Origin of the sequence: Streptomyces sp. JJ36 (assembly GCF_021696945.1) — a bacterium.
Taxonomy (GTDB): Bacteria; Actinomycetota; Actinomycetes; order Streptomycetales; family Streptomycetaceae; genus Streptomyces.
Genome location: NZ_JACYHE010000005.1, coordinates 112,484 through 153,603, shown reverse-complemented (window position 1 = coordinate 153,603; position 41,120 = coordinate 112,484). Strand labels below are relative to the sequence as shown.

Sequence of the window (41,120 nt, the reverse complement as noted above, 5' to 3'; positions counted from 1 at the left end):
CCCGGGCCGCCGCGCGCGACGCCGCCCGTGCCCCGGCTCGCACCGCGGTGCGCGCTGCCTTACGCGGTACCGCCGCCGTACGCGGTGCCGCCGCCGTACGCGGTGCCGCCGTACGCGCCTCCGGCGTACCCACTGCCGCCCGTGCCCCGCCGCGCGCCGTACTGCGCGGTACCGCCGCCGTACGCGCCTCCGCTGCCGCGGGCTCCCGCGGGCCGCCCCCTACCGGTCCGCGCACCCCGGTGCGCGCCGGGGCGCCTCCGGTCCCGCCACCGTGCTCCCTCATGCGCCCTGTCACCACACCCCGCCCCTCACCGCTTCCGTGTGCCCCGCGCCGCCCGCGGGCGTCCCCCGGGCGCGGAGCGTGCCGCATCATCCTGCACCGTCCCGTCGCCGCCGTCCCGGGCCGGTCCAGGCCGTGGACGGCCGGCTCCGGCGCCGGAGCCGGCCAGCGGCACGGCCCGTGCGCGACATGCTCACCACACCTTCACCCGCGGGACGCCGCCCCGGCGTGTCCCGACCCATGGCCCCGGGGCGTACGGCCTGGGTCCGGGCGCCCCGGCTCCCGGGAGCGGCGCGTACCGCCGCCCGGGCCCCCGGCCTGTCAGCCCGGGCGCTCCGGGTCACTCCCCGGGGCTGCCGGGGAGCCCGCACACGACGGGGCCCCGGCCGCACCCTGCGACCGGGGCCCCGCGAAAGACCTGCGCTGAGCTCACACACCCTGACCTGCGGGCACGGAGTCGGTCGCCTCCGTCCACAGATCCTGCTCGGCGCGGTCCGCCTGGATCTGGCGGTACACGAGGAGCCCGCCGATGGCGGCCAGTGCGACCAGGAGAAGCTTCTTCACCGCGCTACCTCGTCCTTCATAGACGTTGGGACCTTCTGGCGCCCGATGATACCCAAACACATGCACCGATACGGCGACGGCCCGGACGAAGAAGATCTTCGTCCGGGCCGTCCACACGGTGGGGCTAACTGGACTTGAACCAGTGGCCTCATCCTTATCAGGGATGCGCTCTAACCATCTGAGCTATAGCCCCGCGCTGCAGAGCAAGATTAGCGCACTTCCCGCCGCGCCCCAAAATCGGTTACCGGGCGGGCCACCGGGGCGCGGGCCGCGGTGCGCCCCGCGGCCCGCGCCCCGGATCACTCGTCCTCGGCCAGCGTGACCTCGATGCCGCCCACGAACCCCGCCGAGAGGTTGTAGACGAAGGCGCCGAGGGTGGCCAGCGCGGTCGCCAGCACCACGTCGATCAGGGCGACGACCCCGGTGAAGGTCAGCACCCGGGGCAGCGAGAGAAAGGACTCCAGGTCGAAGCCGCTGCCCGGTTCGTCCGAGGCCGTGGCCTCGGAGATGGTGCCGCCGACGGCGGAGAAGACGCCCATCGCGTCCATGACCATCCACAGCACCCCGACGGCCACCACCGTGCACAGCCCCAGCGCGATGGAGAGCAGGAAGCCGACCTTCATCACCGACCAGGGGTCCACCTTGGCCACCCGCAGCCGCGCCTTCCGCACCCGGGGCACCGTCCGCGCACCGGTGCGCGGACGGCGTACCGCGCCCGGCAGGGTGCCGCCGCCGTCCGCGGCGGGCTCCCCCTCCGGGGCCGGGTAGGCCCGCGGGGGGTGATGCGGCGGCTGCCCCGCCGCCGGCTGCGGCGGCGGGCTCTGCTGCGGTGGCTGCGGGTGTGGCTGGGCCTGTGCCGCCTGCGGCCCCGGCTGGGCACCACTCACGCCTTACTCCTCGTCGCTCGACGGGGCCGTACTCGGCTCGACCGCGGCTTCGCCCGGGGCGCCGGACGCGGCCTCCGCCGCCATGGCGTCGGCCACGGCGTCGACCTCCTCCGCTTCCCGACCCTCCTCGGCGTTCCGCGCCATGCCGACGACGGCATCCCGCTTGCCCAGGTTGATCAGCTGAACGCCCATCGTGTCACGCCCCGTCTCCCGGACCTCGTTCACCCGGGTACGGATCACGCCACCGCTGAGCGTGATGGCGAGGATCTCGTCCGTCTCCTCGACCACCAGGGCGCCGACCAGCTCGCCCCGGTCCTCCACGATCTTGGCCGCCTTGATGCCGAGGCCGCCGCGTCCCTGCACCCGGTACTCGTCGACCGGGGTGCGCTTGCCGTAGCCGCCGTCGGTCGCGGTGAAGACGTAGGTGCCCGCCCGGACCACGTTGACCGAGAGCAGTTCGTCGCCCTCCCGGAAGCTCATCCCCTTCACCCCGGAGGTGGCGCGGCCCATCGGCCGCAGCGCCTCGTCGGTCGCGGTGAAGCGGATCGACTGCGCCTTCTTGCTGACCAGCAGCAGGTCGTCCTCCGGGGAGACCAGCTCGGCGCCGATCAGCTCGTCGTCCCGGCCGTCCTCCATCTGCCGGAGGTTGATCGCGATGACGCCGCCGGAGCGCGGCGAGTCGTAGTCCTTCAGCGGGGTCTTCTTCACCAGGCCGGACTTGGTGGCCAGCACCAGGTACGGCACCGCGTCGTAGTCCCGGATCGCGAGGATCTCGGCGATCTGCTCGTCCGGCTGGAACGCCAGCAGGTTCGCCACATGCTGGCCGCGGGCGTCCCGGCCGGCGTCCGGCAGCTCGTACGCCTTCGCGCGGTACACCCGGCCCTTGTTGGTGAAGAACAGCAGCCAGTGGTGGGTGGTGGAGACGAAGAAGTGGTCGACGATGTCGTCTTCCCTGAGCTTCGTGCCCCGCACGCCCTTGCCGCCGCGCTTCTGCGCCCGGTAGTCGTCGGTCCGGGTGCGCTTCACATAGCCGCCCCGGGTGATGGTGACGACGATGTCCTCCTCGGCGATCAGGTCCTCGATGGACATGTCGCCCTCGAAGGGCACCAGCTTGGTACGCCGGTCGTCGCCGTACTTCTCGACCAGCGCCGTCAGCTCCTCGCCGATGATCTGCCGCTGCCTCAGCGGCGAGGCCAGGATCGCGTTGTACTCGTCGATCTTCGCCTGGAGGTCGTCGTGCTCGGCGGTGATCTTCTGCCGCTCCAGGGCCGCCAGCCGGCGGAGCTGCATCTCCAGGATGGCGTTCGCCTGGATCTCGTCGATCCGCAGCAGGCCCATCAGGCCCTCGCGCGCCTCCTCGACCGTCTGGCTGCGCCGGATCAGCGCGATGACCTCGTCGATCGCGTCCAGCGCCTTCAGCAGACCGCGCAGGATGTGCGCCCGCTCCTCGGCCTTCCGCAGCCGGTACTGGGTCCGCCGCACGATCACGTCGATCTGGTGCGCCACCCAGTGCCGGATGAAGGCGTCCAGCGACAGCGTCCGCGGCACGCCCTCGACCAGCGCCAGCATGTTGGCGCCGAAGTTGGTCTGCAGATCGGTGTGCTTGTAGAGGTTGTTGAGGACGACCTTGGCGACGGCGTCCCGCTTGAGCACGATCACCAGCCGCTGGCCGGTGCGGGAGGAGGTCTCGTCCCGCACGTCGGCGATGCCGCCGATCCGGCCGTCCTTCACCAGGTCGGCGATCTTCAGCGCGAGGTTGTCCGGATTCACCTGGTACGGCAGCTCGGTGACCACCAGGCACTGCCGGCCCTGGATCTCCTCCACCTCGACGACCGCCCGCATCGTGATGGAGCCGCGGCCGGTGCGGTACGCCTCCTCGATGCCCCGGCGGCCCACCACCAGCGCACCGGTGGGGAAGTCCGGGCCCTTGATCCGCTCGATCAGCGCCTCGAGCAGCTCCTCGTTGCTCGCCTCCGGGTGGTCCAGATACCACTGGGCGCCCGCGGCGACCTCCCGCAGGTTGTGCGGCGGGATGTTGGTGGCCATCCCGACCGCGATCCCCGCCGAACCGTTGACCAGCAGGTTCGGGAAGCGGGACGGCAGGACCGTGGGCTCCAGGTTCCGGCCGTCGTAGTTGTCCTGGAAGTCGACGGTCTCCTCGTCGATGTCCCGGAGCATCTCCATGGCCAGCGGCGCCATCTTGCACTCGGTGTAGCGCATGGCCGCGGCCGGGTCGTTGCCCGGCGAGCCGAAGTTGCCGTTGGAGTCCACCAGCGGCATCCGCATCGACCAGGTCTGCGCCAGCCGGACCAGGGCGTCGTAGATCGAGGTGTCGCCGTGCGGGTGGTAGGTGCCCATCACGTCGCCGACGACGCGGGCGCACTTGTAGAAGCCCTTCTCGGGGCGGTAGCCGCCGTCGTACATCGCGTACAGCACCCGGCGGTGCACCGGCTTCAGACCGTCCCGGATGTCGGGCAGCGCACGCGAGACGATCACGCTCATCGCGTAGTCGAGGTAGGAGCGCTGCATCTCCGTCTCGAGGCTCACCGGCTCCACACGGGCCCCGGCGGTCTCGTCGACGATGGCGCTCTCCACGGGCAGGTTCTCGGGCTCTGCAGGAAGGTTCTCGTCGGCCATGCTGGTGGGAAGTCCTTGTCTGTACTGCGGCTCTGACGGGTGGGGGGCCGACTCAGATGTCCAGGAAGCGGACGTCCTTGGCGTTGCGCTGGATGAAGCCGCGCCGCGCCTCCACGTCCTCGCCCATGAGGATCGAGAACAGGTCGTCCGCGGCGGCCGCGTCGTCCAGCGTCACCTGGCGCAGCACCCGGTGGGAGCTGTCCATGGTGGTGACCCGCAGCTCCTCGGCGTTCATCTCGCCGAGGCCCTTGAACCGCTGGATCGAGTCGTCCTTGATGCGCTTGCCCTGCTCGCGGCCGAGCTGGATGAGGCTGTCGCGCTCCCGGTCGGAGTACGCGTACTGGTGCTCGTCGCGGCCCCACTTGACCTTGTAGAGCGGCGGCTGGGACAGGAAGACGTGACCCGCCTCGACCAGCGGCCGCATGAAGCGGAAGAGGAGCGTCAGCAGCAGCGTGTTGATGTGCTGGCCGTCGACGTCGGCGTCCGCCATCAGGATGATCTTGTGGTAGCGGAGCTTCGCGATGTCGAAGTCCTCGTGGATGCCGGTGCCGAAGGCCGAGATCAGCGCCTGCACCTCGGCGTTCTGCAGCACCTTGTCGATGCGGGCCTTCTCCACGTTGAGGATCTTGCCGCGGATCGGCAGGATCGCCTGGTACTCCGGGTCACGGCCGGACTTGGCCGAGCCGCCCGCGGAGTCGCCCTCGACGATGAAGATCTCGCACTTGGACGGGTCGTTGGACTGGCAGTCGGACAGCTTGCCCGGCAGCGACGCCGTCTCCAGCAGCCCCTTGCGGCGGGTCAGGTCCCGCGCCTTGCGGGCCGCGACCCGGGCGGTGGCCGCCTGGATGCCCTTGCGGACGATGTCCGCCGCCTCGTTCGGGTTGCGGTCCAGCCAGTCCGCCAGGTGCTCGTGGACGATGCGCTGCACGAAGGTCTTCGCCTCCGTGTTGCCCAGCTTCGTCTTCGTCTGCCCCTCGAACTGCGGCTCCGCCAGCTTGACCGAGATGATCGCCGTCAGGCCCTCCCGGATGTCCTCGCCGGTGAGGTTGTCGTCCTTCTCGCGCAGCAGCTTCCGGTCCCGCGCATAGCGGTTGATCAGACCCGTCAGCGCGGCGCGGAAGCCCTCCTCGTGGGTGCCGCCCTCATGCGTGTGGATGATGTTGGCGAAGGAGTACACACCCTCGCTGTACTGGTTGTTCCACTGCATGGCGACCTCGACGGACAGGTTGCGGTCCGCGTCCTGGGCGTCGAACTCGACGACGGTGGGGTGGACCGGCTCGCCCTTGCGGGAGTTGAGGTAGCGGACGAAGTCCGCGATGCCGCCCTCGTAGTGGTAGCGGACGGCGTTCTGGTTGCCCTCCTCGTCCACGTGCTCGGCCCGCTCGTCGCGCAGCGAGATCACCAGGCCGCGGTTGAGGAAGGCCATCTCTTGGAAGCGGCGGGAGAGCGTCTCGAACGAGTAGTCCGTCGTCTCGAAGATGTCCGGGTCCGCCCAGAAGGTGACGGAGGTACCGGTCTCCTCCGTGGCCTCGTTCCGCTGCAGCGGAGCCGTCGGCACACCCAGCTTGTAGTCCTGGGTCCAGCGGTAGCCGTCGCACTTGACCTCCACGGCCACCTTCTGCGAGAGGGCGTTCACCACCGAGACGCCCACACCGTGCAGACCGCCGGAGACCGCGTACCCGCCGCCGCCGAACTTGCCGCCCGCGTGCAGCACCGTCATCACGACCTCGACCGCCGGCTTGTTCTCCGACGGCACGATGCCCACCGGGATGCCCCGCCCGTTGTCCACCACCCGCACGCCGCCGTCGGCCAGCAGCGTCACCTCGACGGTGTCCGCGTGACCCGCCAGCGCCTCGTCGACGGAGTTGTCGACGACCTCCTGCACGAGGTGATGCAGACCACGCTCACCGGTCGACCCGATGTACATGCCGGGACGCTTGCGCACCGCGTCCAGGCCCTCCAGCACCGTGATGGCAGTGGCGTCGTACGCCGTGGCACCGGCGGCCGCGGCCACGGCCTGGGGGATCTCCGCGATCTCGGTGACCTCCTCGGCGCCCTCGGCGCTGATCGGGGACGTGTTGCTCTGGTTCGGGTTCGGATTGCCGGAATCGGCCACGAAGCGCCCTTTCTGGCACAGCACAGGCCGTCTCCATGGCATGGCGGAGCGGCTGCGTCGTTCGACTTCTTCCGCAACGGGGCGGCTCGTCCTTCAGTGTACCGGTGGCTCGGACATGAATGGGGCTTTGGCGGTACCTGAGTCCGCATGTGCCGCCCTGAACCGGCATCCACCGACTCCCCATATGCGGACCGGGGGCCCAAGAGGCTCACAGCGGCACTCAGCGCTTCCGGCCGACGCCTCCCTGTCGCCGGTTCTGTCCCGGGATCTGTCCCCACCCGGAAGCCGCCCGGGGAGCCGCCCGCCCGTCCCCGGTCACGCCCGAGCCGCTCCCGGGGAAGTCCGCCACGGCGCACACCCCGCGCACCGGACGGCTAACCGTACGTGTCCCCCGGCCCCCGGCTGCCCGGCGCCCGCAGCGGCCCGTACGACCGGGACGGCGCCTCCGGGCCCCGCACCTTGATCACCCGCACCGTGCCCTGCCCCAGGTCCTCGTTCAGCCGGGCCACCAGCCGCGGGGCCAGCAACCGCAACTGCGTCGCCCACGCCGTCGAGTCACAGCGCACCTGCAGGCTGCGCTCCTCCTCGTCGTACCGCACCGGCTCGCAGTGCTGCGCCACCTCCGGGCCCACGAGCTGCGGCCAGCGGCCCATCACCCCACCGACCGCCGCCGGCGCCTCCCAGCCGCGCTCCGTGATCAGCGACCGCACCGCCGCCCCCAGCGGCAGCGGATCGCGGCCGTCCCGGCCCGCACCGGACCGCAGCCCGCCGCGCCGCGCCTGCTTCTGCTGCCGCGCCGCCGCACCCCGGGCCCGCGCCTGCTCCTTCGCCGCCCGCAGCGCCACCCGCGCCATGTCCACACCGGACGGCTCCGGCGGAGCCGGCCGGGGCTCCGGGCCCGGCGCGTCGGCGCTTCCGCCGGTCCCATCCGCAGTCCCGTCCGGGAAGCCGTCCGGGCCGGGGCCGCCCGCACCCGGGTCGTGCGCCGCGCTCACCTTAGGACCACCTCCCCGCCGGACACCGCGTACCGCGCGCCCGCCAGCACCCCGGGCACGTCCTCCTCCACCGCAGCCGTCACCAGCACCTGCTCGCCCGGCGCCACCAGCTCCGCCAGCCGCGCCCGGCGCCGCACGTCCAGCTCCGCGAACACGTCGTCCAGCACCAGCACCGGCTCGTTGCCCTCGCTCCGCAGCAGGTCGTAGGAGGCGAGCCGCAGTGCCAGCGCCAGAGACCACGACTCGCCGTGGCTCGCATAGCCCTTCGCCGGCAACTCCCCCAGTTTCAGTACCAGATCGTCCCGGTGCGGGCCGACCAGCGTCACGCCCCGCTCGATCTCCTGCGACCGCACCTCACCCAGCGCCGCCAGCAGCCGCTGCGCCAACTCCTCCGGCGACGCGGGCTCCTGCGTCGGCCCCCGGTACTCCAGCCCCACCGGGCCGCCGCCCGGCGCCAGTTGCTCGTACGCCTTGTCCGCCAGCGGCTCCAGCGCCCGCACCAGGTCCAGCCGTCGTGCCAGCAACTCCGCGCCGGCCCGCGCCAGATGCTGGTCCCACACGTCCAGCGTGGACAGATCCGCGCCGCGGCCGCCGTGCCGGCGCGCCATCGCGGCCGACTTCAGCAGCGAGTTCCGCTGCTTCAGCACCCGGTCGTAGTCCGAACGCACGCCCGCCAGCCGCGGCGCCCGCGCCGTCACCAGCTCGTCCAGGAACCGCCGGCGCTCGCCCGGGTCGCCCTTCACCAGGGTCAGGTCCTCCGGCGCGAAGAGCACCGTGCGCAGAATCCCCAGCACGTCCCGCGGCCGCACCTGCGACGAGCGGTTGACCCGCGCCCGGTTGGCCCGGCCCGGGTTGAGCTCCAGCTCCACCAGTTGCTGCCGCTCGCCCTGCCGGACCTGCGCCCGCACCACCGCGCGCTCGGCACCCACCCGCACCAGCGGCGCGTCCGAGGAGACCCGGTGGCTGCCCAGCGTCGCCAGATAGCCCACGGCCTCCACCAGGTTCGTCTTGCCCTGGCCGTTCGGGCCGACGAACGTCGTCACGCCCGGGTCCAGCGGTACCTCGGCCCGGGCGTACGAGCGGAAGTCGGCGAGCGAGAGATGCGTGACGTGCACGGTGGCGCACCGGCCTCCCAGAGACGATCGCGGTTACTTCTTGCTGCTCTCCACCGCGTGACCACCGAACTGGTTCCGCAGCGCGGCGATCATCTTCATCTGCGGCGAGTCCTCCTGCCGGGAGGAGAAGCGCGCGAAGAGCGAGGCGGTGATCGCCGGCAGCGGCACGGCGTTGTCGATCGCCGCCTCCACCGTCCAGCGGCCCTCGCCGGAGTCCGCGGCGTAACCGCGCAGCGACCCCAGGTGCTCGTCGTCGTCCAGCGCGTTCACGGCGAGGTCGAGCAGCCAGGAGCGGATGACCGTGCCCTGCTGCCAGGACCGGAAGACCTCCCGCACGTCGGTGACCGAGTCCGCCGCCTCCAGCAGCTCCCAGCCCTCGGCGAAGGCCTGCATCATCGCGTACTCGATGCCGTTGTGGACCATCTTCGCGAAGTGGCCCGCACCGACCCGGCCCGCGTGCACGGAGCCGAACTCGCCCTCCGGCTTCAGCGCGTCGAAGACCGGCTGCACCTTCGCCACATGCGCGGCGTCACCGCCGTACATCAGCGCGTAGCCGTTCTCCAGGCCCCAGACACCGCCGGAGACCCCGCAGTCCACAAAGCCGACGCCCTTGGCCGCCAGCTCTCCGGCGTGCTTCTCGTCGTCGGTCCAGCGGGAGTTCCCGCCGTCCACCACCACGTCGCCCGGGGAGAGCAGCTCCCCCAGCTCGTCGATGGTCGACTGGGTGGCGGCGCCCGCCGGGACCATCACCCACACCACGCGAGGGCCCTCCAGCTTGTCCACCAGCTCCGCGAGGCTGTGGACGTCGGAGACCTCCGCGTTCCGGTCGTACCCGACGACGGTGTGGCCGGCACGGCGGATGCGCTCGCGCATGTTGCCGCCCATCTTGCCCAGACCGACGAGACCGAGCTCCATCTGTGCGCCTCTCCTCCGTGTGTCCGTGCGCTTCGTACCCGGGTACGAGCCTACGCCCGCGAGGGCGTGCACACCTGTGGGCTCAGCCGCTCACCCGCGCGGTGGCCGGAGCGGCTGCCGTGCAGGTCAGCGGGGAAGCAGCCCGGCGTCAGCCGGAGAGCCGGACGGGCATGATCAGGTACTTGTAGGCGTCGTCCGCCTCGGCGTCCTTCGCGGGACGGCCGCTCAGCAGAGCCGGCTTGGTCGAGGTGGTGAAGGAGAGCTGAGCCACCGGGGAGTCGATGGCGCTCAGGCCCTCCAGCAGGAAGCCCGGGTTGAAGGCGATCGAGATGTCGTCGCCCTCCAGGTCGGCGTCCACCCGCTCCACAGCCTGTGCGTCATCGCTGGAGCCGGCCTCCAGGGTCAGCACGCCCTGCTCGAAGCTCAGCCGCACCGGGGTGTTCCGCTCGGCGACCAGCGCCACGCGCTTGACGGCCTCCACGAACGGCGCCGTCTCGATCACCGCCACCGAGTTGAACTCGGTCGGGAAGAGCGTGCGGTACTTCGGGAGGTCGCCCTCGAGCAGCCGCGTCGTCGTCCGGCGCCCGGCGCCCTCGAAACCGATCAGCCCCTCGCCGGCGCCCGACCCGGAGAGCGCCAGGGTCACGCTGTCCCCGCCGCTCAGCGACTTGGCGGTGTCCAGCAGCGTCTTCGCGGGGACCAGGGCCACCGCGGAGGCCTCCGGCGTCTCCGGCTTCCACAGGAACTCGCGCACCGCGAAGCGGTAGCGGTCGGTGGAGGCGAGGGTGACGGTGTCCCCCTCGATCTCGATCCGGACGCCGGTGAGCACCGGGAGGGTGTCGTCCCGGCCCGCGGCGATGGCCACCTGGGAGACCGCCGAGGCGAAGACCTCGCCCGGCACGGTGCCGGTCGCGGTCGGCATCTCGGGCAGCGCCGGATACTCCTCCACCGGCAGGGTGTGGAGGGTGAAGCGGGAGGAGCCGCAGACCACCGTCACCTTCACGCCGTCGGTGGAGATCTCGACGGGGCGGTTCGGCAGCGAGCGGGAGATGTCGGCGAGCAGGCGGCCGGAGACCAGCACCGTGCCCTCCTCCTCGACCTCGGCCTCCACCGAGACGCGGGCCGAGACCTCGTAGTCGAAGCCGGAGAGGCTCAGCGAGCCGTCCTCCGCCTTCAGCAGCAGGCCGGCGAGGACCGGCACCGGCGGACGGGCGGGGAGGCTCTTGGCGGTCCACGCCACCGCCTCCGCGAGTACATCGCGCTCTACCCGGATCTTCACCTTCAGCCGCCTCCTGCTCTTGCTGCTGGCCTCTTGCCGGGGTCCAGTCTGACGCACGCGGCCGACAGCCGGGGCGTGCGCGGGTCAAGTCGTCACCGGGTGGGTAGGACCGGTCGAGGGCGCGCATCCCCGAAGTTGTGCACAGCACCTGCTTCGAGGCGAATCCCGGGCTCTCTCTCCGTGGTCGTAGTAGTAGGGGTTGTGGAAACGGGGGAAAACTTCGTTTGCCCTGGTCACCCCGCAGATTTTGTCCACCGTGGCTGTGGGCGGAGCAGTGGACGGAGCAGGGGGTGCTGTGGATGGCGGAGTGCTGTGCACAGCTCGCCCACAGCACCCCCTGAGTTCTGCACAGCCGCGCCCACAGGAATCGCCGCTTCGTGCACAGCCCCGGAGCGGACCGGGCTGTGACCCGATTCACTCGCGACGGTGACCCCTCGCGTCACGTTGCCGAACAGTGGACAAGTCTGTGGAGAACTTGGGGACAACACCATGATTCCTGTGGGCCGACGGTGGACAAGTCAGTCCCCGCCCTCCCCGCCCCCGCGGCCTCCACAGCCTGTGGATCCGACCCGCCCACAATTCCCCAGCCTCATGACCTCGGACGATCTTGTCCCGCCCTGCGCACCTGTGGAGGGATTCTGGACAACATACGGGTCCCCAGGGTGTGGACGCCCCGACGACCGGAATTCTGTGGAACACACAGTGGCACACGCCACCAATCGAACGGTGGGGGTGCGCGTGCCCTCATGAGTGCGCCCTCCCGGAGCGGGGACGCTCCGGGAGGGCGCGGTGGACGGCGAGGGCTCGGACGGCTCCGCGGAACGGCGGGACGGCCGCCGTCAGGCGTTCTTGATGCGGTTGGTCAGCTCGGTGACCTGGTTGTAGATCGAGCGCCGCTCGGCCATCAGGGCGCGGATCTTCCGGTCGGCGTGCATCACCGTGGTGTGGTCGCGACCGCCGAACTGGGCGCCGATCTTGGGCAGCGAGAGGTCCGTGAGCTCCCGGCAGAGGTACATGGCGATCTGCCGGGCGGTGACCAGCACGCGGCTGCGGGAGGAGCCGCACAGGTCGTCCACGGAGAGCCCGAAGTAGTCGGCCGTGGCGGCCATGATGTCGCTCGCGGTGATCTCGGGGGCGGCGTCCTCACCGCCCGGGATGAGGTCCTTGAGGACGATCTCGGTGAGCCCGAGGTCGACCGGTTGCCGGTTCAGGCTGGCGAAGGCGGTGACGCGGATCAGCGCACCCTCCAGCTCCCGGATGTTCCGGGAGATCCGGGAGGCGATGAACTCCAGCACCTCCGGCGGCGCGTTGAGCTGCTCCTGCACCGCCTTCTTGCGGAGGATCGCGATCCGGGTCTCCAGCTCCGGCGGCTGCACGTCCGTGATCAGGCCCCACTCGAAGCGGTTGCGGAGCCGGTCCTCCAGCGTGATCAGCTGCTTCGGCGGCCGGTCGGAGGAGAGCACGATCTGCTTGTTGGCGTTGTGCAGGGTGTTGAAGGTGTGGAAGAACTCCTCCTGCGTCGACTCCTTGCTGGCGAGGAACTGGACGTCGTCGACGAGCAGGATGTCCATGTCCCGGTAGCGCTTGCGGAAGGCGTCGGCCTTGCCGTCCCGGATGGAGTTGATGAACTCGTTGGTGAACTCCTCCGAGCTCACGTAGCGCACCCGGGTGCCCGGGTAGAGGCTGCGGGCGTAGTGCCCGATCGCGTGCAGCAGGTGGGTCTTGCCCAGCCCCGACTCCCCGTAGATGAAGAGCGGGTTGTACGCCTTGGCCGGCGCCTCGGCGACGGCGACCGCGGCGGCGTGCGCGAAGCGGTTGGAGGCGCCGATCACGAAGGTGTCGAAGAGGTACTTCGGGTTGAGCCGGGCGGTGGGCTCGCCGGGGCCGGTCGCCGGCGCGGGCTGTGCGGCGAGCGGGCCGGGGGCGCCGGAGGGCGCGGGGAGCTGGGACGGCCCGTCGTAGCGGGGTGCCGGGGGCTGGGCCGAGGGCGCGTGGTGGCCGCCGCCGTGCGGGGGCTGGTGCTGCGACGCGTGCTGGTCGTAGGGCTCGTACGGCTGCTGGTGGCCCTGCCGGGGGCCGCCCGGCTGCGGGGCGTGTGGGGCCTGGTGCTGCTCGTACCGCTGGTCGTCGTAGCGCTGGGCGTCGTCGTACCGCTGCGGGCCGTCGTACCGCTGCGTGTCGTCGTAGCGGCGCTGCTCCTCGAAGTGCTGCTGCTCGTACGGCGGCGGCTGGTGGCTCTGCGGTGCCTGGTGGCCGTGGGGGTTCTGCGGGCCCTGTGGGCTCTGTGGGCTTTGGTGATGGCCGTACGGATCGTGCTGCTGCGGCCAGCCGCCGGGGCGGTGCTGCGGGGGCGGGCCCTGGGTGCGCGGCGCCTGCGGGTAGTCCGGGTAGGCGGGGCGCGGGGTGGGCAGCTCGGGTGCGTCGTAGGGGTCGCCGCCGGAGGGCGCGCCGGGCTGCTGCGGGATCGAGGGCTGCTGCGGTGCCTGGGGCGGCCGCCCGTCGGACTGGTGCGGCTCGGGGGCGGCGCCGGGACCGTCCGGGGGGACCGGGGCCGCGGGGCCGGTCACGGTGATCGCGAGCCGGATGGGCTGCCGGCACTCGCGGCTCAGGGCGTCGCTGATCAGGGGGGAGAGCCGGCCTTCGAGGACGCCCTTGGCGTATTCGTTGGGCACGCCGAGCAGGGCGGTGCCGGAGACCAGCACCAGCGGCTGGCAGTCCTTGAGCCAGCGCTGGTCCTTGGCCTCCACTCCCTGCCCGTCGGCGAGAAGCTGGTCGAGGACTCGGGGCCACACTGCGGCGAGATCGGCAGGGAGGTCGGCCACGGTCACGCTCTCTCACTCGCTGGGCGGCGGGGTTCGCTCGGGGAGGCGACGAGGTCCCGCGAATGTGTGATTCTCGGGACGGTCGGGAAGGAAAGGAAGTTCGGCCACGGTAGTCAGCCGGGTGTGCGGCGTTCAAGTCGTTGTCCACAGGCTGTGCACGACTGGGGTGACGGTGGTCACCGCCCCCGGGGCGCCGGGGCCTGTGCCCCGGGGGGCCGGTTTGACCGGACGGCGCGGGCGCGCGTACCGTATCGAGGTCGAGTTGTCGACGGCTGCTGCCGCCTGCCTCCGATGGGCATGACGAAGCGGTGCACACTCGGGCGTTGCGAGCTACTCGTGGGCGCACGGTGACAGCCGGTCGGCGCCCCACGTCGTCTCGTTGAGACTCAAGCATTCCTGGAGCCCCCGAGTGAGCAAGCGCACCTTCCAGCCGAACAACCGCCGCCGCGCGAAGACCCACGGCTTCCGGCTGCGCATGCGGACCCGCGCCGGCCGCGCGATCGTCGCGAACCGCCGCAGCAAGGGCCGCGCCCGCCTGTCGGCCTGAAGCAGCCCGACCTCAGGTCCATGACGTGCTGCCTTCCGAGCACCGGCTGAGGCGGCGCGAGGACTTCTCGGCCGCGGTACGGCGAGGACGCAGGGCCGGGCGCCCGCGCCTCGTCGTCCACCTCTTCCGCGGCGACGCCGCGGCCCGCGGTACGGACCCGCACGACGCGGGGGGATCGCCTCCCCCGGCGCGTGCGGGTTTCGTCGTGAGCAAGGCGGTGGGCAACGCCGTGGTGCGCAACCTCGTCAAGCGTCGCCTGCGTCACCTCATACGGGACCGGCTCGGTGCGCTTCCCCCGGGTAGCCTGGTGGTGGTACGGGCGCTGCCCGGTGCGGGGGCGGCAGGTCACGACGAGCTGGCCCGCGACCTGGACACCGCGATGCAGCGGCTGCTGGGAGAGAAGCCGTGAAGTATCCGCTGCTGTGGTTGATCAAGATCTACCAGTGGACCATCAGCCCGCTGCTCGGGCCGGTCTGCCGGTACTACCCGTCGTGCTCGCACTACGGGTACACGGCGATCGACCGGCACGGGGCGGTGAAGGGGACGGCGCTCACCGCCTGGCGCATCCTGCGCTGCAATCCGTGGTCTCCCGGTGGCGTCGACCACGTTCCCGCCCGGAAGCGTCCGGTGTGGCATCAGCGGCTGCGCGGCCGCTGGGAGCGGCACCGGGCCCAGTCCCATGCCCAAGGAGCCTGATTCGTGGACACGATCCTCGGTCCTCTCTATGACATCGTTTCCTGGATCATCGTCCAGTTCCACTCGCTGTACAGCCTGGTCTTCGACAAGGACAGCGGCTGGGCCTGGGGTCTGTCCATCGTGTCCCTGGTGGTGCTGATCCGGATCGCGCTGATTCCGCTCTTCGTCAAGCAGATCAAGGCGACGCGGAACATGCAGGCGATCCAGCCGAAGATGAAGGCGATCCAGGAGCGCTACAAGAGCGACAAGCAGCGCCAGTCCGAAGAGATGATGAAGCTGTACAAGGAGACGGGGACCAACCCGCTCTCCAGCTGTCTTCCCATCCTGGCGCAGTCGCCGTTCTTCATCGCGCTCTACCAGGTACTGAACAAGATTTCGAACAACGACCCGGTCGGCGTGATGGGCGCGGACCTGGTGGACAGCGCCCGGAACGCGCACATCTTCGGCGCGCCGATCGCGGCGAAGTTCCTGGACGACGCGGGAGCGGTCGAGGCACTCAACGCCTCGCTGACCGATGTCCGCGTCGTCACCGTCGTCATGATCCTGATGATGTCGGCGTCGCAGTTCTACACGCAGCGCCAGCTCATGACGAAGAACGTCGACCTCACGGTCAAGACGCCGTTCATGCAGCAGCAGAAGATGCTGATGTACATCTTCCCCGTGATCTTCGCGGTGTTCGGCATCAACTTCCCGGTCGGCGTCCTGGTCTACTGGCTCACCACCAACGTGTGGACGCTCGGGCAGCAGATGTTCGTGATCAAGCGCAACCCGACGCCGGGCAGCGTCGCGTACAAGCAGCGCCAGGAGAAGCTCCGGGCCAAGGGCAAGCTCAAGGAGGACCCGGAGGAGGTCGAGGCGCGCAAGGCGGTCGAGGAGGCCCGCGCCCGGCGTAGCCAGCCGAAGCGGCAGACCAAGGCACAGCGCCAGGCCGCGGCCGGTCAGCCGGCGACGACGAAGCAGGCACCGCAGCAGCCCTCCGGCAGCCCCGCGAAGACGAAGGCGGAGAAGGCCACCGGCGGGAAGCAGGCCGGGCAGAAGACGTCCGGGCAGGCCGGGCAGAAGGCCTCCGGGCAGAAGAAGGCCCAGCCGGGGCAGGGCAAGAAGAAGCCGCAGTCCGCGAAGACCAAGAAGTAAGAAGGAGTCCATCAGTGTCGGAGACGACCGCCGCAGAGGGCACCGACACCCTGTCCCGCTTGGAGCAGGAGGGTGACATCGCGGCCGACTACCTCGAGGGGCTGCTCGACATCGCCGATCTCGACGGCGACATCGACATGGACGTCGAGGGCGACCGCGCGGCCGTGTCGATCATCAGTGACGGCCCCTCCCGCGACCTGCAGAAGCTGGTCGGCCGGGATGGTGAGGTGCTGGAGGCACTCCAGGAGCTGACCCGGCTGGCGGTGCTCCGGGAGACCGGGGACCGGAGCCGGCTGATGCTGGACGTGGCCGGGTTCCGGGAGCGGAAGCGCGAGGAGCTCACCGATGTGGGCCGGAAGGCGGTCGAGGAGGCCCAGGGCACGGGTGAGCCGGTGAAGCTGCACCCGATGACGCCCTTCGAGCGCAAGGTCGTGCACGACGCGGTGGCCGAGGCCGGCCTGCGGAGTGAGTCCGAGGGCGAGGAGCCGCAGCGCTGCGTGGTCGTGCTGCCGTGAGCGAGCAGCCGGCGGATGTGGCGGAACCTCCCCCCGCCCCCGGGGCGGCGCGGAGGTTCTTCGGGGACGCCCTTCCGGACGCGGAGCGCTACGGCGAGCTGCTGGCGGACGCGGGCGTACGGCGCGGCCTGATCGGGCCGCGCGAGGTGCCGCGGTTGTGGGAGCGGCACCTGCTGAACTGCGCGGTGCTCTCGGAGATCGTGCCCGAGGGAGTGACCGTCTGCGATGTCGGTTCGGGCGCGGGGCTGCCCGGGATCCCCCTGGCGCTGGTCCGTCCGGACCTCAAGATCACGCTGCTGGAGCCGCTGCTGCGGCGGACGACCTTTCTGAGGGAGGTCGTGGAGCTGCTGGGGCTGGAGCATGTGACGGTGGTGCGGGGCCGTGCCGAAGAGGTTCTCGGCACGCTGACGCCGGTGCATGTGGTGACGGCCCGTGCGGTGGCGCCGCTGGACCGGTTGGCCGGCTGGGGCGTGCCGCTGCTGCGTCCCTATGGCGAGATGCTGGCGATCAAGGGGGACACGGCGGAGGAGGAGCTGCGGGGAGCTCGTGCGGCACTGCACAAGCTGGGGGTGGTGGACACCTCGGTGGTGCAGGTCGGCGAGGGCGTGGTCGATCCGCTGGCGACCGTGGTCCGGGCGGTCGTCGGGGAGAGCCCCGGCGGGGTGCGGTTCGCGGCGAAGCGGGCCAAGGCGGCGAAGGCGGCCCGGGTACGGCGTCGCCGGCAACGCTGAGGGAGCCGCAGGGAGCCGAGGAGGCCGGAGGCCGCCCGAGGAGGTCTGTCCCGTTACTCCATAAAAGCGCTTAAACGAATGCATGCGGAGTGTCGCCGCGTTCCCGAGGGGAGCGCGGCGGCATCGTGTTTCACGTGAAACGACGCTCTCTGTTGCACGGAATCATCGGCCGCGGTCGCGCGGCCGCCGCACCACGTGACCGCAAGACCCGTGAACCCCGTCGCCCGGAAGCCGAGTTTTCCACAGGGAGGCGGGGTTCGCTGGTTCACGACCCCGACGGCATGGCAGGCTTTGAACCTCTGGAAGGTACTGCCGAGGAGAGTGAACCGTTGCGGTCCGACGCCAACCTCGCGGGGCCGATGGCCGATCCGGTCCCCGGGCCCCGTACCGAGTCATCGGAAGTTTCACGTGAAACGCCGCCCCCGATGGACGCCTCGCCGGGCTATGAGGGCGAGGGGTCCTTCCCGGTTGGCCGCGCCGCCCAGCAGGCCGTCGAGGCGATGAACCGCGCCGGTGAGGCGCTCCCCCGACCGGAGCAGACCCGGGTCATGGTCGTCGCCAACCAGAAGGGCGGCGTCGGGAAGACCACCACGACGGTGAATCTGGCGGCCTCGCTGGCTCTCCACGGTGCCCGGGTCCTGGTGATCGACCTCGACCCGCAGGGGAACGCGTCCACGGCGCTCGGCATCGATCACCACTCCGAGGTGCCGTCGATCTACGACGTGCTGGTGGAGAGCAAGCCGCTCTCCGAGGTGGTGCAGCCGGTCCCCGACGTCGAGGGGCTGTTCTGCGCGCCGGCCACCATCGATCTCGCCGGTGCGGAGATCGAGCTGGTGTCCCTGGTGGCGCGGGAGAGCCGACTGAGCCGGGCCATCGAGGCCTATGAGCAGCCCCTCGACTACATCTTCATCGACTGCCCGCCCTCCCTGGGACTGCTCACCGTGAACGCCCTGGTGGCAGGCGCGGAGGTCGTGATCCCCATCCAGTGCGAGTACTACGCGCTGGAGGGGCTGGGCCAGCTGCTGCGGAACGTCGATCTGGTGCGGGGCCACCTCAACCCCGCGCTCCATGTGTCGACGATCATTCTCACCATGTACGACGGCCGTACCCGGCTCGCCTCCCAGGTGGCCGAGGAAGTGCGCGGGCACTTCGGCACGGAGGTGCTGCGGACCAACATCCCGCGATCGGTCCGGATCTCCGAGGCGCCCAGCTACGGGCAGACCGTGCTGACGTACGATCCCGGTTCCAGCGGGTCGCTCTCCTACCTGGAGGCGGCCCGGGAGATCGCGCTGCGCGACCCGAACGCGCAGCAGCACCAGTCACAGCACAGCATGCCGGAGGGGGCGCAGTGAGCGAGCGACGTAGGGGACTGGGCAGGGGGCTCGGTGCGCTGATTCCCGCCGCCCCGCACGGGGCGGAGGCCGCTGAGAGCCCCGCCGTCTCCGGGAACGGTCAGACGTCTCCCTCCGCGGTGCCGGTGCTGACCGGTGAGCGCGGGGTGCCGGCGGCCAAGGTGGCGACGCTCGCCGAGGGCGAGGCCGAGGCGACCGTGGCACGGGAAACGCCGGCGGAGGCGTCCGAGGCCGCCGCGGTGGTGGACGGCGAGGGCGCGGGGGCCCACTTCGCGGAGCTGCCGCTGGACGCGATCACGCCCAACCCGCGGCAGCCGCGGGAGGTCTTCGACGAGGACGCGCTGGCGGAGCTGGTGACCTCCATCCAGGAGGTCGGCCTGCTGCAGCCCGTGGTGGTGCGGCAGCTCGGGCCGGACCGCTATGAGCTCATCATGGGCGAGCGGCGCTGGCGGGCCTGCCGGGACGCCGGCCTGGAGACCATCCCCGCCATCGTCCGCGCCACCGAGGACGAGAAGCTTCTGCTCGACGCCCTGCTGGAGAACCTGCACCGGGCGCAGCTCAACCCGCTGGAGGAGGCTGCCGCTTACGACCAGCTTCTGCGGGACTTCGACTGCACGCACGATCAGCTCGCCGACCGTATCGGCCGGTCCCGCCCGCAGGTGTCGAACACCCTGCGGCTGCTGCGGCTCTCCCCCTCCGTGCAGCGGCGGGTGGCGGCGGGGGTGCTCTCGGCCGGACACGCCCGCGCGCTGCTCTCCGTGGAGGACGGTGAGGAGCAGGACCGGCTGGCGCACCGCATCGTCGCCGAGGGGCTCTCCGTGCGGGCGGTCGAAGAGATCGTGACGCTGATGGGGACAAAGCCCGCGTCCGGGCAGCGGGCGAAGAAGCCGCGGGCCGGGAAGCGCGTCTCCCCCGCGCTGGACCATCTCGCGGGCCGGCTCTCCGATCGCTTCGAGACCCGGGTCAAGGTGGACCTGGGGCAGAAGAAGGGGAAGATCGTCGTCGAGTTCGCATCGATGGAGGACCTGGAGCGCATCCTCGGTCAGCTCGCTCCCGGCGAGGGCCCGGTGCTGCAGAAGCAGCTCACCTCCGACGGAGACGGTGAGGCGGAGGAGGACATCGGGGCGGTCATCGAGGAGGACACTCCGAGGGAGTAGCTCCGGTCCATGCCCCGGAGACATGACGCCCCATGGCTACGATGTGGTCATGGGGCGTCAGCTTGTTCCGCTCACTCTGGACAACCTCCCGGACCTGCCGAAGCGTTGCCGAGGCTGTGTCTTCTGGGAGCTCGATCCGGTGAGCGGGGAGTCCGCGGCCAGGACGGGCCGTCCGGAGCTGGAGAAGGAGGCCTGGATCTCGGCCGTCCTGCTGGAGTGGGGCTCGTGCGGTCGCGTGGTCTATGTGGACGAGGTGCCGGTGGGGTTTGCGCTCTATGCGCCGCCGGCCTATGTGCCGCGTTCGGTGGCGTTCCCCACCAGCCCGGTCTCGCCGGACGCCGTACAGCTCATGACGGCGTGGCTGAAGCCGGAGTACCAGGGGCAGGGGCTGGGCCGGGTGATCGTGCAGACGGTCGCGAAGGACGTGCTGCGGCGCGGGTTCAAGGCGATCGAGGCGTTCGGCGATGCGCGCTGGACCGGACCGGCCTGTGTGTTGCCGGCCGAGCATCTGCTAGCGGTGGGCTTCAAGACCGTGCGGCCGCATCATGCCTTCCCGCGGCTGCGACTGGAGCTGCGCTCGACGGTCTCCTGGAAGGAGGACATGGAGCGGGCGCTGGACCAGTTGCTGGGAGCCGTGCAGAAGGAACCGGCGCTGCGGCCGCTCTGAGGAGGGCGACGCGTCCGGCTGGCGGCGCCGGGGCGACGGGGGTACCCGGACGTGGGGTGGCGCGTCGTTTCACGTGAAACGACGCGCCAGACGCGGGCCGCGATTCCCACGGCATGAGAAGGGGCCGCCGCACCGTGCTGGTGCGGCGGCCCCTTCCGGATGCTCTGCGGTACGGAGTCCCCGAGCTCAGCCGATGAACTCGGCCAGGTCCCGCTCGATGGCGGCCTTCGGCTTGGCGCCGACGATGGTCTTCACGACCTCGCCGCCCTGGTAGACGTTCATCGTGGGGATGGACATGATCCCGTACTTGGCGGCGACGCCCGGGTTCTCGTCGATGTTGAGCTTCACCACGGTGAGCTTGTCACCGTTCTCGGCGGCGATGGCCTCCAGGGACGGGGCGATCTGACGGCACGGGCCGCACCAGGCCGCCCAGAAGTCGACGAGTACGGGCTTGTCGCTCTTGAGCACGACCTCGTCGAAGGTGGCGTCGGTCGCGGTCACGGTGGCGGTGGCTTCGGCCATGGCGGTTCTCCTCGTTTCTGCGGTGTTGCGGTGGGGGCGGTGCGGGGCCCTGCCCGGGGCGGGACGCCGGGCTCGGTCAGGAGGCGGGGGTCTTCTCCGGCTCCGGCAGGTGCTCGGCGTCGTCGACGGCGTCGGTCTGCGCGGCCAGGAAGCGCTCGGCGTCCAGGGCGGCGGCACAGCCGGTGCCGGCGGCCGTCACGGCCTGCCGGTAGGTGTGGTCGACCACATCGCCCGCGGCGAAGACACCGGGGATCTTGGTGCGGGTGGAGGGGGAGTCGACGAGCAGGTAGCCGTCGGCGTCCAGCTCGAGCACGCCCTGGAAGAGCTCCGTGCGCGGGTCGTGGCCGATGGCCACGAAGAGACCCGTGACCGCGAGCTCGGAGGTCTCGCCGGTGTGGGTGTCGCGGAGGGTCAGCCCGGAGAGCTTGCCGTCCTTCCCGTGGATCTCCTGCACCTCGCGGTTCCATGCGAAGCTGATCTTCTCGTCGGCGAAGGCGCGCTCCTGCATCGCCTTGGAGGCCCGCAGGGTGTCCCGGCGGTGCACCACGGTGACCGACCTGGCGAACCGGGAGAGGAAGGTGGCCTCCTCCATGGCGGTGTCCCCGCCGCCGACCACGGCGATGTCCTGGTCGCGGAAGAAGAAGCCGTCACAGGTGGCGCAGTAGGAGACACCGCGGCCGGAGAGCTCGTCCTCCCCGGGCAGACCGAGGGTGCGGTGCTGGGAGCCGGTGGCCACGATCACCGTGCGGGCACGGTGCACGGTGCCGGCGGAGTCGGTGACCGTCTTGACCGGGCCCTCCAGATCCACCGCCGTGACGTCGTCGGGGATGAGTTCCGCCCCGAAGCGCTCGGACTGGTCGCGCATCTGCTCCATGAGCTCCGGGCCCATGATGCCCTCGCGGAAGCCGGGGTAGTTCTCCACCTCGGTGGTGTTCATCAGGGCGCCGCCCGCGGTGACGGAACCCTCGAAGACCAGGGGCTCCAGCGAAGCGCGTGCGGTGTAGAGCGCGGCGGTGTAGCCCGCGGGCCCCGACCCGATGATGATCACATTCCGTACGTCGCTCACGGGAGCCTTCCTTGTCTGCCGACGGATTCCGGGCGTCCCGAAGCACGCTCCGGGACCCTCACTGCAGTGCTGAGGTCTTCACCCCACCCAACGGATCCTAGGGGGCAGACATTCCCTCGCGTCGACAGCGCACAGGGACCCTGTCACTCCCCGGCGTCACGATCGTTCGTACGTGCGCTTCTGCAGTACCTCGCCCGGTCCCGGCGCGGAGCCGGTCGTGCACGAGGAGTCCACGACATAGGCGTCCACCCGCTCCGGCGCCCCCGGGTGCGGCAGCACGACGAGGTACGCGGGACGTCCCTGGTACGGCGCGGCCGGGTCCACGGCGAGTGGCGGCTGGGCACGTCCGATGCCCTCCCGGATACAGCTCGGCAGGGTCTGCCGGCCGCCCGCGAAGGGGGCGTCGACCCCGGGGCTCTGCCGGGCGCCGAGGTCCGGCGTCTTCTGACGGCCCTGGTCCTGGTCGGTGGTCTGCTGCCGGTCCAGCAGCCGCTGCACCTGGCGCTCCAGCCCGTCGGCTCCCGCCGCTTCCTGTGAGGTCGCGGTGTCGGCGGAGCCCGCGCCGGCGTTCAGGGTGACTCCCTGGAGGATCGCCCCGCCCAGGCCCAGGGCCGCGACCACGCCCGCAGCGGTCAGCAGCAGGGCGCGGCGCCGCCTTCGTGCGGGGGTCCGTCCCGGTCCGGTCGCCGCCGGCCCGCGACCGGCAGGGCGGTCCGTGGCCGGCCTTCCCCCGGCGGGCCCGCCGGCCGCGGCGCTTGTTTCACGTGAAACACCACCGCGGGACGGGCCGGACGTGACCGTGCGGGGGTGGTCTCCGGTGGTGCGCGGGGCGGGCGCGGCGGGTGCGCCGGCGTCGAGCAGCGCCTCGGCGGCCAGCGCGGCGTCGATGCGTTCGGCCACGTCGGCGGGCATCCGGGCGGGGCCCGGCAGGGTGCCGAGGACGCTGCGGATCTCCTCCAGGGAGCTCCGGATCTCCGCGCACGAGACGCACTCGGCGAGATGGGCGCGGAGCCGGGTGGCGCGCTCGTGTGCCAGGAGCCCCTCGGTCAGCTCGGAGATCTCCGTGGGGTCGGGATGCTCGCCTGGTGCGGGCAGGCGGGAAGCGGATGTCACGCCGTTCCACCTCCACGCTTGACGGTACCGGGGCCGGGCTGCCCGGAACTGTCCGGGCCACGGCTCGTCGGTGGGACGGATGCGCCCCGGGTCGGGTTCCTTCCCCCACCGCGGGTCTCGCTATCCCCCGGGGTCGCTTTCGGACGCAGATGGGTGAGCAGGGGGAGCAGCCGGGCGCGCCCGCGGGCGCAGCGGCTCTTGACCGTGCCGACGGCGACGTCGAGGACCTCGGCGGCTTCCGCGACGGGGTAGCCCTGCATATCCACCAGCACCAGGGCCGCGCGTTGCTCGGCGGGGAGCCGGGAGAGCGCCGCGATCAGTTCGCGGTGGAGGTCCTGCCGCTCCGCGGGGGCGGCCGCCGACTCCTCCGGATCCAGGAGCTGCTCCAGCCGCTCGGTGTCGTCTGTCGGGGCGCTGCGCCGGGCGGCGGCCTTGCGGGCGCGGTCCAGGCAGGCGTTGACGGTGATGCGGTGCAGCCAGGTGGTGACGGCGGCGCGTCCGCGGAAGGTGTGTGCGGCGCGGTAGGCGGAGACGAGAGCGTCCTGGACGGCGTCGGCGGCCTCCTCCCGGTCGCCGAGGGTACGCAGCGCCACGGCCCAGAGCCGGTCCCGGTGCCGGCGGACGAGCTCGCCGAAGGCGTCGGGGTCACCCGCCACATGCCGGGCGAGCAGATCGGCGTCCGTCGCCTCTTCCCGCCCGGCCGGTTCCCGACGGGGTATCGCGTCGTCGCTCACCTGCGCACCGCCTCTTCCCTCCCGCCGTCGGTCGCCGTCACTCGCCGGTGAACGTGACCTCCGAGACTCCCTGCTTGTAACCGGAACTGCTGAAGTCGTCCGACGGTGCCTTCGGCAACGCCGTCAGCCACAGGACGACGTGCCGGACGGACTGCGGCCGGGACAGTTCGAGCGTCGCCGAGTCCGACGACGTCCGGGTCGAGGCGAGCTTGCGCAGCGAGCTCAGCGGAGTGGAGGGGTCGAGCGAGTCGGCCGCGTAGAGCGAGAGCGCAGTGTGTGCCCCCGCGTAGTGGAGCTTGACCGTCAGCGCGTGGAGCTGGCTGCGGTCACCGAGGTCGTACACGATGCCCACCCCCTCCTTGTAGGGGCTGAGCTGTGGTCCGTCCCGGTAGGACTTGGTGCGCCACAGGGTCGCGAGGTCTCCGTCGTGGCTCAGGGAGACGTCCTCGGCGTCCTGGAAGCTGCCGTCCGGTTGGTACTCGGCGGAGCCGGCGATGTTCAGCGGCCTGGTCTGGGCGTCCGGCTGCGAGGGACGGCCCGTCTCGCGCGGCTGGTCGTCGCCGGAAGAGGAGCTGTGGGTGCCGCCGTGCATGAGGGCGTCGGAGATCTGCCAGGAGCCCAGGCCCAGCGCGGCGATGAGAAGGGTGGAGACGCCCCACTTCAGCGCCTTCCCCGCGCGCCCGGGGAGAGCAGGCGGTGTCGCGGAGCCCGGTGGAGGGGCCGCGGGGCCGCCGCGCCGGGGGCCCGGGCCGGCACCGTTGACATAGGAGCCGCGCTGGTAGGTGGTGCGCTCGTAGGCCGGCGGCGCGGTGAAGGCGGGCTCGGGCTGCGGGACGCGCGGCATGGCGGCCACCGCCTCGGCCAGCTCCTCCGGGGTGGCGCAGGGCTGCTCCTGGCGGGAGGCGGTGGCGCCGTCGTTGACCAGGGCGCGCATGGCCAGTTCGGAGAGGCCCCGGTGGACTCCGGCGCGTACCTGGTCGGGTGCGACGAGGGAGCCCTTGGCCAGGGCGCCGACGCCGCTCAGCCCGTAGGCGTCCGTCTCGTACGGCCAGCGCTGGGTCAGTGCCGCGTAGAGCACGGCGCCGATGGCCTCGGTGTCCGTGCGCTGTGGGTGCTCGCTGCGGGTGCCGCGCAGCGCGGCGCCGACGGCCAGTCCGCGGACCCGGTACTGCCCGGTGCTGGTGCGCAGCACGGAGGAGGGGGAGATCCGGAGGTGGGCCAGGCCTTCCCGGTGGGCGGCGGCGAGCCCTTGGGCGAGCTGGCCGACGAGCTGGTACGCCTCATGGGCGGGCAGCGGCCCGGTGGCGAGGACCTCGCTGAGCGGGGTGGCGTCGGGGAGCCATTCGTGGACGACGTAGACCAGGTCGTCGTTCTCGACGGCGTCGAGGACCTGGACGAACCGGGGGTCGCCGAGGAGCGCCGCGGAGCGGGCGGCGGCCAGCACGGGGCGGGCGCGTGGGTGCCGGGCGGGGAGGACGTGGATGCCGACGGCGCGGCGGAGCTTCTCGTCGACCGCACGCCAACTGCTGAAGCCGTCCAGTCGGGTGACACACTCCTCGAGGCGGTAGCGTCTCGCGAGCTTGTGGCCGCTGTGCAGCTCGGGGGCCTCGGTCCGCGGCGCGGCCTCCTCGCCCGCCGCGGTGGCGTTCTTCTCGTCTCGGCTGTGCCCTTCGGCCCCACCGTCGGCCGTGGCCTCGTCCGACGCCTTCTCGGACAGCGGCTTCTCCTCACCGCTCGTCTTGGCCACGTCGACGGCAGCCGTGCTCCGTTCCGCCACCGTCGTTCCTGCCTCCCCATTCCATTGCAGCCGGATTCGGAATCAGCCCAGGGACATTGTGCCTACGGTCCGCCACTGTGCACGACACGCGGCGACGCCCGATGGTTGCGCCCCGCGGGGCGAGAGGGCGGGATTTCCGCGCCGGGCGTTGCGGACCATGTGTGCACGAGTCACCTGCCGAGGCGGGCCCGAACCATACCGAGCATGGCGGTCATCTCCGCGATCCGCATGCGTTTCGCGGCCAGCACGAAGACCCCGGAGAGGACCAGGCCGCCGGCCAGCAACGCGGCGGTGGATCCCAGGTAGCCGTTGCCGAGCGCGCGCAGGAGGGCCCAGGCCGCGCCGCCCGCGGCGAGCGCGGCGGGCAGGCTGGCCCCGGCGAGCCGGGCGTAGGTCCGCACCACGTGGGCGCCGTCCAGGTCGCCGCCGAGCTTGCGGCGCAGCCGGCGCCAGGCCACCCCGACGCCGATGGCGTAGGCCAGCCCGTAGGAGGCTGCCATGCCGACGACGGCCCAGCGGGCGGGCAGCAGCAGGAAGCAGAGCCCGGAGGCGGCGGCGTTCACCGCGGCGACGATGACGGTGTTGTAGAAGGGCGTGCGGGTGTCCTCGTACGCGTAGAAGGCGCGCAGCACGACGTACTGCACGGAGTAGGGGACGAGTCCGAGGCCGAACGCCATGAGCATGTAGCCCATCGACCGGGCGTCCGCGGTGCCGGCGGACCCGTAGATGAAGAGGCACATCGGGATGCCGAGGGCGAGCAGGCCGAAGGCGATGGGCACGATGGCGACCGCGGAGTTCCGCAGACCCTGGGAGATGTCGTCGCGGACGGCGCCGGTGTCGCCGTCGTGTGCCGAGCGGGAGAGCCGGGGCAGCAGCGCGGCCATCACCGAGACGGTGATGATCGCGTGCGGCATGGTCCAGATGAGCTGGGCGTTGGAGTAGGCGATGAAGCCGGTGCCGGGATGGCCGCCGTCGGCGGCCACATCGCCGGCCCAGGTGGAGAGCTGGGAGACCACCAGCACGCCCGCCTGATTGGCGAGGACGAAGAGGATGGTCCACTTGGCGAGCCTGGCGGCCTTCCCGAGTCCGTGGCCGCGCCAGTCGAAGCGGGGGCGGATGCGGAACCCGGCCGCCCGCAGGTAGGGGATCATCGCGAGCGCCTGCACCACCAGCCCGAGCAGGGTGCCGGCACCGAGGAGCCGGACGCCCTCCGGCGGGATCTCCCCCACGTCCATCCCGGAGGTGGCGGCGGTGCCGTAGACCCCGAGGAAGAGGCCGACGGTGAAGATGATGACGACGTTGTTGAGGACGGGGGTCCACATCATCGCGCCGAAGCGGCCGCGGGCGTTCAGGACCTGGCCCATGACCACGTGGATGCCCATGAAGAAGATCGAGGGCAGGCAGTAGCGGACGAAGGTCACGGCCACGTCGTTGGCCTGCGGGCTGTCGGCGATCTTCACCGACATCATCCGGACCAGCAGCGGGGCGGCGAGCACGGCCAGGACGGCGAGGGCGCCGAGGATCACGGCGACGAGGGTGAGCAGGCGGTTGGCGTAGGCCTCGCCGCCGTCCTCGTCGTTCTTCATGGCGCGCACGAGCTGCGGGACGAAGACGGAGTTGAGGCCGCCGCCCACGGTCAGGATGTAGAGCATCGTGGGCAGCGTGATGGCGAGCTGGTAGGAGTCGCCGAGCGTGGTGGCGCCGAGGGCGACGACCACGAGCGCGGAGCGGATGAATCCGGTGAGGCGCGACACCATGGTGCCGGCGGCCATGATCGCGCTGGATCTGAGGAGCCCGGCGGCCTTGCCTCCGCCGCGGCGGGCCGGTGCGGGCTCGGTGGGCCCCGTGGGTTCGGTGGGTTCGGTCGGCCCCACCGCCTCCGGGGCGTCCGGAGGGGCGTCCGGTGGGGCGGGGTACTCCGCGGCGGGCGGCTCGGCACCGTGCTCGGGGACGGCGGGCGGCGGGCCGCCGGGCGGGCGCTGCTGCGGGGGGTACGGCGGGTGGCCGCCCTGCTGCGGGGGCGGACCGTGCTGCGGGGGCTGGGCGGCCTGCGGGTGCGGCGCGTACCGCGGGTCCTGCGGCGGGTCGTACGGCGTCCCGCCGGGGCGGCCGTGCGTCTGTCCCTGGTCGCGGTAGAGATGGGCGAAGGGGTCCCCGGCAGCGGGCGTGCCCGGGGCGGCGGAGGGGGCGCCGGGAGCGGACGGGGTGGTCCGCGGGCGGCCGTCCTCGCCGCGCGGCCGGCTGAGCAGCTCGTCGACGCCGGTGAAGCGGAAGGTGGCGGGGTCGTCGCCGTACGGCCCGTCCGTGTCCCGGCCGCGGGCGTCCGGGGCGTACGGGTCCGGGGTGTAGGGGTCCGGGGTGTAGGGGTCCGGGGTGTACGGGCCCTGCGCATGCGTCCCCTGCGCGTACGGGTCCGGGACGTACGGGTTCGCGGCGTACGGGTCCGGAGGGGACTCGCCACCGCGATGCTGCTCACGGTCACCGTCGTACGGCGCGTTCATCGGTTCGTACCCCTGCCCTGGTCGCCCGGCTGACTCAACGGTCCACTTTCTCACCCGTGTCCCGCGGGGGCGTGCTTCCCGCGGTGGTGTCCTCGGGCCGCTCATCCGGCCGGCCGTCCAGATCCCCGGCCGTCTCCTGCGCGGCCGGGCCTTCCTGCGTACGGTGTGCGTCCTCCGCTCCGGAGGACGGTGCGGCACCCGGGGCCGGTTCCAGCGGGGCGTCCGGGTCGGGGGCCGTCCCGTTCCGCTTGCGCTGGGTGTACATCCGGATGCCGGCCAGCACCACCAGCAGCACGCCGCCCGCGATGACCAGCAGCACCGTGGAGGTGATCGAGGTGACCTTCACGCGGAACGTCATCGCCGGCCCGTACGGCTTGCCCTCCTCGGTGTAGAGCTGTGCGGTGAGGGTGGTCCGGCCGTTGGCCTTGGCCGAGGTGTCGAAGGTGACGGACTGGCTGTGCCCGCCGTCGACCACGACCTGCTGCATGTCGTCCTGGATACGCAGGCCGATGCTGCGGCTGGAGGTGAGCTTCAGCCGCAGCCCGTCCACGCCCTGCAGCAGGTTGTTCTGCACGGTCACGGGAATGGTGGCGCTGCGCCCGGACAGGGTGAGGTCGGACTTGTCGATCAGCTTCACCTTCCGGGTGAGGCTGACGAGGTGGTCCTGCATGGCCGCGCGGTACTCCGCCGCCTGCTCTGCCTCGCCACGCCAGGAGGTGGAGAGCGCACGGTGCATGGCCGTCTGGAACGGGGGCACCACGCGGTCCTCCTGGGAGAGGATCCCGGCGAAGTCCTCGAGCTTGGCCTGGGTCTCCTGGAGCTGAGTGAAGGCCGTCTCGGGCAGCTCCTGCGCGCGCAGCCGCTGCGGGTAGGCGCCGGGGCCCGGCACCGTGCGGTGCGCCGCCGGGTCGGGCTTGGCCTTGGCGGCGGCCGCCAGCCCGGTGTGCTGGGTCCAGGCACCCCGGCCGGCGCCGTCGAGGGCGCGGAGCGCGGTGGCCATGGTCTGCGCCTGGGAGGCCGTCGGCTGCCGCTGCGGGGCCACCACGATGCTGCGCTGCCGGGACGGTACCTGCTGGGTGATCGACAGGGTGTGGGCCAGGAACCGCTGCACCGCTCCGGTGGCGGCGTCGGCCCGGGCGAGGTCGCCGTCGAACGCGGTGGAGAGCCGGTGGTCGGCGACCACCGCCGTGGTGCCGCCGCCGACGGGCCGGGCGGCGGTCGGGGTGTAGGGGATGCTCTCGCTGGTCCCGAAGGTGTCGCTGCGGGCGATGACGTTGTGCGCGCCCGCGGAGGTGGCCACGTCGACGACGGAGGTGTCGAGCGCACCCTCGACCGGCCACGCGAAGTCCGTGCTGGGCTCGGTGTGCAGGATGGAGTCCACGGTGGTGCGCGCCAGCCGGGTGGCGGGGCCCAGGCCCCCGATGGTGCCCGGTACCTGCTTGCCCTGGTGGGCGAGGGAGGCGAGGTCCGGGTCGCCGAAGGGCAGCGCGACGACGTCCTCGCCCTCCACCGCGTCCTGGAGGGAGCTGAGCCAGTCGTTGGCGGCCTCCTGGCCCTTGCCGGGCACCGTGTCGCCGTTCCCGGTCCGTACCTCGTACTTCCCGGTCATGGCCTCCACGCTGGCCAGCAGGTCGGGGTCGACGACCCAGGTGATCGGCAGGTCGGCGCCGAGCGCGACCATCCGCTGGAGCCGTCCGCCGGGCGCGACGGCCTCGGCCAGGTCGTCGTTGCGGAAGACGGGGGTCTGCTGTTCGTCGGACCCGGTACGCGCCGTGAGGTGGGAGTCGGCGACCAGCGGCCAGAGGAAGGTGAGCCGGGTCTTCTCGGCCGGCTCCTCCGGCTGCCAGGGCAGGAAGGTCCGCCCGATGCCCAGCACCTGCTCGTAGGGGCGGGCCCGGGTCTGTGCGCCGAGGGAGACTCCGAGCTGATAGACCCCGCTCTCGCTCAGCCCCAGGTCCGCCACCGGCACCCGGAGGCGGAACGAGCGGGTGATACCGGGCTTCAGTGTGCCGATCTCCGCCTCGTGACCGTCCAGCTCCGGGGCGTCGGCCCCGGAGAGGTAGCCGGTGCGCCGGGCCGCCTGCTCGATGCTGCTGCGGCTGTTCAGCGCCGGGCCGACGCGCAGCCCGATGTGCCCCTCGGTGAGCGTGGTGTCGCTCCGGTTGGTGACCGTGCCGGAGATCGTGACGGTGTCGCCCTTGCCGGGCACCTGGGGGGTGACCCCGTTGAGGGAGATGTGCGCCGTCCGGGAGTCGCTGGGCGCGGCCGGGTGGGTGCCGGGGGCGGCGGGAGCCGCGGCGGCGCGGTCGGCGGCGGCCGCGGGGCGGGCGGCGGCCGGGGCACCGGAGGCGGCCGGCCCCCCCGCGGGGGCCGCTGCGGCGGGCAGCGTCCCGCCGAGCACCGGGACGACGGTCAGCAGCGTCACCATGCCGCTCCGCAGTCGGCGGCGGACGGGAGCGGTCCGGTACCCCTGCTTGTCCGCCTTGGCCACGCGCTTCCCGTCCCGTCGATCCGTCGTGGGTGTGGTGGTGTTTCTGGACCCCCGATGGTAACGAGGGGCACGTCCGCGAAGTGCCGCGGCATCCGCCTCGCCGGGGACGGGGCCCGGGGGACGGCCGGCACGGTGGCGGACGGTTCGACGTACCCTGTTCTGTCGTGCCGAACCCCAACGATGACAGCCGGCGGGCTGCCCAGCCCGCACCGCCCGCACAGCCCGTCGCCCAGGAGCTGAGCGAGGTGCAGCGCCGCGCCGTGAGCGAGCTGCTGCGCGTCTCGCCGGTCGCCGACGACCTCGCCCGCCGATTCGAGGAGGCCGGACACCGCCTGGCCCTGGTGGGCGGCTCCGTACGGGACGCGCTGCTGGGCCGGCTGGGAAACGACCTGGACTTCACGACCGACGCCCGGCCCGAGGACGTGCTCGCCCTGGTGCGTCCCTGGGCGGACGCGGTATGGGACGTCGGGATCGCCTTCGGGACGGTGGGCTGCCTGAAGCGGGCCGGGGACACGGGGCAGGAGTTCCAGATCGAGATCACCACCTACCGTTCCGAGGCGTACGACCGCAGTTCCCGCAAGCCCGAGGTCGCCTACGGCGATTCGATCGAGGAGGATCTGGTCCGCCGGGACTTCACGGTCAATGCGATGGCGGTGGCGCTGCCGGAGAAGCGGTTCGTCGACCCGCACGGTGGCCTGGAGGATCTGGCCCGCCGGATACTCCGTACGCCCGCCGCTCCGGAGGACTCCTTCTCCGACGACCCGCTGCGGATGATGCGGGCGGCGCGGTTCGCCGCGCAGCTCGACTTCACGGTGGCGCACGACGTGTTCGCGGCGATGAAGGCGATGGCCGACCGGATCGAGATCGTCTCGGCCGAGCGGGTGCGGGACGAGCTCAACAAGCTGGTGCTCTCCGCCCATCCCCGGAAGGGGCTGCGACTGCTGGTGGACTCCGGTCTCGCGGGGCACGTGGTGCCGGAGATCCCCGCACTGCGGCTGGAACGGGACGAGCACCACCGGCACAAGGACGTCTACGAGCACTCGTTGACCGTCCTGGAGCAGGCGATCGACCTGGAGGAGAACGGTCCCGACCTCACCCTCCGCCTGGCGGCGCTGCTGCACGACATCGGCAAGCCGCGTACCCGCCGCTTCGAGAAGGACGGCCGGGTCTCCTTCCACCACCACGAGGTGGTGGGCGCCAAGATGACCCGGAAGCGGATGACCGCGCTCAAGTACTCCGGCGAGCTGGTCAAGGACGTGTCCCGGCTGGTGGAGCTGCATCTGCGCTTCCACGGCTACGGAACCGGGGAGTGGACCGACTCGGCCGTGCGCCGCTACGTGCGGGACGCGGGGCCGCTGCTGGACCGGCTGCACAAGCTGACCCGCTCCGACTGCACCACGCGGAACAAGCGCAAGGCGCAGGCCCTCTCCCGCGCCTATGACGGGCTGGAGGAGCGGATCGCGCGGTTGCAGGAGCAGGAGGAGCTGGAGGCGATCCGGCCCGACCTCGACGGCAACGAGATCATGGAGATCCTCGGCATCGGGCCCGGGCCGGAGGTCGGCAGGGCCTACCGGCATCTGCTGGAGCTGCGGCTGGAGCACGGCCCGATGGAGCGGGACGCTGCGGTCGCGGCCCTGAAGGAGTGGTGGGCCGCGCAGGAGTGACCCGGCGGGCCCGGGAGCGCGTGGGGGCCGTGTTTCACGTGAAACGTGGACCGTGAGCACACGGCCCCCCGCAGGTGCCGTTCCGGTGCCCTTCAGCTGCCGGAGCCGCTCACCGGCTTGAGGCAGAGCGTGAAGAGGGTGTCGCTCCCCTTCGTCTCGGTGTACTCGGCGTACTTGGTGCGGTCGCAGGTGCCCTCGCCGTCGTGCTTCTCGACGACCTCGAACTCGGCCTTGGCCGTGCCGCACTCCACGACCTCGACGTCCGGCTTGAACGAGGTGCCGTTGTTGACGACGCAGTCGCCGGCCTCGGCCTGGTCGGCGTCGTCCTGGCCGGCTATCCAGCCCCCGATGGCGAGCGCCAGCACGACCACGCCGCCGACGATGCCGCCGATGGCCTTCTTCTTGCCACCGCCCTGGGCGGGCGGAGCCGGCGGGACAGGAGCCCCGCCGGGGAATCCGCCGGCGGGCTGCTGGCCGTACGGGTTCTGTCCGTACGGCTGCTGCTGACCGTACGGGTTGCCCTGCGGCGGGCCGGCGGGCTGCTGGCCGTACGGGTTCTGGCCCTGCGGAGTCGACGGAGTGGTCATGCGGGGGTCCCCTCGTTGAATGGCATGAATCGCATCAGCGTGCGATGTGACCTGTGTAAGTTATCGATAAGGACCGGTGCACGGGGCGTCAGGGTCGGTCTGTGCCTGGCATGTGACAGTCGTTGCGCCACGGAGACCTTCGGGGAGGCGTGCATCGGGGGTGGTGCACCGTGGTGACGGGAGGGCTCAGGCGGCCTGCCGGAGGTGCCGGAAACGCAGCAGGGCCAGCGCGGTCCCGGCATAGAGCGCCGCCACCGTCACCACCAGAGCGACCGAGCGCCCGTCCGGGGGGAGCATGAGCGCCGCGACACCGGCCGCGCCGACGAAGGCGACGTTGAAGAGCATGTCGTAGAGGGAGAACACCCGTCCCCGGTAGGCGTCGTCCACCTCGGACTGGACGACGGTGTCCGTGGCGATCTTCGAGCCCTGGGTGACCAGCCCCAGCACGAAGGCCGCCAGCAGCATCGGCACCGGCGCGAACGGCAACCCCAGCGCGGGTTCCAGCACCGCCGCCGCCCCCGCGCAGAGGGCCATCCAGCCCAGCTCCCGCAGCCGTCCCACACCCGGCGGCGTCAGCAGCGCGGCGCTCAGGAAGCCCAGTCCGGAGACCACCACCGCGGCGCCGAGCCAGCGCAGCCCCTGCTCGTCCCCGGGGGTGCCGTCGCCCCAGGCGTAGCGGCTCAGCATCAGCACCATCACCGTCAGCCCCCCGTAGCAGAAGCGCATCAGCGCCATGGCGCCGAGCGCTCCCGCGGCTGTCCGGCGCTGCGCGAGATGACGGAGCCCGGCGACCAGGCCGCGGGCGGTGGAGACGAGGGCGGCGCCGAGGTGCGGCTGGACCCGCGAGGGCTCGGGGCCGAGCAGGTCCCGGTGCATGCGCAGGGCGGAGAGCCCGGCGGCCAGATAGACGCCGGCGCCGACGAGCACCACCAGGGCGTCGGCGGAGGCGCCCTCCGGGGCCAGCAGGCGCACGAGGAAGGCGACCCCGCCCCCGGCGGTGGCCGCGACCGTGCCGGCGGTCGGGGAGAGGGAGTTGCCCATCACCAGCCGCTCCTCGTCCACCACCCGGGGCAGGGCGGCCGAGAGCCCGGCCAGGATGAAGCGGTTCACCGCGGTGACGGAGAGCGCGGAGAGATAGAAGAGCCACTGCGGGGCTTCGCCGAGGACGAGGGCGGCCGTGCACGCCGCCATCAGGGCGCGCAGCAGGTTGCCCAGGAAGAGCACCTGCCGCCGCCGCCAGCGGTCGAGCAGCACCCCGGCGAAGGGGCCGAGCAGGGAGTAGGGGAGCAGCAGAACGGCCATGGCCGAGGCGATGGCGCCTGCCGAGGTCTCCCGTTCGGGCGAGAAGACCACGTGGGTGGCCAGTGCGACCTGGAAGACCCCGTCGGCGAGCTGGGAGAGCAGCCGGGTGGCGAGAAGGCGCCGGAATCCCGGGAAGCCCAGCAGGGTGCGGAGATCACCGACGAAGGCCATGGGCACAGCCTCACACATCACCGTGCGGTCCATGGCGCAGCCCCCGGCTCCCGGGGACTCGTTTCACGTGAAACCTCGCGAGGCCGCTCTCAGCCCGCCGAGGGCGTCCCCCAGCGGACGTACGCCCGGTCGTGCCCGGCCGGTGCTCCGGGCGCCACGGGGGCGGTGCGGTGGGCTCCGTGCGCCCGGGCGGCCGGTCCCAGCACGAACCGGTCCGGGGCCCGGTCCAGTACGCCCCCCGAGGGGTCGTCGGAGCCGTCCCGGCGGACGACGTCCCGCTCCGGCAACAGCACGTCCCGTACCACGACCGCGCAGAGATAGAGCGTGCCCAGCAGATGGGCGGCGATGACGAGCTGGTAGCCCTCGGTGGGCAGCCCCTGGTGCTTGTCGCCGCCGCTCGTCCACGCCAGATACATCCAGATGCCGACGAAGTAGAGCACCTCGGCCGCCTGCCAGATGAGGAAGTCCCGCCACCTCGGCCGGGCCAGTGCCGCGAGCGGGATCAGCCACAGCACGTACTGCGGCGAGTAGACCTTGTTGGTGAGCACGAAGAGGGCCAGCACGAGGAAGGCGAGCTGCGCGAAGCGCGGCCGCCGGGGCGCGCAGAACGCCAGCGCGGCGATGCCGGCGCAGCCGGCGGCCATCAGCAGCATGGCCCAGTTGTTGACGCCGTCCAGCGGGTCTCCGGAGCGCTGGGAGATGATCAGCCAGAGGGAGCCGAAGTCCACCGGCCGTTCCTGGCTGAAGGTGTAGAACTTCGCCCAGCCCTCCGGTGCCGGCAGCAGCACCGGCACGTTCACGCAGGACCAGGCGAAGGCGGCGCCGCCCAGGGCCGTGCCGAAGGCACGGAACCGCCCGGCGCGCCAGCAGAGCACCAGCAGCGGGCCGAGCAGCAGCGCCGGGTAGAGCTTGGCCGCGGTCGCCAGGCCGAGCAGCACCCCTGCCCCCAGCGGACGCCCGCGGGCCCACAGCAGCATCCCGACGGAGGTCAGCGAAACCGCCAGCAGATCCCAGTTGATCGTGGCGGTGAGGGCGAGGGCCGGAGCCAGCGCCACCAGCAGCGCGTCCCAGGGGCGGTGCCGGTGGGTGCGGGCCACGCAGACGGCGAGCACCACGGCGCAGACCATCAGCATGCCGGCGTTGACCAGCCAGTAGATCTGCTCCTGCTTCATGAGGCCGCCGCCGGTGGGCGTCATCCAGGCGGCGACCTTCATGAAGAGCCCGGTCAGCACCGGATACTCCAGATACTCCATCCCGCCGGAGGTCTCCCGCGGGATGCGGTCGAAGTACGGGGTCAGCCCGTCGGCGAAGCCGCGCCCGTGGTAGAGGTGCGGGATGTCGGAGTAGCAGGCGTGCACATACTGGGTGGTCTGCCCGAAGAACCAGCCGCCGTTGTAGCAGGGCAGCTTCTGCACCATCCCCAGCGCGAACATGCCCAGCATCACCAGGGCGACCACCCGCAGCGGGGTCCACCAGTACCCGCCGGTGCGGGCCCGCCGGCCGGCCGGTCCGCCGATCAGCTCGCTGCCCGCCGCGGCGACCTCGTCCTGCTCCGTCGGGCGTACGACCGTGCCGGCCGGGTGCTCCGGGTGCTGCTCGCTCCTCATGGCGCACCATCCTGCCGCATGAAGCCCCCGCCGGGTCCGCCCGGCGGGGGCTTCAGGGGCGCGGGACGCCGTCCGGTGTCGGGGGCGGCTGCGCTACTGCGGTTCCTCCTCGCGGCCGCCGCTCCCGCTGGACGGGCCGCCGAACAGCCCGCCGCCGTCGTCCCCGCCGGAGTTGCCCTGGCTGTTGCCCTGGTCGGTGCCGGTGGTCGTGCCTTCGTCCGTGCCCTCGGTGGTGCCCTGGTCGGTCCCGTCGGTGGTGCCTTCGTCCGTGCCCTGCGTGGTGCCCTCGTCCTGGCACTCCCAGGCGAACCGGCAGCTCTCCGTCGGTGTCGGCAGCGAGGGCGAGGGCGAGGTCTCGGACGGCGTCTCGGACGGGGTCTCGGACGGCGTCTCCGACGGGGTCTCGGAGGGGGTGGCGCTCGGCGAGGGCTCCTGACAGGAGATGTGGCTGCACACCTCCTCGCCGATCTCCTCCGGCTCCGGGAAGCCCTTCTTCGGCATCCCCTCGGTCGCCTTGCCCATGTACTCGGTCCAGATCTCCGCGGGGAAGGACGCACCGTGGATCTGGTCGAGCCCGGCGGTGCCGTACATGGACAGGAACTTCGGGTCCTCCGGGTTGGACCGCCACATGCCGATCGCGGTGGAGAGCTGCGGCGTGTAGCCGGAGAACCAGGCGGTCTTGTTGTCGTCCGTGGTGCCGGTCTTGCCGGCCGCCGGGCGGCCCAGCTCCAGCGCCTTGGTGCCGGTGCCCTCCTGGACCACGGTCTCCAGCATGCTGGTGATGTTGTCCGCCACGGCCGACTCGAAGGCCCGGGAGGTCTTCTTCTGGTGCCGGTAGAGCACCTTCGCGCCGTCCCGGACCTCCTTCACCGAGTAGGTCTCCGCCCGGACACCGCTGTTGGCGAAGGTGGCGTAGCTGTTGGCCATCTCGATGGCGCTGGGCGCGGAGGTGCCCAGGGAGAACGTCGGGGTGAGGCCGGCCAGCTTGTTCTTGTCGTCCTGGAGCCCGGCGTCCAGCGCCGCCTCCTTGACCTGCTGCAGGCCGACGTCCATGCCGAGCTGGATGAACGGGGTGTTGGCGGACACCCGCATCGCCTCACGCAGCGTGACGGGGCCGTAGTCCGTCTCGCCCTCGTTCTTCTGGTGCCACTCCTCGCCGTCCTCGTTCAGCCAGGTGTCGCCGTCGTACTCGAGCAGCTTGATCTCGTTGTCGCCGTTGTAGACGCTCTTCGGCGAGACCGGGGTCCGCATGTCGGCGCCCTGGTCCGCGGGGCCGTCCGGGTCGCGTACGCCGTCCCGCATCGCGGCGGCCATCACATAGGGCTTGAAGGTCGAGCCGACGGAGGCGCCGGTGAAGCCCGCGTTGTTCTGCCAGTTGGTCAGCGCGTCCTGGCCGCCGTAGATCGCCAGGATGGCCCCGTCGTCCGGCTTCACCGTGGCGCCGCCGAACTGGACGTACTTGTCCTTCTCCTCCTTCTCCGGGTCGAGGTTCTCCTTCCTGGTCTTCTTGACCGTCTCCTCCAGCGCCTCCACCTTCTTCTTGTCGAAGGTGGTGTAGATCTGGAAGCCGCCCTGGTCCAGCTCCCGCTGGGTGATGCCGGACTCCGGGTCGGAGAGCAGGTCCTGGTTGGCCTGCCGCACCAGGTAGCCGATCTGCCCCTGCAGGTTGGTCGCCTTCTGCGGCGGCTTGGGCATCGGGAAGCCCTTGTCCAGGATGGCCTGCCGCTCGGAGGCCTCCATCCGGCCGGTCTCCACCTCGCGGCGCAGGATCCACGCCCAGCGCTTCTCCGCCCGTTCGCGGTTGGCCTTGGCCGACTGCCCGGCCTCGCCGCCGTGCGGGTCGTAGAGGTTCGGGCCGTTCAGCAGCGTCGCCAGGAACGCCGTCTGGCGCGGGTTCAGGTCCTTCGCATCCTTGCGGTAGTAGGCGTGCGAGGCCGCCTGGATGCCGTAGGCGCCGCGCCCGTAGTAGGCGGTGTTGAGGTAGCCGGACAGGATCTCCTCCTTCTCCAGCTGGGCGTCGACCTTGATGGAGATCAGGAGTTCCTTGGCCTTGCGGGTGACCGTCTGGTCCTGGGAGAGGTAGGTGTTCTTCACGTACTGCTGGGTGATCGTCGAGCCGGACTGCGTGGCCCCGCCCATCGCCATCCGGACGGCGGCGCGGGCGATGCCGAACGGGTCGACGCCCGAGTCCTCGTAGAAGGTCTCGTTCTCCGCCGCGATCACGGCGTTCTCCATGCTGTCCGGGATCTGCCCCAGATCGATGATCTGCCGGTTCTGGTCGCCGCCGCCGGCGGTGACCATCCGGGTGCCGTCTCCCCAGTAGTAGACGTTCTTCTCGGAGGTGGCCGTCGTCTTCTTGATGTCCGGCACCTCCACCATGGCGTAGGCGATGCCCGCCAGGCCCATCATCGCGCCGGCGAAGGCCACAAAGGTGCCCAGCACCTGCTTCCAGGACGGCATCCAGCGCTTGTAGCCGTACTTCCCCGCACGGGGGTAGTCGATGAAGCGCTTCTTCACCTCGGCCGGTGCCGCCCGGCCGCGGGCCGCCGCGCGGCCGCCGGCCGCACCGGCTCCCGCCGCGGAGGCGGCCGCGGCACGTCGCCGGCCACCACCGCGCGCGGCCCGCCGGGCCTCGGCGCGCCCGCCGTACGGGCGCTCGTCGGGGCCCTCCCTGCTGTACGCCCCCTGCCCGTGGCCGGAGACGGGGCCCTGTCCGTACGACGCGGTGGTGGCGTCCCGCGGCGGCGCGGCACGCCGGCCGTACGGCGGCTGCTGGGGCTGCGGCGGCTGCTGCGCCGCACGCCGGCCGCGCCCCTGTGGCGGCTTACGACGGTGCTCGCTCATGTGGAACAGCTACTCCTCGGGCAGGCGGCGCTCGCGCCTGAAGGCGGCAGTTGACTTCTGGTCCCCCCGAGCGCGTCCCGTCGCGGACTGGCCTGCTGCGGGCCGCACTTCACCCAGGACGAGGACGCCCGGCGGCGCCGATCGGTTCCCGGTCGTGGTCTGCACAGCGCACAGACTACGCATCGGCAAAAAGCCCGTACGCGGACATTCACCCATATCCGGGGCGACTCTCCCGGTGTGAATCAGTGATGTACGTCCCTTCACTCCCGTACCCCCACCCCCGGCTCTTGTGGCGGGAGGGGCGGCGTTCTATCGTCGTGATGTATCGAGTCGATACATCGGGGCGGTACATCCGCCCCTCGGGAGCGCACCGGGCACGGCCGGTGCGCACACGGCGGCGAGCGACGTACGGGAGGTGACGGCGGACCATGAGCAGACGCTCCGGCATCCTCGAGTTCGCCGTCCTGGGCCTGCTGCGCGAGTCTCCGATGCACGGGTACGAGCTGCGGAAGCGGCTCAACACCTCACTGGGCGTCTTCCGGGCGTTCAGCTACGGCTCCCTCTACCCCTGCCTCAAGACGCTGGTCCAGCAGGGCTGGTTGACCGAGGAGCCGGGCACGCCGCCCGGGGACCCCCTCGCGGCGCCGCTGGCCGGGCGACGAGGGAAGATCGTTTACCGGCTCACGGCCGAAGGCAAGGAGCACTTCGAGGAGCTGCTCGCCCAGAGCGGTCCCGACGCCTGGGAGGACGAGCACTTCGGCATCCGCTTCGCCTTCTTCGGCCAGACCTCGCGCGACGTCCGGATGCGGGTCCTGGAGGGCCGCCGCAGCCGGCTGGAGGAGCGGCTCGCGAAGATGCGCGCCTCCCTCGCCCGTACCCGCGAGCGCCTGGACGACTACACCCTCGAGCTGCAGCGCCACGGCATGGAGTCCGTGGAACGCGAGGTCCGCTGGCTCACCGAGCTGATCGAGAGCGAGCGGGCCGGGCGTGACCGGCGCACCGGCGCGCCGGACGGGCGCCGGAGTGAAGACAGGACAGAAGACACGGGCGGTCTGCCCCGGCATCGGGGTGGAACCCCGCCGGATCCGTCCGAGGACACCAACTGAGGCTCCGCACGCCCGCGGGGCCTCATCGAGAAAAACAGGGAGCAACCGGAATGGGTTCGGTTCGCGTAGCCATCGTCGGCGTGGGCAACTGCGCCGCCTCGCTGGTGCAGGGCGTCGAGTACTACAAGGACGCCGACCGGGACACCAAGGTCCCGGGCCTGATGCACGTCCAGTTCGGCGACTACCACATCAGCGACATCGAGTTCGTCGCCGCCTTCGACGTGGACGCCAAGAAGGTCGGCCTGGACCTCGCGGACGCCATCGGCGCCAGCGAGAACAACACCATCAAGATCTGCGACGTGCCCCGCACCGGCGTCCAGGTCCAGCGCGGCCACACCCACGACGGCCTCGGCAAGTACTACCGCGAGACCATCGAGGAGTCCGACGAGGAGCCGGTGGACGTCGTCCGGGCCCTCAAGGACGCCCAGGCCGACGTGCTGGTGTGCTACCTGCCCGTCGGCTCGCAGACCGCCGTCGAGTACTACGCGCAGGTCGCCATCGACGCCGGCGTCGCCTTCGTGAACGCCCTCCCGGTCTTCATCGCCGGCACCAAGGAGTGGGCCGACAAGTTCACCGAGGCGGGCGTGCCGATCGTCGGCGACGACATCAAGTCCCAGGTGGGCGCGACCATCACGCACCGCGTGATGGCCAAGCTCTTCGAGGACCGCGGCGTCATCCTGGACCGCACGATGCAGCTCAACGTCGGCGGCAACATGGACTTCAAGAACATGCTCGAGCGCGAGCGCCTGGAGTCCAAGAAGATCTCCAAGACGCAGGCCGTCACCTCCCAGATCCGGGACCGTGAGCTGGGCGCCGACAACGTCCACATCGGCCCCTCCGACTTCGTGAGCTGGCTCGACGACCGCAAGTGGGCGTACGTCCGGCTGGAGGGCCGTGCCTTCGGCGACGTCCCGCTGAACCTGGAGTACAAGCTCGAGGTCTGGGACTCCCCGAACTCCGCGGGCGTCATCATCGACGCGCTGCGCGCCGCGAAGATCGCCAAGGACCGCGGCATCGGCGGGCCGGTGCTCTCCGCGTCGTCCTACTTCATGAAGTCCCCGCCGGTGCAGTACTACGACGACGAGGCGCGGGAGAACGTCGAGCTCTTCATCCAGGGCAAGGCGGAGCGCTGACCGCGCCCGGGCCGAGCGGCCGGGGCGTCCGCTCGGCCCCGCGCGCGGGGCATCGTCCGTGACACCGCGGGGTCCGGGTGCCACCGGCACCCG

32 protein-coding genes and 1 tRNA gene are annotated in these 41,120 nt (G+C 71.7%); 12 read left to right on the top strand and 21 right to left on the bottom strand.

Going from position 1 to position 41,120, the window contains the following annotated elements; all coding sequences use genetic code 11:
- Positions 1 to 709: 709 nt before the first annotated feature.
- The 10 genes from HOY81_RS03835 to dnaA all read right to left on the bottom strand — a co-directional run bounded on the left by HOY81_RS03835 (position 710) and on the right by dnaA (position 13,610).
- Positions 710 to 844, bottom strand: coding sequence for a DLW-39 family protein (locus HOY81_RS03835; protein WP_237318061.1), 135 nt, complete (start codon positions 842 to 844; stop codon positions 710 to 712).
- 119 nt (positions 845 to 963) lie between these two features.
- Positions 964 to 1,037, bottom strand: a tRNA-Ile gene (locus HOY81_RS03830).
- 106 nt (positions 1,038 to 1,143) lie between these two features.
- Entirely contained in the window at positions 1,144 to 1,731 is a 588-nt protein-coding gene (locus tag HOY81_RS03825) for a DUF3566 domain-containing protein (RefSeq protein WP_237318059.1), read from the bottom strand.
- Positions 1,732 to 1,734: 3 nt separating this feature from the next.
- Entirely contained in the window at positions 1,735 to 4,368 is a 2,634-nt protein-coding gene (gene gyrA, locus HOY81_RS03820; RefSeq protein ID WP_237318057.1) for a DNA gyrase subunit A, read from the bottom strand.
- A 52-nt stretch (positions 4,369 to 4,420) separates the two neighbouring features.
- Positions 4,421 to 6,508, bottom strand: a complete 2,088-nt coding sequence (gyrB, locus tag HOY81_RS03815) for a DNA topoisomerase (ATP-hydrolyzing) subunit B (RefSeq protein WP_237318055.1) — start codon at positions 6,506 to 6,508, stop codon at positions 4,421 to 4,423.
- Between the two features lie 350 nt (positions 6,509 to 6,858).
- Positions 6,859 to 7,338, bottom strand: a complete 480-nt coding sequence (locus HOY81_RS03810) for a DUF721 domain-containing protein (RefSeq protein WP_237318099.1) — start codon at positions 7,336 to 7,338, stop codon at positions 6,859 to 6,861.
- A 137-nt stretch (positions 7,339 to 7,475) separates the two neighbouring features.
- Complete coding sequence (gene recF, locus HOY81_RS03805) at positions 7,476 to 8,594, bottom strand: DNA replication/repair protein RecF (protein WP_237318053.1); 1,119 nt, start codon at positions 8,592 to 8,594, stop codon at positions 7,476 to 7,478.
- Between the two features lie 33 nt (positions 8,595 to 8,627).
- Positions 8,628 to 9,581 carry a phosphogluconate dehydrogenase (NAD(+)-dependent, decarboxylating) gene (gnd, locus tag HOY81_RS03800; protein ID WP_368857735.1) on the bottom strand — a complete coding sequence of 318 codons (954 nt, stop codon included), beginning with the start codon at positions 9,579 to 9,581 and terminating at the stop codon, positions 8,628 to 8,630.
- A 76-nt stretch (positions 9,582 to 9,657) separates the two neighbouring features.
- Entirely contained in the window at positions 9,658 to 10,788 is a 1,131-nt protein-coding gene (dnaN, locus tag HOY81_RS03795) for a DNA polymerase III subunit beta (RefSeq protein ID WP_237318049.1), read from the bottom strand.
- Positions 10,789 to 11,627: 839 nt separating this feature from the next.
- Positions 11,628 to 13,610, bottom strand: coding sequence for a chromosomal replication initiator protein DnaA (dnaA, locus tag HOY81_RS03790; protein WP_308340948.1), 1,983 nt, complete (start codon positions 13,608 to 13,610; stop codon positions 11,628 to 11,630).
- A gap of 409 nt (positions 13,611 to 14,019) precedes the next feature.
- Here dnaA and rpmH point away from each other — a divergent pair, with 409 nt between their 5' ends.
- The 9 genes from rpmH (at position 14,020) to HOY81_RS03745 (ending at position 20,409) form a co-directional block, all read left to right on the top strand.
- Positions 14,020 to 14,157, top strand: a complete 138-nt coding sequence (rpmH, locus tag HOY81_RS03785) for a 50S ribosomal protein L34 (RefSeq protein ID WP_016906158.1) — start codon at positions 14,020 to 14,022, stop codon at positions 14,155 to 14,157.
- Between the two features lie 25 nt (positions 14,158 to 14,182).
- Complete coding sequence (gene rnpA, locus HOY81_RS03780) at positions 14,183 to 14,566, top strand: ribonuclease P protein component (RefSeq protein ID WP_237318047.1); 384 nt, start codon at positions 14,183 to 14,185, stop codon at positions 14,564 to 14,566.
- Entirely contained in the window at positions 14,563 to 14,853 is a 291-nt protein-coding gene (yidD, locus tag HOY81_RS03775) for a membrane protein insertion efficiency factor YidD (RefSeq protein ID WP_237318045.1), read from the top strand. The genes rnpA and yidD overlap by 4 nt, the downstream gene beginning before the upstream one ends.
- A gap of 3 nt (positions 14,854 to 14,856) precedes the next feature.
- The gene (yidC, locus tag HOY81_RS03770; protein ID WP_237318043.1) at positions 14,857 to 15,987 is read left to right on the top strand and encodes a membrane protein insertase YidC; all 1,131 of its coding nucleotides are present in this window, start codon (positions 14,857 to 14,859) and stop codon (positions 15,985 to 15,987) included.
- 14 nt (positions 15,988 to 16,001) lie between these two features.
- Positions 16,002 to 16,502 (top strand): R3H domain-containing nucleic acid-binding protein, encoded by a 501-nt coding sequence (locus tag HOY81_RS03765; protein WP_237318041.1) that lies wholly within the window; start codon positions 16,002 to 16,004, stop codon positions 16,500 to 16,502.
- On the top strand, positions 16,499 to 17,233 hold the full coding sequence (gene rsmG / locus HOY81_RS03760; protein ID WP_237318039.1) for a 16S rRNA (guanine(527)-N(7))-methyltransferase RsmG: 735 nt from the start codon (positions 16,499 to 16,501) through the stop codon (positions 17,231 to 17,233). Before HOY81_RS03765 ends, rsmG begins: the two co-directional genes overlap by 4 nt.
- 281 nt (positions 17,234 to 17,514) lie before the next feature.
- Positions 17,515 to 18,585: a ParA family protein gene (locus tag HOY81_RS03755; RefSeq protein WP_237318037.1), complete on the top strand. Its 1,071-nt coding sequence runs from the start codon at positions 17,515 to 17,517 to the stop codon at positions 18,583 to 18,585.
- Positions 18,582 to 19,742 carry a ParB/RepB/Spo0J family partition protein gene (locus tag HOY81_RS03750; RefSeq protein ID WP_237318035.1) on the top strand — a complete coding sequence of 387 codons (1,161 nt, stop codon included), beginning with the start codon at positions 18,582 to 18,584 and terminating at the stop codon, positions 19,740 to 19,742. The genes HOY81_RS03755 and HOY81_RS03750 overlap by 4 nt, the downstream gene beginning before the upstream one ends.
- A gap of 49 nt (positions 19,743 to 19,791) precedes the next feature.
- A complete protein-coding gene (locus HOY81_RS03745) occupies positions 19,792 to 20,409 on the top strand; it encodes a GNAT family N-acetyltransferase (protein ID WP_237318033.1) in 618 nt (205 codons plus the stop codon).
- Between the two features lie 186 nt (positions 20,410 to 20,595).
- Here the strand turns inward: HOY81_RS03745 and trxA are convergent, their stop codons facing one another.
- From trxA to HOY81_RS03710, 7 genes are all read right to left on the bottom strand, one after another.
- Entirely contained in the window at positions 20,596 to 21,108 is a 513-nt protein-coding gene (gene trxA / locus HOY81_RS03740; RefSeq protein ID WP_368857734.1) for a thioredoxin, read from the bottom strand.
- Positions 21,008 to 21,997: a thioredoxin-disulfide reductase gene (gene trxB / locus HOY81_RS03735; RefSeq protein WP_237318029.1), complete on the bottom strand. Its 990-nt coding sequence runs from the start codon at positions 21,995 to 21,997 to the stop codon at positions 21,008 to 21,010. The genes trxA and trxB overlap by 101 nt, the downstream gene beginning before the upstream one ends.
- A 156-nt stretch (positions 21,998 to 22,153) precedes the next feature.
- Positions 22,154 to 23,110, bottom strand: coding sequence for a hypothetical protein (locus HOY81_RS03730; RefSeq protein ID WP_237318026.1), 957 nt, complete (start codon positions 23,108 to 23,110; stop codon positions 22,154 to 22,156).
- A complete protein-coding gene (sigM, locus tag HOY81_RS03725) occupies positions 23,107 to 23,844 on the bottom strand; it encodes an RNA polymerase sigma factor SigM (RefSeq protein ID WP_237318024.1) in 738 nt (245 codons plus the stop codon). The genes HOY81_RS03730 and sigM overlap by 4 nt, the downstream gene beginning before the upstream one ends.
- 37 nt (positions 23,845 to 23,881) lie before the next feature.
- Positions 23,882 to 25,621 carry a protein kinase family protein gene (locus HOY81_RS03720; RefSeq protein WP_237318022.1) on the bottom strand — a complete coding sequence of 580 codons (1,740 nt, stop codon included), beginning with the start codon at positions 25,619 to 25,621 and terminating at the stop codon, positions 23,882 to 23,884.
- Between the two features lie 170 nt (positions 25,622 to 25,791).
- The gene (murJ, locus tag HOY81_RS03715) at positions 25,792 to 28,122 is read right to left on the bottom strand and encodes a murein biosynthesis integral membrane protein MurJ (protein ID WP_237318020.1); all 2,331 of its coding nucleotides are present in this window, start codon (positions 28,120 to 28,122) and stop codon (positions 25,792 to 25,794) included.
- 34 nt (positions 28,123 to 28,156) lie between these two features.
- Positions 28,157 to 30,613 (bottom strand): DUF6049 family protein, encoded by a 2,457-nt coding sequence (locus HOY81_RS03710; RefSeq protein WP_308340947.1) that lies wholly within the window; start codon positions 30,611 to 30,613, stop codon positions 28,157 to 28,159.
- Between the two features lie 236 nt (positions 30,614 to 30,849).
- Between HOY81_RS03710 and HOY81_RS03705 the strand changes: the two genes are divergently transcribed.
- Positions 30,850 to 32,277 (top strand): CCA tRNA nucleotidyltransferase, encoded by a 1,428-nt coding sequence (locus tag HOY81_RS03705; RefSeq protein ID WP_237318092.1) that lies wholly within the window; start codon positions 30,850 to 30,852, stop codon positions 32,275 to 32,277.
- 92 nt (positions 32,278 to 32,369) lie between these two features.
- Here the strand turns inward: HOY81_RS03705 and HOY81_RS03700 are convergent, their stop codons facing one another.
- From HOY81_RS03700 to HOY81_RS03685, 4 genes are all read right to left on the bottom strand, one after another.
- Entirely contained in the window at positions 32,370 to 32,864 is a 495-nt protein-coding gene (locus HOY81_RS03700; RefSeq protein ID WP_237318018.1) for a hypothetical protein, read from the bottom strand.
- A gap of 186 nt (positions 32,865 to 33,050) precedes the next feature.
- Positions 33,051 to 34,337, bottom strand: coding sequence for an MFS transporter (locus HOY81_RS03695; protein ID WP_237318016.1), 1,287 nt, complete (start codon positions 34,335 to 34,337; stop codon positions 33,051 to 33,053).
- 89 nt (positions 34,338 to 34,426) lie between these two features.
- On the bottom strand, positions 34,427 to 35,944 hold the full coding sequence (locus tag HOY81_RS03690; protein WP_237318013.1) for a glycosyltransferase family 87 protein: 1,518 nt from the start codon (positions 35,942 to 35,944) through the stop codon (positions 34,427 to 34,429).
- 93 nt (positions 35,945 to 36,037) lie between these two features.
- Positions 36,038 to 38,788 carry a transglycosylase domain-containing protein gene (locus HOY81_RS03685; RefSeq protein ID WP_237318011.1) on the bottom strand — a complete coding sequence of 917 codons (2,751 nt, stop codon included), beginning with the start codon at positions 38,786 to 38,788 and terminating at the stop codon, positions 36,038 to 36,040.
- 428 nt (positions 38,789 to 39,216) lie between these two features.
- Here HOY81_RS03685 and HOY81_RS03680 point away from each other — a divergent pair, with 428 nt between their 5' ends.
- Both HOY81_RS03680 and HOY81_RS03675 read left to right on the top strand, forming a co-directional pair.
- Entirely contained in the window at positions 39,217 to 39,894 is a 678-nt protein-coding gene (locus HOY81_RS03680) for a PadR family transcriptional regulator (protein ID WP_237318009.1), read from the top strand.
- A 50-nt stretch (positions 39,895 to 39,944) separates the two neighbouring features.
- Positions 39,945 to 41,027, top strand: a complete 1,083-nt coding sequence (locus HOY81_RS03675) for an inositol-3-phosphate synthase (protein WP_237318007.1) — start codon at positions 39,945 to 39,947, stop codon at positions 41,025 to 41,027.
- Positions 41,028 to 41,120 lie beyond the last annotated feature (93 nt).

Coding starts and splice junctions, on each gene's coding strand:
- HOY81_RS03680 (WP_237318009.1), top strand. CDS start 39,217: ATGAGCAGACGCTCCGGCATCCTCGAGTTCGCCGTCCTGGGCCTGCTG.
- HOY81_RS03755 (WP_237318037.1), top strand. CDS start 17,515: ATGGCAGGCTTTGAACCTCTGGAAGGTACTGCCGAGGAGAGTGAACCG.
- HOY81_RS03685 (WP_237318011.1), bottom strand. CDS start 38,788: ATGAGCGAGCACCGTCGTAAGCCGCCACAGGGGCGCGGCCGGCGTGCG.
- HOY81_RS03700 (WP_237318018.1), bottom strand. CDS start 32,864: ATGACCACTCCGTCGACTCCGCAGGGCCAGAACCCGTACGGCCAGCAG.
- HOY81_RS03695 (WP_237318016.1), bottom strand. CDS start 34,337: ATGGCCTTCGTCGGTGATCTCCGCACCCTGCTGGGCTTCCCGGGATTC.
- HOY81_RS03690 (WP_237318013.1), bottom strand. CDS start 35,944: ATGAGGAGCGAGCAGCACCCGGAGCACCCGGCCGGCACGGTCGTACGC.
- HOY81_RS03745 (WP_237318033.1), top strand. CDS start 19,792: ATGGGGCGTCAGCTTGTTCCGCTCACTCTGGACAACCTCCCGGACCTG.
- murJ (WP_237318020.1), bottom strand. CDS start 28,122: ATGAACGCGCCGTACGACGGTGACCGTGAGCAGCATCGCGGTGGCGAG.
- gyrA (WP_237318057.1), bottom strand. CDS start 4,368: ATGGCCGACGAGAACCTTCCTGCAGAGCCCGAGAACCTGCCCGTGGAG.
- HOY81_RS03675 (WP_237318007.1), top strand. CDS start 39,945: ATGGGTTCGGTTCGCGTAGCCATCGTCGGCGTGGGCAACTGCGCCGCC.
- HOY81_RS03810 (WP_237318099.1), bottom strand. CDS start 7,338: ATGGCGCGGGTGGCGCTGCGGGCGGCGAAGGAGCAGGCGCGGGCCCGG.